Consider the following 46,122-nt stretch of genomic DNA (forward strand, 5'->3'; position numbering starts at 1 on the left):
ATTGCTCGGCGTACCACTGAGTAACCCTGTCACCGAATTGAAACTCAACCAGCTCGGTTTGGTCACTGCGCTCAGCGTTAAGCTGTCGCCGGTATCAGAGTCAGTAGCAGTCAAGCTGTAGCTGTACGCCGCATCTTGAGTGGCGGCTGTGATGGCCGTTGAACTAATCGTCGGCGCATCGTTAACGTTAGTCACTGTAATACTAAAGGACTGCTCAGCCGTTAAGCCATCCGTGTCCGTCACTCGTAAGGTGACCGGGTGACTGCCCACATCCGCATTGCTCGGCGTGCCACTGAGTAAMCCYGTCGCCGCGTTGAARCTCAACCAGCTCGGTTTGGTCACTGCGCTCAAGGTTAAACTGTCACCGGTATCGGAGTCAGTTGCAGTCAAGGTGTAACTGTATGCCGCATCTTGGGTCGCTGCCGTCACCGCCGTCGAACTAATCGTCGGCGCATCGTTGACGTTTGTCACTGTAATGCTAAAGGACTGCTCAGCCGTTAAGCCATCCGTGTCCGTCACTCGTAAGGTGACAGCGTGACTGCCCACATCCGCATTGCTTGGCGTGCCACTGAGTAAACCCGTCGCCGCGTTGAAGCTCAACCAGCTCGGTTTGGTCACTGCGCTCAAGGTTAAACTGTCACCGGTATCGGAGTCAGTTGCAGTCAAGSTGTAGCTGTACGCCGCATCTTGAGTGGCAGCTGTGATGGCCGTTGAACTAATCGTCGGCGCATCGTTGACGTTCGTCACTGTGAGATTGAAAGCGGGTAGGCTCGCACTGAGCACTCCATCACTCACACTGATCACAATTGCCGTCGTCGTACCAACATCTGCATTGCTCGGCGTACCGCTCAATGCCCCCGTCGCTGTATTAAAGCTCGCCCACGAAGGTCGATTCGTAATATCAAAGACTAAACTATTACCGTCCGCGTCTGCGGCGGTGGGCATGAAGTTATAAAATGTACCTTGAGCTACATTGGTCGCAGGTGTCCCCAAAATAGTGGGCGCACTATTCACCACAACATCGAAGTTCCGAGTACTGGTATTGCCCGCATCATCTTCGAGCGTCAAGGTGATGGTACTCGTACCCGATCCCAACGCAGTCACAGTCACACTTCTATTAGCATCGCTTCCTGCCAGCACAACATCCGCAAGTGGAACCGCCGAAGTATCTGAACTAGCCGGCGTCACTAGGATATCTGCCGCAGCGGTGACATCATCGGCAATGGTAAATGCGAGTGCCGATGAGCTCTCACCAGGTTGAATGTTTTGATTATCAATTGCAGAAGAAGTGGGTGCGATCGTATCAAGGGTCACAGATAAGGCGCTCGATTCGATACTGCTATTTCCTGCAATATCAGTAGCAACTGCTGTGATGCTATGGGTTCCAGCACTCACGTTCGTCGCGGTGACACTCCAGTCACCACTCCCATCTGCGTTAACAGTGCCAAGCACTCCATCAAGATGGCTGCTAAGGACAATGCTGGCGCCGGCCTCTGCAGTGCCCGTTAGTACGAGAGTCGTATTCTTGGTGATGTTATCCGTTGAACTCACACCTGAATCGCTTGCCGCATCGAGATCAGGTGCAGAAGGTGCGACAGGTGCTGTGGCGTCTTGAGTAATAGTGGGGACATTCTGAGGGGCTGAAACGTTACTCGCAGCATCGCTTGCAACCACGACAAAATTATTGTCACTGTCCGTCGATAATCCGGCGCTCAGGGTCCAAGCGCCCGCCACCACAATAGTGTCATCCAACACAGTCGCGTTATCGGCAACACCGTCATTATTCACGTCGGCATAGAGGCTGATTGTCACCCCATCTTCAGCGTGCGTACCGCTGACCAATGTCGTTACCTGATTGGTGCTCATAGCGCTTGAAGGTGTCGTCACTATAGGATTAACGGGAGCCGTCGTATCGACAATCACATCGACACTGCTCCACTGGCTGTAGCTTAGGTCGGCATCATTGCTACCCGCATCCCGCATGGTATCGCCATTTAGCGCTATGCCATTAGCATCGACAATTAACCCACTCGCCCCCGTATTGTCACCCGCTTGAACTGTATATCTATAGGTCAGCACACCACTCGCCGCAGACACAAACACAGCCTGACGAGCCACACCATCGATATCGATCGACAGAGTAGAAAGCGTGCCAGAAACAGTCACATCCTCGGTCAAGGTGACCGTGATATCGATAGTGCTACCGACACCATAATGCCCATCGCTAACGGCGACGACATCCACAGTAGGCACTGCAGCATCTTTCGATATGGTATTGGTCACGGCAGGGCTAGAAACATTGCCCGCCGCATCGGTCAGGGTCAGGCTCACTGTCAGAGTGCCATCTCCTAAGCCGCTCACGTCTATATTGACGATCTGTTGTGACGCACTTGCGACCGCAATAGATCCTGTGACAGGCGTGCCTGAACTACCAGTAATAGTGTAATTCGCGCTGGTTCCGGCCTCCGCACTCGCTAAGGTCAAGCTAATCGCACTTTGATTTGCCTGAGTCACCGACGTCTGGTCAAAACTGACACCCGAAATAGTTGGTGCATCCGTATCGACAGAGTGTGCAGTGCCGGCACTATAAGCACCGAGTGCATTACCCGCATCATCAACAATATCACTCGTTGTGTGGCCTACCTTCAGACTACCCGTACCCGATATGCCATTAACAGTGACGGCAACACCCGTTCCAGAGCTAGCGGAAACGCTCGAAATAGTGCCAGATGCAGTGCCTGTGCTCGCCAGAGCAAAATCTTCCGTCGTCAGACTATTCACTGATTCGCTAAAAGCGAGGTTGAATATCACACTGGCATCCGCTGCGGCACCTACTGCAGGAGCCGAGCTGGTTATCGTGGGGATTTGCGTATCGAGCGTAAGCGCAAGTGCCGTCGATGCCGCGCCAGTATTGCCAGCGACATCGGTCGCAGCGGCTGTAATGTTATGCGCTGAATTACTGGTTAATAGCGGCGTGGTAAATGACCAATTTCCAACACCATCTGCAGTTGTAGTCCCCAATGCGCCATCGATGCTGCTCGTGAGCGTCACAGTGCTATTCGCCTCTGCGCTGCCAGTGAATGCCGGAGTAGTATCGTTGGTTACATTATCTGTGCTGCTGATCCCGGAATCGGAAGCCGTAGCAAGATCGAGCCCCGAAGGTGCTAAAGGCGCATCGCGATCGACCGCATGACTTGCGCCACCGGTATAAGCGGCAGTATAGCCATTGGTTCCATTACCGTTACCGGAAGCATCTTGGATATTGGAATTCGCCTTGACATCGAGTCTCAGGCTACCAGTGCCACTCACAGTATTCACAGTCACATCAACACTGGTGCCGGATGCCGCAGAAACACTGGCAATACTGCCACTTGCCGAACCTGTTGCCGTAAGAGCAAAATCATCGATAGAGAGATTGCTCGCCACCTCATCTAAACTCACACTAAACACGAGACTAGCGGCGTTCGCTGCGGGTGAGCCCGATACTACCACGCCAGTAACAACTGGTGGAGTTACATCGGCAACGGTAAAGTTCCAATCGGTTTTATTACTAATGCCGGCGTAAATGTTACCCGCCAAGTCGGTAATAGCTCCATTGGCGATTTGAATATAATAACTGGTGTTTTCAACTAGATTAGCGGTTGGGTTAATAGTCAACACGCCAGCCGTTATCATTAGCTGCCCGGCTGGTGAACCCACATCAATCGTCGCTACGGCCAGATCATCGGCATCGTAGATCACTATATTGCCAGCACCAAGCTGGATATCCTCATTCATGGTCAGCACAAAGTTAGCACCGATAGCGACATTCACATCACCATCTGCGGGACTAAAACTCTGCACTGTCGGTGCGGCTGTATCCACGAGAATTGCGACAGTTGAACCAACCGAGTTCAGCGTGAGCACTAAATTATTACCCGCGCCGTCAAGTAAGGTTCCTCCGTTGTCATCAATGCTAGATGCCAACATAATGCCGTCAGTATCGTTATCACCTGCCTGCACTGTATAACTAAAGACTAGATTAGTGGTTCCAGAGCTACTCGCGTAGGAAGCATAACGGGTGGTTCCGCCAATGGTTACGGCGATACGCGGCGTACCGCCGCCCGTATTAACAGTCACATTTTCAGTGCTGCTCACCGTAAAGCTCAAGGTTTCTCCAACCACATACGTATCATTTGCAGGGACAGCAACACTACTCACAGTAGGCGCTATCGCATCAACTAATACCGCAGCCATACTGCCAATAGAATTTAATACTGAGTTTAGAGTATTACCCGAGCTCTCTTTTAAGGTGCCGCCATTGGCATCTATCGACCCAGCAATCGCAATTCCATCAGTATCGAGATCACCACTCTGCACTGTGTAGCGGAAAGTCAGTGCATTGCTACCGGAGCCGGAAAGGTAACTGGCGTACGCAGTGGCAGAGCCAATCGTCAAGGTAAGCTGCGGCGTGCCACCAGCAGCATTCACGGTAATCGCTTCGCTAGTATTGACGGTAAAATCGAGGGATTGCCCTACTATATAAGTCGCATTGGCCGGAACGCTGACACTGGTTACGGCTGGCACCACACTATCCACAACCGCATTACTGCTATCGGCCCGAGTGGTAATATTGCCAGAGTTATCCATCGCCGTAACCGACACATTACGATTGTTGGTATTAATGGCACCCGCAACTAAGGTATAAGTCGCCGTCCAAGTACCGCTGCTATTGCTGGCGGCCACAGCCGCACCGCCGCCGAATTGGCTGAAGTCAACTGTCGCTGCACTGATGGTATCGCTGTTGTTATCGCCACCTGCGGTGTTATTCCAGATAGCAGTGACTGTATCGCCGGCGATATAAGCGCCCGCAGTACCAGTGCCGCCGGAAATGCCGATATTCACATCGGATACCAATGGCGCAATACTATCAACTGTCGCGTTGCTGGTGTCTGCAGTTGTTGTAGTGTTGCCCGCGTTATCAATCGCAGTAAGACTGATATTGCGGTTTGTGGCATCAATAGCACCTGAGGTAATAGTGTAGGTTGCTGTCCAAGTACTGCTACTATTGCTCGCCGCCACCACCGCACCGCCACCAAATGCAGAAAAGTCCACAGTAGCACTGCTAATAGTGTCTGTGTTGTTATCGCCACCCGCAGTATTATTCCAACTGGCGGTTACTGTATCGCCAATTTTATAGGCACCTCCGGTACCAGTGGCACCGCTGATGCTAAGACGGTTATCTGTGACAACTGGCACAACATTATCCACAACGGCATTGGTTGTGTCAGCAGTAGTAGTGTCCCCTTGGGCATTGGTTGCGGTCACGCTGACATTACGACTGGATGCATCAATCGCACCAGAAGTGAGAGTATAAGTTGCCGTCCAGGTTCCGCTGCTATCCGTCGCAGCCACAGCGGCGCCACCACCAAATTGCGAGAAATCGACAGTCACACCTGTGATTCCGGCATTATTATTGCCGCCAGCGGTATTATTCCAGGTCACAGTGACGGTATCGCCAATTTTGAAGGCTCCCCCTGACCCTGTCCCCCCTGAAATGCTGATATTGCCATCGGTTACTGTCGGCGTGGTTGACGCCGTTAATTGACTGCTATCTGCCGTGGTTAAACCACCAGAAGATGCGCGCAAATTGAAAGTTTCACTACCCACGCCAGAATTGGTGTAGGTAATTTGCATACTGGTAAAAGTGGATACGCCACTGCTGGGAGTGATAGACACTGTGGCACCATTACCATCGGTATCTCCCGTCCCCGTGATCGTCGCGCTGCCCGCACCGTTAACTTCCGCCAAGGTAATACCTGTAGCATAACCCGTGTCCACAATGCTGTTTGCATCGCGTGCCGATACGATTGGCACAGTAGAGAAAGCAGTGTTCTGACCGCTAATGACGCTAGTAGGTGCAGGTTGAGTATCGAATACCAATTGGGTGGCTACTACATCTGAGGTTACAGAATTGGCATCAACAGTCGGCAAATTTGAACCAACGCCATCCTGATCATTCGCGGTCAGAGTGAATGCTTGCTGATCGGCGGTGGCGGTATAAGTCAGGTTGCTAAATGTCGCCACACCCGCGGTCGCCGCTTGAGTAGCGTTGGTTAAGGTGCCCGCACTGGACTCGGTCAAGGTAAGGGTTTCGGCGAAGTCCACATCGGTATTGCCGAACGCATCACGCGCCACAATAACAGGTTGGGTCGTCAATGCCGCGCCGGAAACAGAACCCGCAGGCTGGGTGGTAAAGACTAGCTGGCTAGCGACCACATCAAGGGTTGTGCCGCTGCCATTGGTGACAGCACTCTGCCCGCTTGCCATTTGCGTACCGCTGCCACCGACCGTGAGGTTGGTATCGCCATCCACACTCAAAATAATAGTGCGATCTTCTGTGAGCGTCGTATTGTCGTTGTAGTAGGCATTAACCGTGTAAGTTTCATTGCCCCCATCAGCAACGGACATAGCCAGGCCAGAGAAGGTAATAGTATCTGCACCAGCGTTGTAAGTACCGTTCATATTGCTGGCATCCGGCCCGTTCAGGCGCCAGGTAATTTTGCTGCGCTCGGCATCGGTACTGGTGCCACTCACGCTGACAACAATTTGAGAAACAGTGGTTGCAAGACCGTCTGAAGTTCCGCCATCTGTGATGGTGAAATCAAAAACACCCACAGCTTCACCGACCGTATCAATGGTGGTGGCAAGACCAATAGGCTCAACAACGCCACCAGCTGCGATGAGGGTGGCATCAGAGTTGGCAGGAGGAGTATCTATTGTATTCGCGACGGTGAAACCATAAAACTCAAAGAACTCGGGGCCATCCGTTGAAGAATTACAAGCACTGGCACAATCAAAAAACAATTTAAAGCCTTTTAGCTTAACGCCCGAAAAAGACGCCAATTGTCCTGGTGCAAAGGTAAAGGTCTCTTTAACTCCGCTTCCGTTAACAGTCGAGGAGGTAACAGTTCCGCCATTCTGCAAGTAACCAACAATGCGCAGATTAGTAAATTGAGCTGTATAGGCAGGATCAGCAGCCTCGCCTCCCGTTAATCCCGTTAACTCAAATGCAGTGGTATTGGTACCATCTGCGCGCAAATAAAAATAATGGTTAGTGCTAGTCTCACCACCATGCATGTAAGCAAAATTGCCAATGCTACTAGCTAGATTTTGAGTGACGCCATCACCACCCTTAGCGGTTAATCTGAAATGAGTTGTGCTGAGCTGTGCAGTTGCCTGCCCACTCCAACCTACAAAACCATAAGTGCCATTTACAATTGGCGCTAACACCCCTGAAAAATCCCTTAATGCTTTTTCAGAAAACGCCAAAGTAGATTCAATATTTCCGCGGGTAACTTCTAAATCCCAGTCGCCTTGTAATTCGGCATTGCCGGTTAAATTATTGGAGGCGGCAATATCCAAACCTGTGTTATTGCTGATGATATCCAGCAACTCTTCACCGCTGTCATTCGCGGCCAGATCGCAACCGTAAAATAATAAATCGCCACCTTCACGCACCGCGCCTTTTAACGCGGCAAATGCCAACACTTCACGCTGGATTGTCTCCGGAGTAATACGTGAATTACCCAGCAAAATAGCGCCCGCTTGTGCGTGGGAGACCACATGAATAGCAGCGAGATTTTTGTGTCCATCAAGTACATTAATTAATTGCGGTAATCCAGCGATAGAAGAATCTAACTCTACCAATTGAACACTAGGTTTAAGGGCGCGGCGCAATACCGATTTATCAGCTTCAGCCACTGCACCATCAACAATCACCAGCTCACGCACCGGATGTGCACTCTGGATATCCAATTGATCGCCTGATAAATCAATTAGATCCTGTGGTAGAGAGGTGTCTGAACGCAATAATAGATCGGTCGATGCACTTATCGATGAACTCAAATAGGATCGCTGATAACTCGGCGCTGCAATAGCACCAGCACCATAGAGTCCGAATGGTAATAACAGCGAGGAAAGCCCACTAAGCAGTGCATGTCTCATGATAAGTGATTCCCTTCATTTTTTGCGTTAGGTGCTACAGGTTTTTTACTTGCAATAATATTGGCTGCAGTGCCAGTACTATCCAGCCAGAAGTCCATTTCTTGATACTTCATAAATAAGTCAGGCGGTAAAATACTGCGCCTACTTTTGTATTCCACTTTCCGCTTAACGCTATGCAAACCTTTGACCCCAAGATTGTGGTCAAACTCATTTTCAGCATAGTCGACATTATTAAAATCGTGATCGAATTGCGGTTCGCCAATAAAACGATAGATTAACTCCAGCGTGCGTGCCGGATGCTGGGTAAGCAGATCATAATCCACTAATAGCAAGCGATCAGAAAACTCGCCGTAATAGGCTTCCTTGAGTGCGGTCCATGCACTTCCAACCGCACCACCAGCATTGATTAATGACTCGCAGCGGCTATACACCGTCTGACGCGAGGCCGCATTGAACATACGGCTGTAATCAAATGGGTTTTTACGGTAAATCACTTCAAAACTATCCATAATCCAAGCCGGATTGCGCACACAACAAATCACTTTAAAATCATCAACCAACTCTACCAATTGATGTAGACGGGCAGTCCAGTGACGGTTGGTGTCGAAAATAACCGGATGATTTTTATCTTGGTAATAAGCATCAATTAATGCCCGACAAATGACCTTACGTTTATGTTCATCGAAAAATGAATAGGACTCACTACCTGCCCCCATTTGTTCGAGGGCACCATTCACAAGCCCCGCTACAGGGCTACTGATAGCCGCATGAAAGCGTGGATTTTGCCGAAGTATACCTGCGAGCAGCGTCGAGCCAGCACGCGGTAAACCTGAAATAAAATGTAATTTGTTTGGCATTAATGTGACTTACTAATTAAAAATATTTATTAAAAACTTCCCGACAAACATGCCGGGATCATTCATCAATTAATTGCGTGCCGGAAATACACCATAAAGGGCAATACAATAATTCAATGCGATAAATGGCTGACGGTTTTCATGGGGTAGACCACCACCATTTAGACCTAAAGTCTGTGGTGCCATAGTGGTATTTAATGTACCTGGTGCTGCCTGCATATAGTTGACTATGCCACCACCACGTCCATCCTTCGCAAGATAGGTATTCGCTGCCGGAGAAGGCAAAGTCCCCTGATTATTCAAACCGGTCAGCGTGTGGTTGTGTGCTGGCATTTCAGTGGAGATCAGCGTCACCCCATTTTCACCAAACTGTTCGCCCCAATCCCAGGTTCTCAGCCCGGGGCCCTGACCTACACCAACTACGGTCTGCCCCTGCAAATTAGGCAATTGGAACGTGGTTGTACCATTGCCACCATAAGTAATTCCGATAATTGAAAACAACGCGGTATTACTTGCGATTGACAATATTTGGCCATTACACAGCGCCCAATTGTGGGGAGCGAAGCTGAATGGCAACAAACGGATTTCACCTATAAATGGATCCATAATTTCGCTCCTTAATTACGCGATGGGAAAATGCCTTCAATACATATGATGTAATTTATCGCTGTAGTAGGCATGATGTTATTGTGTGGTTGTGTTCCCCCTGAGGCTTGCACACTGAGTGCATTCATAACTTGGGGATCGGCACCGCTAGATGGCAAAGGAGCATAAATATTATCGGTATTACTGTGGGCAAAGACATTACCCGTAGGGCTGGGTGATGTGGAGGAACTTGCTGTGCTCGCCGACAAACTATGGCTGTGTGAAGGTATTTGCGGCGTTAATAAGGTAACGGATTCAACACCAAACTGCTGACCGATAACACGGGGAGTCAGACCAGGGCCATTACCCTGCCCAACCGGAAGGCGACCGCGCAAATCCGGCAATTGAAATGTTGTTACCCCATCACCACCATAAGAGGTTCCGATAATTGCGAAAAGAGTGCTTTGCTCACTAATACTTAATAGCTGACCAGCGCACAACATCCAACCTCTAGGTGCAAAACTACCCGCAAAAAGACGGATATCACCGATATAAGGATCCATAGTGATTCTCCTCTAGTTACGTGAAGGGTAAATGCCTTGAGTGGCAATGCAATAATTCATTACCAGTGAAGGCTGACAATTTTCATGGGCTTGATTGCCGCCGGTACTGGATACCGTTGCAGGGTCCAACGCTTGTAAACTTGCAGCGGACCCATACAAATTGACCTCCCCTGCTGCATTTTTGGCGGCGGCAATATTATTGCCTGCAAACAACGTGGTATCGCCGGCAGTAGAACTGGCCATCACAAGGTGATTGTGTACTGGCAGGTTGTTAGGTACTAGGGTTACATTTTCAACACCCGCCTTACTGCCCTGAGGCAAACCTGCACTAACATTAGGGTGAACTGGTACGCGACCACGTAAATCCGGCAACGCAAAAGTATTGATACCGTCGCCACCGTAGGTCGTACCCAAGAGTGAAAAAAGCGCTTGGTTGGTGTTGATTGGCAATAATTGCCCTGCACACAAAGTCCAATACTTAGGTGCCCAGTTGTATGGGAGAAGCTTAATTTCTCCGAGAAAAAAATCAGACATCCATGACTCCTTAATAAAAATAAACCTATCTATACATCATCTGTTTGATTACACACGCTTTCCTCTTCCCTCAAACAACACTACCTATGGTGATGGCCACGATAGCCACTCTTGGGTAGGTGATATTTCAAAAGGTAAGAAACCCAAGCGAAGATATAACTGTTTCGCACGCATATTTTGTCGATCAACACTCAGACTCACACTCGCCTCTTTTGCTTGGGCATAGGCTTTTACCGAGTCCAAAATGACTGAACCATAACCATAGCCACGAAATTGCGGTGCGATGACAAAATCGACGATATGGACACCGTTAGCAGAGGGATTAAGTATGATTTTGCCAATAGAAATTGATTGATATTCAATGATTAGAGTCACCGCTTGAGGGTATTGGGCAGCGTAACTCGCTTGCTGTAAGCGGTATTGTTGTTGCACTAACAGCTCTCGTTGCTGTGGGGGAAGCGGTAATAGAGACAATTCCGTCCTTGCAGAACAAAATAGTGCAAATACAAAAGCATCGTCATTTTTATACGCATAACGCAATGAATAGGCTTTAGGTAATACGATGTCTTCTACCATCAAATACATTCCCTGTAATAAGTAACTCTAACAGCGCTTTATAGTTCTTTAATTCGTCGTGGCAGCTCGGGGTTAACGGGCAAAACTCAACAAATCGAATGACAGGTTTAAAGAGAGACTCAGGGAAATGCGTTCGCAGAATAAAAAAGGCTAACGACTTTGAAGTACATGATTGCATTTTCCATCCCTAGAATAAAAACGTTAACTTGCTGATATTTTTTAATATAGATAGTTGGCTAAAGCTAGTTCACATCACACAAAAATACAAGATTTATGTTAACCTTTAGTTTCAAAAAGGTGAAGATTAGACCAGTTACAATAACGGTGGATCTGTTCTTTTTGCTTAGCCGAAAAAAAACTTTGTTTAGATTGTGAATCTGCTACAAAGGGCTGCGTGGCTGTTTTAGCATGTATTAACTGACATTGTTCGACTTGGCTGCACTCTTCTTTAGAGAGAGCCAACGAAAACCAATTTGCGATTTTATTCGCTATCGCGGGTAACAACTCCTGATAATCCACGACCATCACTTGGTTACGCTGACTCATCTCTAACCCATAACCCAATAACAAGCGCAATACCTTACATTGATAATCCAGTATCGACTCCCCCTCCTCTGGTACTGATAATTCAAGGAATAAAGGTCGAGACGGTTGTCGCACCATATGATATCCAGCAGACTTTTGCTGTGAGGCTAAGATCTCGACGGGGTCCCTAAGTAGCAATAACACGGGAACTTGAGGATAAAGTGATAGGATCAATGGCCAAAACTGCAAATCCCACGCATTCCATTTAATCAACAAATGCTGTTCAGGATGAAACAACTGACCTTGGGTATTAATGCAAAATATTAAAGCTGCGCGTCTTTCAGTGTCTGATAGGTTCCTATCCAATAGCACTTGAGTCAGCAAAGGCGATTCAGATAACGCCCTGCATTTAGATAACCCCGCAAAACTGCGCGACACTAAGGTAGATCCACAGCGAGAGAGGTGAAATATAAATCCGGCAGGCTGTACTTGTTCTACTAGCCCAGAAAGATTTGGCGCTGGTAACAGAGCAGTTTGGGGTTTGATCAAAGCGGACAATAACTGACCCCGTACTGCAGAAATATGCTCCGAGTAGAAAGGATGAATCGGTTTTTCTGCGGCGGACATCCACTCTAATACTCTGCGTTTAGGGTCATAGTCTGCTGGCGCCCAAAACTGGCAGAAGAGTGAATAATCCGGCTCTATCCTTTGTCGATTACCAGTATGCAAGATGGCCAGTAACGTATCATCGCCACAGTCTGGTAAGTGCCAAAAAAGCCGCAAATATTGGCAAAAGTTGGTGAGAGTCATAACCTTGCCAAGCTCCCTCAGGGCGGCTGGATTATGAACTAACAACCAATAGCGTTGCTGTTGTTCTTTAAAATCAACCATTAGGAAGCCATAGGGTAAAAGTTAATGTATTGCACCATACGCGGTAACGTCCCACGATTAGGACTGGCGCCGTGGGGCAAGGCATGGTGCCAAATGATTAAATCGCCCGCTTTAGCCGCTATAGGTTTTACTTGCCAGCGATACCAATCCTGTTGCTGAAGCTCAACATCAGGCTTGTTCTGTTCGAGAAGCCACTCCTCTATCTTGAGATGAAATCCGGGGACACAACAGAATGCGCCTTGTTCCTCGCCAGTGTCGGTTAAATAAATTAACCCTTGCGTCGCAAACTTAACGGGGAGCTGTAGCGGCATATCCCAGTGCATATCAGGACCGGGGAAATGCCAAGTTGGCGTTTCAGGTGGATTAAAGCTGACTCTATCGGTTGTCATGACTAAATCAGTTCGCTGCCACAACTGTTCAAACACTTGACGGATTTTGGGGACTTGTCGATTCGCGTCCAGTTGCGGATGGCGAAACAGTTGCAGCATGATTTTCTGCATAAAATCATGAGGTTGATACCAAGTGGTGGGATCTTGTTCATTGGCTCCTAACTGCTGCCAAATAAAATCTCGTGTTGCGGCGCATTGCTCTGCCGTGAGTACTTGCGGGATCACTAAGTAGCCTTCATTTTGCCAAAAATTAAGTTGTGACTCGCTAAGTACTGCCGCCGGATTTGAGTCTTCAACCTCTGTAGAATTTAAGTCTTCGACTTCTGGTACTGTGACCGATGGCATTAATCCATGGGAAATAGCGCCTAATTGCTGATTAATCCCAGCAATATCCGCGGCGGTTAGCTTGGCGATTTGCTGAATGTAAGCAACAAAAGCTGACTGATGATCGTTTTGATATAAAGCTCTTAGACCCGGCTCGAGCCCTATTCCACAAAGATCCAGCAAGGTTTTATCTAAGTGCCATTCATTAGCCGGTTCAGTGAATGGCACTCCCCGTTTGCGTAGCTGTATCTTTTGCCAAAGCCGCTGCAAATGATAAATGCCTAAGCAGCTCAGATCGTCACTCGACACAAGCACAGGTTTTTGCTCTATAACATCAAACACAAAATCGGGATGAGTACCCTGCTCATATCGAAAAGCCAGGCATGAGAGCGGCTTAAGCCAATGTTCACGTCGATATCGAGGTAACGTGAGTTGAGATTGGTTTTCGCTCAGCGTGGAATTACCATAGACTTGAATGGAAGTCGTGAACTTAAGCGTTACCGCACTCGGGCTGAAATCGGGGAGCAGTAAAGTACCAGCCAAGAAGCTACGGTCTCCACTGGCAAGTAAGCGCGCTGTTTGTAGGTTGAGCGCGAATAACGGTCCTAAATAATGCGTCTCCACAAAATCCTGCACAGTACGACACTCAAGCCAAGCGTCTAACTCAATATTTTGCGGGATGAGCACACCATCATCTGCAAGATACGCCTGTAAATGGGTAAAAATTTGCACTTGCGGCTCCTGTTGCAACAAGTGCTTCATGGTTTCGGAAAGAATCACATCAAACTTTACGACTGTATTTGGCTGCCAAAGCGTGGCGTCCGCACAGGCACTCTCCACCACACGATCAGCCAAATCAAAGTGTTCAATAAGCTTAGTGACTTTATCTAACGAGGCTTGATGAATGTCAAGCAAGGTCACTTGAATTTGACTCGCAGAAAATAACGGCAGCAGAGGTAATAATAACCAAGCAAAAGGTCCAGTCCCCGCATATAAGATGTTCACAGTCTGCCCAGAATGAGCCTTTAGACGATCTTGTATTGCTTGATAAATCCCTTGTATAAAGACTCGGCCCCGCTCGGGATCTTCGGCACACTGCGCCGCGGTAGTGAGTGACACCGCCTTACCAAAAGGCGTATGGCTCGCCTCAGTATCCAAAAAAGACTCGGGGTGTAACTCCACTGCCGCTATTTGGCACAACTGCTTCAGCATGGGATCGATGAGCCGTTTAGACTCCCCTGCTGAGGTCGACAGCAGTAGCGCATTAGCAAACTGAGTTAATACAGCTACATCCAAACTATGCCCTAATTCAAGATCTGATCTTTGCAGCATCGATTAACTCCCTTAACCAAGTATTGACCTCGCAATCAATCACTAAATTGATCCGCGCATCCTGCCCTTTATTTTCAACCCAATGGACTTGGTCGGCATTGATATACCAAAGCTCTCCGGCCTGCATGGGTACACGTTTATCGTCCACGTAAAAGTTGAGTTGCTCATTCGTTTGCAGTGGCAAATGCAGTCTTGCCTCGCCTTGTTCTAGGCAGAGTCCTTGATCTCTATGGGGTTTGATTTCTGCCCCCGCATGTAAGCGCATCAAACGCACGGATTTCACTGGGCAGGCTAAAGATTGTAGAAAATGGCATAACGCAGGGCTCGATTCGAGTTGAGGCAAATCTTGCCAGTGCTGACCGGTAGAAATTGAGAAGGCTTGCAAGATAGGATGAGCACCGCGATACTCTGCTGCACAGCGTAAGACGAGAACATCCCAACCACCCATATAATCACGCTGATTTACATGGGGTAACCAGTCTTGTTGCAGCAAAGCATTCAACTCTTGCTGTAAACTAAGGGGGTTTGAAACTTGAGCTAATAGGGCAAAAGAACAGATATCCATATCCAACCGCTTAATTTTCAGACTAAAAATAATTAATCATCCAAGACTAGCACAAAGATTTAAGCATACAAGTGACTCGAATCATCGTCATCACTGAGTATTACGCAGTGCAACAATCAATGCTAAGCGTGATTCAGTTTTGCAAAAATAGGAAATACCCATGTTTAACTGGAAGACTATCGATACGGTTCTGCTCGATATGGATGGCACCCTATTGGATTTGCACTTCGACAATCATTTTTGGCTGAATTTAGTACCGCAGGAATTGAGTCGACAACAAGGTGTGAGCCACAACGAAGCGCAGCAATTAGTTGTGAACGCCTATGAGAAAGTCGTAGGCACGCTCGATTGGTACTGTCTCGATTATTGGCAGGAGCAACTGCAGCTCGACATTATGGGCTTGCACCGCACTTTAGTGGATCGTATTCAACTGCGCCAAGACAGCATGCCATTTTTAGCGGCCTTAGCCTCTGCAGGTAAACGGCGCATCCTAGTGACCAATGCGCATCCTAAGAGTCTTGCCCTAAAGCTTGAACATACCGAGCTGGCCGCGGGGCTCGATGCCATGATCTCCAGCCACGAGACGGGTTACCCTAAGGAACACCCACAATTCTGGCTCACCTTGTTTAAGCAATTCAACCTTGAACCAAGTCGCTGTCTCTTTATCGACGATAGCGAACCCATACTCAAGGCCGCTAAACTTGCCGGTGTGGGTCATCAATTAGGGATTGCTAACCCAGACAGTAAAAAACCAGTCAAAGTCTTTCAAGATTTCCCCGCGATTACCGACTATCACTCACTACTGACTGATCTAACGCGATAAAAAGGCTATAAAAAAGGCACCTAAGGTGCCTTCGTTTCTATTCATCGCATTGTTTTATGATCGGACATTTAATCGCAACTCTCGCATTACGGCCTTCACATCTGAGCACTCACATTAAGTTTAAGTGCTCATCTAAAACAGCGCTATAACCCAGGGATCCGCCCCTGATATACCACAGGGAAATAACCATCCGCACCACGCTTACCTAAAATATTCAGCGACTCACGCATATCTTCCGGTTGCTCTGCCGTTTCTTTAATCTTAGCCTCAACCTTCACCATATTGCCTTCATCTAACTGTAAGGTACCAACAATACCAAGCTGGTTCTTGGTTTCATCTGTGGCCAATTGCGCTTTGCCTTCGACACAACTCAGTCCGAGTTCAATATTACCTAGAGGATAGTTACCAAACTGATTCTTAACATTGGTTTGATTCAAAAACAGCTTACCAGACAACTGTTCACACCAAGGCTTACCTTGCTCTAGCGTCTCAACCAACAAACTGACTTCACCGGTAATTTCGGTTCTAAAGGGCAGTTTTGCATTGCCGAGTAAAAAACTATCCGGCGCTTCGAAACGTAGCCCCTGCGCACTTAAGCCTCCCATAGACCAAGAAATTAATCCCTTAGCACTGACAGGTGTTGCGCGGCTGCCCACTTGAAAATCCACTTTCACTTTACCTAAAAATAGCGCCCAAGGACTCAGATCCCAACGCACTTGCTCTACCTGGCGCTGCGGCATACTTAAGGTTTCTATGCTGCCAGACCAAATACTGCCACTCACACCCGAAACACTGATATTCGCGGGCAATGGGGCTAACGCTATCGCAATCTTAGCGGGGAATAGAACGACTAAAAATATTAAATAAATCAGTACGCCTATGATGACTTTTTTTATCAAACTCACAGCTACACCTTAATTTATTGCGCTAATTGGATACGTCTCACTTTGACATAGCCAGGTACATCGGCCTCAGCCAAATCAACACTTTCGAGTGAAAGTCCTTTCTTCTGTACTAACTCACTCAAATAACCTAACAAGGCATCAAAAGGAACATCGTCCATCCACACTTGGATCTTATCGCCTTGGGGCTGCATGCGAGTAATCACTAACCCATAATTGCCCGCAGTTTGGTTAACCACAGAGCTTAAACTGCCCGACGTAGTCGGCTTAGCACCGTTCTGCTTAAGACTCGCTATTTTATTCGCCGTTTGTTTTACATAGTTCAACGTCTGTTGCTGTGCATTGAGGTTACGTAATGCATCGGCTTCAGCATTGGCAATCGGCGTCCAAACACCCCAATAAAAAATACCAATGACTAAAAATACCGAGCAAAAGCCTACTAACTGCTGCTCGCGCGATGCGAGCCCTTGCCACCAAGTCCGCAAATTATCCATCTTATTTGCTCCTCAAGGTTAAGGTACTGGTGACTTGCTCTTCACCGCTATTCATAGTGCCGCCATCGAGTTGAAAACGACGACCGACAATCTCTTTAAACTTCTCGATCTGCGCGTAATTTTTCGCACTCACTTGCATACGGATCTCGTTACGCGCGCTTTCGAATCTTAGGCTATTAGGTTTAAGTTCAGGCACTTGCTTAAAGGCATCCTGTAAACCATCGAGCATGGCAAAAAACTCGGCACCACTGCCCTGTCCCTGCAATGCACGTAACTGACTTTCCATCTGCGAACGTAGGTTAACAATGCGCGAATTTCCCGGGATCACTTGCTGATAAATGGATTCACTCTGGGCTTTAAGATCGGCAACCTGACCATTGACTTGATGTATAGTCAGCCCTTTATTCACTAAGGCCAGCACGCACGCGATGGCGATAACGATGGCAGCGCTCTTCCACATCACCAACTGTTTGCTGTATTCACGCTTCGGCGTGTAAACGCCGCTCAGTAAATTCACTGGCGCATGCAAAATACCGCGGGCCAACACTAACATAGGTAGCTCAAGTGACTGCGGCTTAAGCTCGACACCCTCGAGTTGCATCTCGGTATAACTGGCGACAGAGACTTCGCCCTGTGCAGGCTTAAGTTGTTCTAACGCAATTGGCAACCAAGGCAGAGGTAAGCTCTGGCCCGAAGCTAATCCGGTACGCAGCAATAGCTCATTGCCAAAATTCATTGCCGCCCATTGGCACTCTTGCAATGGCAAGGCTAAACAATCAGGCACAATGCGCTTCACTTTTAAACCCGCTTCGGTCAAACAACTCAGCCAAGTCTGCATTTGCTCATGGGCCACTGCGACCACACTTAAGGCATCACCATCACGTGGACCAACAGTAAAATGCATGGCATCGACATCATCGGCTAAGGCTTCTTCGAGCATAAAAGGCAAGGCTTTCAAGGCTTGGCGTTGACCTTTTTCGGGCAAATGCACACTAGTGAGCGTCATCGCCGCGGCGGGCACTAACACATCGACGGGACGATTGCCCGCACGCTCGGTTAAGGTCGACAAACCTTGGGCATTGGCGAGCTCGCCAGAGGCGATAATTTCCTGTTCTTGCTCTGACCAAACGAGCCAAGAGCACGCTTGCTCTGCTGTTCTGCCTAAGCGAATAAATAGCCGTTCACTCACAGTTTTTCTCCACCAGTCCCAGTCAAGAAAGCGTGACTGAGCTCGTTGCTATTATTTTTGTCCACCAGATTCTGCCGGGTGAGCACTTCCATTATTTTGGCCACCAACATCAAACCCTGACGGGTGAGCACTTCCATTATTTTTGGCCACCAACATCAACCCCTGACGGGTGAGCACTGCCATTATTTTTGGCCACCAAACTGACGGGTGAGCACTTCCATTTTATTACCGCCGCTCTTTTTGAGCACACTTTCCATTCTAAATACGGCGTTATCAACCTTCGCCCCCGAGGCCAATAAAAAATATTGGCTATCGATGACAAAGCTCGACTTCATGGCACCTTCCCACTTGATCGATCCCATGGATGAGCTTTCATAAAAGTCATCTATCTTGGCAAAGCCATCGCCGGGGCGTTGGTTGATGATACTTTCTGCTTCGCCTACCGAAATCTGATTTTCGAGCATGCCAGCTAACAGTGCCGCTTGCTCGACTTCCAAGGTATTCACATTCAGTAATTGCCTGTCATTGCCAGGGATAACGCATACATAGGGCAAGAGTTTCAAATAGATATCTTGGGTGTATCCCATCACTGCCCGTAATTCACTGCGATGATTCATCAGTGTATTGGCCGCACGGTAAGGCACATTTCGCGCTTCGTATTCCGCATCTTCGGCACCATAAGGGCTAGCAGTGGTGTCTTCGTCGATATAATCTTTTAAGGTCTGGGTCAGACGGTCCGCACTAAAGTCGTCCATCCCTAAACTCACCAACAAGGCCTTATATTGCTTCGCCGCCAGCGGCAGCTTAGGTTGACTGTTTTCCACCTCTTTCGTGGTCACAGACAAGGCATTTAAGTTAAAACAGGCGCGCATATCAGTGATCTTGCCAGCAATTTCACCGTATTCCGCCGGAAACACAACATCGGCCATGGCCCAATATTGTTGCCTGTGGACCCGACCTTCCGAGTCGTCTAAATCTTGTTTTAAAATCTTCTTCGCCAGTTCTTCAGCAGAAATCGCGTACCAATAGGCTTGATCGTACTGGGCCAAGTTCAACGTTCGACGCATGGATAACTGATTACGACCTGTGATATTTGTCGCGATGATCACCACCATGGCCACAATCAAGAGCACAACTATCAGTGCGACACCGCGCTGTTTAGACCGAGATTGAGTTCTCATTCGCGGCCCTCATCTTCAGGGTCACCATCACCTGGATCACCAGAACCGTCACCAGGATCGTTCCCCGAGCCATCATCGACTCCATCACCATCTTTGTCTTTATCTTTGTTCGTATCGTCAGGATTTTCGTCTTTATTATCGTCATCCTTAGACTTTTCTGGTGCAACAGCACCCAGCGGCAACAAGAACTTACGTTGGATCTTGCCTAAACCTTCAATCTCAATCTCCATGGCGATCGCTTTAGGTAACTTAGTCGCCTCGACTTTACGCTCCCACTTGTCTTCCATGAAGAAGGAATATTCCACCGACAGCACTTTGTCGATAATCACTGTCTTAACCGGCTCGGCGCCAAACTCAGGCTCAGGATAAGGAAAATACCAACGTTCCAGCCGCCCTTCATGCACCACATACGCCACCGACTGTAAGCTGCCTCGCGGTAATAAACCGTCGGGATTTAACCAGCCTAAACGGTAAAACACTAAGGCTTCTGATTCCGAATCTAAGATATCATTGCCCGTTTGGAAGACGGTCGAACCTCGACCACCTTCGAGTAATCTTGGCGTGCGCGCCACCATTTGGGCGAGATCACGCTCAATCGCACCAAAACCTTGCTGTAGAGCTTTAAGCCGAGTTGAAAACGCGCGCGTCACTTCATCGTTAGTCAGCACTGTGCTGAGTACCGCATTAGAAGCCAAACCTATCATGGCGAAAATCGCGATGGCGATCAGCATTTCCAGCAGGGTGAATCCCCGCTGCGCACTAGTTAGTTTTAAGGACATAACTGCTCACTTGTGCGGCAATACGCTGATATCGTTCGTCTTCACTCACACTAATGCGGATCATACGAAAATTATCGTCCGTCGTTTTCACCACTTCTTTACGCCAATACCAATCCTTTCCTGCGAGCTCAACTTGACCTTCTTTTTTACCGATTTCAGGAAACTGTGGATCAAGTCTGGCATCGACCATCTGATTATCAGCCACCCACTGTGCTAAAGTGCGCGATTCCAGAATTGGCATGTTTGCCATCTGCTCGCCCAAACTTTTAGTGATAGACACGGCCGCAATCGAAAATACGGCAAGGGCAACAATCACTTCGAGTAGGGTCATGCCCTTAACGCGTTTCATCGGGGCGCCCTATGGTTAATCTGCCCAGCGCATCACCGACCACTAACGTTTCGGCCTGCTGGCCTTTGTTAGTTTTAGCGATAAACGTCAGCTCAAAAGCGCTCATTTCACCGCTCGGGAATAGCATGACCTGTGGATCAGGGTGTTTCTTCTTATCATCGGCAGAGGGTTCAATCAGCGGTTCTTCGAACCAAGAATCGTCTTTCTCATCCTCTTGTACCAAAGGTAAACCATCGAGCACTAAGTTCAGTACAACCCCTGGCTCCATTTGCTTTTCAGATAAGAGTCTGTCTTTATCCAAAGGCTCCCACTTACCTTCTTTATAAAAAACAAACTGATAACTGGTTTTCTCAATCACAATACCAATAAACTGGCCACTTAAAACGGTTTCATCAAGCACCATTTCAGTGGCCGCAATAAACTGCCGCGCCGTTCTATCTAAGGCCTGTTGCGGCCCAGAATTGCCGATAGACATAGTCACAGCCGCAGCCGTGAGCCCCATCAACAAAATCACTAGCATCACCTCCATTAAGGTGAAACCAGCGTGACGCAGCTTTAGCATCTTATTGGAAATTCTGTAAATTCCAGTTACCGATGTCATCTTCGGTACCTGGTTGACCATCGGGGCCTGCACTGAAAATATCTAACTTGCCGTTTTCGCCAGGGCTTAACAACAGGTAGTTATTGCGCCATGGATCTTCTGGCAAACGTTTTACATAACCATCTTCACGGTAGTTACGTGGCTCAGGCGAAATCGTAGGCTTTTGCACTAATGCTTCTAAGCCTTGTTCGGTCGATGGATAAACACCGTTATCTAACTTATACATATCTAAGGCATTTTCGAGTGCAACTATGTCAGACACGGCTTTTTGTTGGTCAGCCTTGTCTTTGTTACCCATCAAGTTAGGCACAACCATAGAGGCTAAAATCCCTAAAATCACGATAACAACCATCACTTCGAGTAAGGTAAAACCTTGATGTTTCTTGTTCATTTGCATCGACTACTTCTCCTAAAAAATCCTATGCCAATCGACTTGGTCATAATCCATAAATTCAAAAATTAACCGCTAATCAAGTTATTCAAGGCTAAAATTGGCTGCAAAATTGCCATCACGATAAAGAGCACAACACACGCCATACTGACCACCAGCATAGGTTCGAATACACCCAATGCTATGTTGACGTTACCTTCGAATTCCCTGTCTTGGTTATCGGCGGCCCGCTCTAACATCTGCTCAAGTTGACCACTCTTCTCGCCCGACGCAATCATGTATAACATCATAGCCGGAAACAACTTCGTATTAGTCAACGCTGCACCTAAGCTAGTTCCTTCCCGCACGCGTGCGGTCGCATCGTCAACTGCGGCCCGCACTCGCATGTTCTGCAACACTTCACTCGCGATACGCATACCATCGAGCAAAGGCACTGAACTGGCAGATAAGATACTTAACGTCCGCGCAAAACGCGCCGTATTTAATCCCTTACTCACGCGGCCAACAACCGGCATGCTCAATAAAAAATTATCGTACTTCATCCGAAACGCAGGTGACTTTAACATGCGCCGAAAGAGTGCGAACAGCAGCACTAAGGCGATGACCACAAACACACCATAGTTTTGAACAAAGTCAGAGGCCGAGATCAAAAATCGGGTCGAAGCGGGAAGCTCAGCGCCCATGTGCTCAAACTGTCCGACCACTTTAGGCACAACCGCTGCTAGCAGGATTGAAATCACCCCTATCGCTACTGTGGTCAAAACCGCGGGATAAATCATGGCTTGGGTCAGCTTAGATTTAAGCTGTTGGCGTCGCTCTGTGTAATCTGCTAACCGATTAAGCACCACTTCTAAGTGACCGGACTTTTCACCCGAGGCCACCATGGCACGGTATAAATCATCGAAAATATGCGGAAATTCAGCCAAGGAATCGGCCAGACTATAACCTTCCACCACCCGAGAACGTACCGCCATGATCATGCTCGCGAGACGATCTTTCTCGCACTGCTGACCAACGGCTTTAAGGGATTCTTCAATCGGTAAACCCGCGGCCACTAAGGTCGCAATTTGGCGGGTGATCAAAGCTAATTCAGCAACTGAAATGCCACGTTTGAAAAACGAAAAACTGCTGCTCTTAGCTTTGGCTTCTTTTTCAGTAACAGGCAGTATTTCCAAGGGCATCATGCGCTGATCGCGCAGTTGGCTGCGGGCATGTCTGGCGGTATCCGCCTCAATCACGCCCTTAAGCTGCTTTCCCTTGGCATCCAGTGCCTTATATTCAAATGCTGGCATAAATTACTCCTCGCGAGTCACACGTAGCACTTCTTCGAGAGTGGTGATGCCCGCGAGCACTTTGCTCATGCCATCGTGACGAATGCTCGGTACAAACTGACGAATATACTTTTCGATGGCTAACTCTCCGCGGCCGCCATGGATCAATTCACGCACATTATCGTCAACCAGTAATAGCTCATGAATACCGGTTCGACCACGGTAGCCATTGTTACCACAGGATTTACAGCCATTGGCACGGAAAATACGTCTGTCGTCATCGGCGGCTATGCCCAGCAACTCACGCTCACGCGCATCGGGCACATGCTCGATTTTACATTTAGGACAAAGGGTTCGGATCAAACGTTGAGCCAACACGCCGAGCAAACTTGAAGACACGAGGAATGGCTCTACGCCCATGTCTTGCAAACGTGTAATCGCGCCAGAGGCTGTGTTGGTATGTAGGGTTGAAATTACCATGTGACCAGTGAGTGACGCTTGTACCGCAATTTGCGCGGTTTCGAGGTCGCGGATCTCGCCTATCATCACGACATCGGGGTCTTGACGCAAAATAGCGCGCAGACCACGGGCGAAGGTCATGTCGGCCTTAGTGTTAACTTGGGTCTGACCGATACCGTCTAACTCGTATTCGATAGGGTCTTCTACTGTGAGTATGTTGGTGTCTTTGGAGTTGATCTCCGTCAAACCCGCATACAAAGTGGTACTTTTACCCGAGCCCGTTGGGCCAGTCACCAAAATGATCCCGTGAGGGCGACGAATAAGATCTTCAAACTTAACCCGAATACTGTCGGTCATCCCCAATTGCTCTAAATCGAGGTTGCCAGTATTTTTATCCAGCAGACGCAGTACAACACGTTCACCGTGGCTCGATGGCATGGTCGATACCCGCACATCTACCGCACGACCTGCGATACGCAGCGAAATACGGCCATCCTGTGGCACACGTTTTTCGGCGATATCGAGGCGAGCCATAACCTTAATCCGCGACACTAACAGCGACGACAGTTTACGGTTTGGCTTGAGCACTTCCTTAAGTACACCATCGATACGGAACCGCACTACAAGCTGTTTCTCGTAGGTTTCGATATGGATATCCGACGCTTCTTCTTTAATCGCTTCAGATAACAAGGCATTAATCAATTTGATGATAGGCGCATCATCATCACCTTCAAGTAAGTCTTCGGTCTGCGGCAGCTCTTCGGCAAGGGTGAATAAATCCATCTCGTTGCCTATGTCTTCCATCAACTGCTGCGCTTCAGACGAGTTCGCCTGATATGCTTGAGTGAGTTTGGCCTCAAACTTTGCCACTTCGAGCTTAACCAAAGGCAAATCAACACCCGAATAACGCCGCGCTTCGAGCATAGCCGTTAAGGGTGTTTTACTCGTATAGAACAAGCTTAACGCGCCCGTTTCACCCAGCGCGAGCACCACATCGTGGCGGTGTGCGAAGGCAAAAGGTAAACGCTCTTTACTGCTCGAACGAAATACCTCATCACCTTCAGCTTCAAGGCCTAGCTCATTAGAGACTTGGCTGAGGTCATCGACTTGGGATAGTTGAATTTCACTCATTGGTTTTATCTTTGTTTTTGTTTTCATCGAGCGTTTTGAGCGTTGGATCCGTTTTACGCATCTGAGTATCTAAGCCTTTACCTTCTTTATAACGCTCTAAAATCTCGTTAACTTCAGGAGGTAAATACTCAGACTGATTCCATTCTTCCAACACTGGCACTTGAGTATTTGGCATTAAGTTCACGCCACGCTCTTGCTGCTCAAGCTGTAATGCTCTGAAATAATTATATTTACGCCCAGCAATCCCTTCCATCGTGATGCCATCACGTATAATCGTTGGCTTGATGAAGATCATGAGGTTTTTCTTCGTTTTTTTACTCGAAGAAGATTTAAACAAATGTCCTAGAATAGGGATATCCCCCAAGAACGGTACTTTTTGTATACTTTCTTGCACTTCTTCGTTGATCAAACCACCGAGTACCACAATTTGACCAGAATCCGCCATAACGGTAGTGGTTAAGCGACGAGTCGCGAAGGAAATATCCACGCCTGTATTACCGTTAACCCCAGAAACCTCCTGTTCAATCGTCAGCTTAACTGAGCTGCCTTCGTTGATCTGTGGCACCACTTTCAGTTTAACCCCAACCTCTTTACGCTCAACGGTTTGGAATGGGTTACTGTTGCTCGAGCTGGCGGTAGAACCTGTCAGAATAGGCACTTCGTCACCCACAATAAACGAGGCCTCTTGGTTATCTAAGGTCGTAATAGAAGGCGTTGCCAGTACGTTTGAGTTAGTGTCACTCGACACTGCTTGAATTAAGGCACCAAAGTCGCCCATGGCCACGCCCCAAGCCATACCGTTCACTTTACCTAAGGCTTGGGCGAGTAGCGTCACATCTCCCTTAGTACTCGGGTTTTGACCTATCACCTGACCAGTGCTCGGGTTAGTGATGAATGTCCCTTCTTGATCTTGCGCCTGCCATACACCTGCACCAATTTCACCTATGGTTGGGCCTAAGTTATTAAACTGAGTACCACCACCCGCTTTCGCGGCCCATTGGACCCCAAAGCCGACGCTATCGCCTTCGGCGACTTCCACGATAATGGCTTCTACGAGTACCTGAGCACGGCGGATGTCGAGTTGATTAATCACGCTCTCGATAGTGCGCATCTGATCGGGTTCAGCACTGATCACTAAGGCGTTGGTTTCAGTATGCGCCATGATATTGATTTCATTACGGCGTTTACCACCTGCAGCCTGAGCGCTCGGATCTTTCTCGCCTTCCAACTTTTGGGCAAAACCGGTCAGCACTTCAACTAAATCTTCTGCTTTGGCATAACGTAGATAACGAACTTTTGTGTTACCTGTGCTGGCTTGTTCGGCATCGAGACGACGGATAAGCTCGACCACACGTTGGCGGCTCTTCTCATCACCGCTCACGACCACGGCATTGATACGTTCGTCAGCAACCACTTTTGGCGCTTGGCCTGGCAATTGGGATTGGTTAGCGGTAGCACGATAAAGGGTATCGATAATTCGTACCATTTCACCCGCAGAAGCAAATTCTAACGGCACGACTTGCACCGAGGTATCGCCTTGCTTATCTACTCGACGGATAATTTCGACTAACTTGTTCACTACAGCAGCACGGCCAGACAACATCAAGACATTGGAGGGGTCGTAGTTCACTACGTTGCCGCCACCCGCATTATCATTAAGTTGGCGCAATAACGGCGCTAATTGCTTAGCCTCCGTGTTATACAAGGCCACGATACGCGTCACCATTTCGTCACCAAGGCCGGGGGCGTTATCGTTAGCGACTCGAATTGCAGCGGTTTTGGCATCTTTGTCTTTAATGACTTTAATAACGTTATTTTCCATCTCGACGATGGCATAACCGTAAACTTGTAAGACGTTGAGGAAAAACTGGTAATACTGATCGTCGTTAAGCAGATCATAACTGCGAACGTTGATTTTGCCGCGAATTGTCGGGTCAACTATGATGGTCTTATTCAGGTTTTTACCAACTATATTGATAAATTCTTGAATATCCGTGCCTTTAAAGTTGGCCGCATACTGTTCAGACCAAGCGAATTGGGAGGAGAACATGGCTGCACCCGCAACAACCCCTGCAATCAGCTTGCGTCGAATCCTTTTGTTATTCATTCTTTTTCTTTCCTCTAACGCGTGTTATTGCGGCAAACTAAACATGATTTCAACCAATTGTCCTTCCCGCTCAACCATAATAGAAACTTCGGTTAACTCGGGTAATTGGCTCATCATTTCTAACGCTTGACTCATTACGGTCAAGTCGTATCCATTAATTGATTTGGCTAAATCGTTAGCTTTAAAACCCGCCTGCTTAAACAAATTGGCGTCTTTCCCTGGATTCAAGCGATATCCCGCCACAGCGTCACCCTGTCTGACAGGTGAAATGGCAATATAATCGGTGATCTTACTAGGGTCGGCTAACAATTCGGTGCGGGATTCGGCGAGTTCTTGGGAGATTTCGGCATTTTTACGTTGATCAACACGGCTCACTGCCGAGCCAGTCTTATTAGTCTTAGCTTGTTGTAACTGCTGATTGGCTGGGCTTTGGCTAGTATAAACTAAGCCATCGAGCATTAATGTCTCGTAACGGCCAGCGTTAGTGATGATAATACGGTCGGCATAGACTTCTTTCAGTGATGCCGAAGTGCCCTTAATTTTATCGCCTAAGCTGTAGGTCTCTTGGCTGCCGTTTGACTCAATGATCGCTAAGCCTTTCTGATCCGCTGTCGATGCAACAACGCCAGTGAGCTGAATAGAGAGTGTGGTCTTAGGCGCGTCGGTCACAGTCTCAACAACCTCAGTTTTTGGCTTTTCAGATTTAGCATCTGCCTTACCAAAGAGACCAAGCTGCTGTAAACCCGCAAGATCAACCTGCCCAGCACCTTTACCCGTCAGGTTGACGGGCGTTGGCGACCAAGCGCTGGGTGATGAGCTAGTAGGCACTAATTTCCATGTAATTTGCGCGGCTAACAACATGATCACAATAAAACCCAACCAGAAGACTATCCGGCTTAAGGGCTTATGGGGCATGCCAATGGCTTTCGCGATAACTTTATCTAATAAATCCATATTTTATGTGGACCCTCGATACAGGTCTCTGTTCTGATTATAATAATTAGGCGATTACCGTGTCATGCTAACCTAGGCAGCATTTGGCAACAAGCCCATAACAGCATTCAAATTGGCGAAAATAGGCCAATTATGCTAACTTTGCCCGCCATAAAAGGGTGTGAAGCACGCCACCCTTTAACATAATAGAAATGCTCTTCACGCATTTTCTTGCTCGGCATGTGAACTCATCGATCTTTTAGCTGGAGACACTATGACTCAAGGTCAAAGCGATAAAACAGACATTCGACTCGATAAGTGGCTTTGGGCTGCACGTTTTTATAAAACCCGTGCCATCGCCAAAGAAATGATTAACGGCGGCAAAGTACATTACAACGGCCAGCGTGCCAAATCTAGTAGGAATGCCGAGATAGGCGCCGTCCTTAAGATACGCCAAGGATATGACGATAAAGAGATCGTCATAAAAAAATTATCGCAATTACGCCAAAGTGGTGCGATTGCACAAGAATTGTACGAAGAAACCGCGACAAGTCTGGCTAAACGGGCCATTAATGCTGAGCAACGACGCCTCCACATGCTCAATAACCCGATACCCGATCAGAAACCAGATAAAAAGCAACGACGCCAGCTCATGCGCTTTAAAGACCTTTAACAGTGAGATACACGATGAACCAAGATACTTTACACCGCTACTTGTTCGATAATGCCGATGTGCGCGGTGAACTGGTACAGTTACAAGACAGCTATCAACAAGTGATCAGCGCCCAAGAATACCCAGCCGTACTGCAAGTGCTACTGGGTGAATTAATGGCAGCCACCTCACTATTAACCGCTACATTGAAATTTAGCGGTGATATCAGCGTACAGTTACAAGGCAACGGTCCTGTTTCTTTAGCGGTGATCAACGGTAACAATTTACAAGAGTTACGCGGTGTGGCTCGCTGGAATGCTGAACTCGCCGATGATGCTAGCCTCACAGAACTCTTCGGCCAAGGCTATATGGTCATCACCTTAACACCCGACGAAGGTGAACGCTACCAAGGTGTTGTTGCACTAGACAAGCCAACGCTTGCGGCCTGTGTTGAAGAATACTTCAATCAATCTGAGCAGTTACCTACGGGAATTTGGTTATTTGCCGACGGCAAACAAGCGGCGGGCATGTTCCTACAAATTCTGCCAAGCCAGCAAGATCACAACGCCGACTTCGAACACTTGAGCCAACTGACGTCGACCATCAAGGCCGAAGAGCTATTTACTCTTGATGCAGAAAGCGTGTTACATCGCCTCTATCATCAGGAAGAAGTACGCTTATTTGATCCTATCGATGTGAGCTTTAAATGCACTTGTTCCCATGAACGCAGTGCTGGCGCGATCAAAACCTTAGATCAAGCAGAAATCGAAGCCATACTGGCCGAAGATGGCAAGATAGAAATGGGTTGCGAATATTGCCACGCTAAATACACCTTTGATGCCATAGACGTAGCAACCTTATTTGCTAACGGTCAAACATCAACAACCCAGCAGTAAAACGACTCCCCCTAAAAAATGGGCGCCCTATTTGGCGCCCATTTTTTATTCATACCTATAATCCCCTCACACATTGCACTCGGCTTAGGCTACAATCGCCCTCACTTTGTCACCTAGCACGACTCAGGCGATAAATAAAATTAAATCGGCAGACGATCGATATTAAAATAACCTTACAAATCAAATGGAGACCTCACTATGGCGGATGGATTAAACCGCGTTCACTTTAACCCCTCAACAGCACAACTTGTCGAATTTGCCCTGCTACGCGGCGAAGGTGAATTGACAGCCAATGGCGCATTAGTTGCTAAAACAGGCGCTCGCAGCGGTCGCTCACCTGGCGATCGTTTCATTGTAAGAGAACCCAGTTCAGAAGCTGATATCGAATGGGGCCCAGTCAATCAGGCTTTCGATCCAGGTGCTTTTGAAGGTTTATGGGCACGGGTTGAAGCTTACCTAGCCGATAAAGAACTGTTTGTATCTGATCTCGAAGTCGGTGCCGACACTGAACATTACCAACCAGTACGAGTCACCACGCAATACGCTTGGCACCAACTGTTCGCCCGCAATCTATTTATCATTCCTGAAGAATTTAATCGTAAAGACAAACCAGTGTGGCAGATCATCAATGCCCCTGACTTTATTTGCGTACCAGAACGTGATGGCACTAACTCAGATGCAACCGTGATTTTAAACTTCGCCGAACGTAAAGTGCTGCTTGCTGGCCTGAAATACGCTGGCGAAATGAAAAAGTCTATGTTCTCAGTGCAGAACTTCCTACTGCCAGCCCAAGGCGTGCTACCTATGCACTGCTCAGCCAACGTAGGTAAAGATGGCGACACTACGCTATTTTTCGGTTTATCTGGCACAGGTAAAACCACACTCTCTGCCGATCCAAAACGCTTCCTTATCGGTGACGATGAACACGGCTGGGCACCTGGCGGCGTATTCAATATTGAAGGCGGTTGCTACGCCAAATGTATCGATTTAAGCCAGAAGAATGAGCCCGTGATTTGGGATGCGATTCGTTTCGGCACTGTACTTGAAAACGTCGTTATGGACGAACACCGCGTACCTAACTACAAAGACAGCAGCCTAACGGAAAATACTCGCGCAGCCTATCCGCTGGAGCACATCGCCCAACGTAAAGAAGACAACTGCGGCGCTGAGCCACATGCGGTTGTATTCTTAACCTGCGACGTATCTGGCGTATTACCACCGGTTTCTATCCTGACCAAAGAACAAGCGGCATACCACTTTTTATCTGGCTATACCGCCAAAGTGGGCTCGACTGAAATCGGCTCAACCTCGGCGATTCAATCCACCTTCTCAACGTGCTTCGGCGCACCTTTCTTCCCTCGCCCTGCTGGCGTGTACGCAGAACTGTTGATGAAGCGCATTGAGTCATTCGGTAGCCAAGTGTACTTAGTCAACACAGGCTGGACTGGCGGTCCACACGGTGTAGGTAAACGTTTTAACATCCCAACCACCCGCGCCATCGTCGATGCGATTGTCAGCGGTGAGTTGAAAGATGTGGAAACCGTCCACTTAGGCACCTTGAACCTCGCCGTTCCTGTGGCAGTAAGTGGTGTAGACAGCAATTTACTCAATCCAATCAATACTTGGGGCGATAAAGCGCTATATGCCGAATACGCCCAGAAACTAGCAGAAGCTTTCACTAAAAACTTCGCTAAGTATCAAGTGTCAGACGCTATCCGCAACGCAGGTCCAAAAGCATAAGCGCGTAGTGGATTTGTTCGGTACGGTTATTTAGTCAAAAATATCGTTTCATAAAAAAGCGCGGGTTCAGTCATGAACCCGCGCTTTTTATTTGCGGCTAAATTGATTTAGTGATGATTAAATCCACCCGCACTAAAGCCACTGCGATAGATTTTTATGTGTTTTATTTCTTATCGATTAGTTAAACCAAGCTTAAATTAATGCTGCGTTTTTATAATCACCGATAACAATCATCATTTTTTAGGAAGCGGCACCCAAATGGAAAATCATAAACCTGTCACTGGATTCCAGCGATTTCTCAATGGCGTCGAAGTCGTCGGCAATAAACTGCCCGACCCAGCAGTATTATTTGCGATGTTTCTGGGCTTAGTCTGGTTGATCTCTTGGGGATTATCGGGTGTCAGTTTTGATGAAATCGACCCTCGTACTGGTAACCCGATTCAAGTCGTCAATATGCTTGATGGTGGTGCGTTAACCGCTTTTACCTCGGCGATGGTCACGACCTTTGTGACTTTCCCGCCGCTCGGTGTCGTGCTGGTTGCTATGTTGGGTCTAGGCGTTGCTGAACATACTGGCTTTATTAATGCAGGGCTGCGCTCGATTTTATCTGTTACCCCCAAGATGTTACTCACCCCGGTATTGATAGCCGTGGGTATTCTGAGCCATGTCGCGGTTGATGCGGGTTATGTACTCGTTATCCCACTCGGCGCGGTGATCTTCTATGCCGCGGGTCGTCATCCCTTAGCCGGTATTGCCGCCGCTTTCGCTGGCGTATCCGGTGGTTTTTCTGCGACCGTTGGCGTGCCATCGAGTCTTGATCCTATGTTAGCGGGCTTAACTCAGGCAGCGGCAAGATTATCAGCCGACCCCGCGGCCGCGACATTAACGATTAACCCACTAAATAACATCTTTTTTACTTCGACTTCTGCCATTTTAATTATCTTAGTTGGCTGGTTCTTAACGGATAAAGTTATCGAGCCGCGCCTAAAAAACACTGCGGTGAATGGCGATCCCAGCACGCTCCCAACCCTAGATGAACTGCAACCCCATGAGCGCCGCGGACTCAAATTCGCCATGGCCGCCATGTTGTTGTGTGCATTAGGATTAGTATTAACCGCCTATGGTGAACATTCTGCTTGGCGTGCTACTGACGGCGCCCTAACCAGTGCTTCAGCGCCATTAATGCGCTCCATTGTGGCGATTATTTTTGTGTTTTTCCTCATTCCCGGCATCGTGTATGGCTATGCCGCTGGCACGGCAAACAACCACAGAGCCATTATTCAAGGCATGAGCAAATCCATGAGCGGCATGGGTTATTACATCGTCATGGCTTTTTTCTGCGCCCAGTTTATTTATGCTTTTGGTCAATCCAATTTAGGCGCATTAATGGCCATTAAAGGCGCGTTGGCGTTAAAGGAATTAGCCCTTCCTATGGGTGTGACTTTGGTGGGAATTGTGTTTCTCACGGCGTTCGTCAATCTATTAGTAGGTTCCGCCTCAGCCAAATGGGCATTGATTGGTGCCATTATGGTGCCCATGTTAATGGAACTAGGTGTGTCACCGGATTTGACTCAAGCCGCTTACCGAGTGGGCGACTCATCCACTAATATCATCACCCCACTGATGCCTTACTTTCCGTTAATTGTGGTGTTTTGCCAAAAATACGTTAAGGAATCAGGCATCGGCACCTTAGTGGCACTGATGTTACCGTTTTCAATCAGTTTTCTTTTACTTTGGAGCGGTTTCTTACTGGCATATTGGGCATTAGGCCTGCCTCTAGGGATTGGCAGCTCGCTCTCCTTCCCCGCAATGCCTTAGGGCGTTCAAGAGGTATTCAGAGTGCTTGCGAAATTGAATTCATAATAAACAGGCGCTCAATACCTCAATAACCACTAAATGGTGCACAACTTATTACCTCGCCTTAAACGCAAATGCCGACGTTAACCGTCGGTATTTTACCGCTAACAACACGTAATTTTATTTTATATAGAAACAACAAAATAAAAATAAACACTTAAATATCTATAAACGCATCTCGCTCATAGTAAAAGATAATAGCTTCAAGCAGTTCCTGTTCACTTGGTAGGGCTTTTTGCTGCATCAGGTTATCGATCACATCCTCAATCTGATCCGTGTTTAGCAGATAACCATAGTCACTCCGGCCTAAGCTATCCTCAAAGGCATCGATTTCGTCATCCGATAGGTCTCTCATATCATTCACTATCGGGAATAATGGAGTGATCAGTTGCAGGGATTCACCTTCATCAAGATCTTGATAAACCAGCCAATAACTAAATCCAGGTTGTTCGACGCACTTTCTTATCCAGCACTGTAACGATTCGGGTGGGCCAAAAAATGAGGTGATGTTCATAATGTCCTCGAAATGGAGTTGTCATAGGGAAAACTGAGTGAGTCACAGAGTTGAATGGTCATGGAGGTTTTTTAGCTATTAACCACTCTCATGATTCATACAAGTAAAAGATGGGTAACTAACGACTCAAGCCGCCCCAAGAATACGAGAGGATATCTGCGCCCATCAAAGTAAAAATCACAATTCATCAATTCGGCAGTTAAAACCCCACAATAAAATAAGCTTTATTCATTTTTAATGGCATAAATTTAAGCATTCCTCATTTAACGTTAACGTGATTTAGACTTTGGTTATTTTGAAACCAAGGTTAGTGATGTTTCACAATCCCCTACTATGCAATTGTGGTACTTTACTCGGTCAAAAATGTCGGGCATTTGCCTTTAACATAGAGTGAACCTTTAGCCTAGAGTAAGCCTTAATCATTAAAGCTTGAGTCGTCTAGGTTCAAATCGTCTGTGCATGACACAAAATGCTGCGGCAACTGGGGAGTTTCGCAAGAATGAAGAGCAAGAGTTTATTAGGTAACATTGGTGTGCAAGTGGTTATTGCCATGATTATCGGCGCACTGGTGGGTTTTATCATGGGCGAGAGTGCAAGTGTGTTTGCACCACTCGGAACCATTTTCATCCATTTAATCAAAATGCTAGTGATACCACTGGTATTGGTTTCTATCATCAGCGGCGCGGCGAGCTTAGGTGACAGCCCATCGGCGGGTAAGATTGGCATTGGCACTTTCGGCTTTTTTATTGTCACGTCGGGCTTTGCCGTTGTGCTTGCACTCTTGATGGGTAATCTGTTCCAACCGGGTGCAGGCGTTGACTTTACCGCCCACAGCAGTACAGACTTGATGGAAGTAACCAAGGAACATGGCGCATTACCCGGGGTAATGGATACCTTTATCGGCATGATCCCAACCAATGTGTTCGAGTCGCTGAACGGCGGTAACATATTACAAATCTTAGTCTTTAGTATCTTCTTCGGCATCGCACTGACTAAAGTTAAAGGCGATGGCGCTAAGCCTATTTTGGCCGCACTCAACACAGTCGTCGATGCATTTGTGTGGATGATCAACTGCGTGATGATCATTGCCCCTATCGGTGTATTTGGTTTGATGGCCGATTCTGTCGGCACTTTCGGTTTCGATGCACTAGAAGTCGTGTTTAAGTTATTCGCCGTGTTTGTGGCTGCGATTCTGATCTACGGCTTTATCTTCTTCCCATTAGTGGTACAACTCTTCTCAAGAGTGTCGGCGCGCCAGTTTATTTCGGCAATGAAGAAGCCGCAGGTGATGGCATTATCGACCGCCTCTTCAATGGCGACTCTGCCAGTGAATATGGAAACCTGCGAGGAAGATCTTAAAGTCTCTAAGGCAACCACGGCTTTTGTACTGCCGTTAGGCGCCACCATTAATATGAGCGGCAACGCGATTTATTATGGTTTAGTGGCCATGTTCTTCGCCCAAATGTATAACGTTGATCTATCGATGACAGCCTATGCGGCCATCATTTTCACCTCAACCTTAGGCGCAATTGGTCAAGCAGGTGTGCCGGGCCCATCCTTCTTAGTAGTGGCAGTGCTGTTAGCTGCGGGAATTCCTATCGATGGTTTACCTTTGCTGTTTGCGTTAGACAGGGTTTTTGACATGATCCGTACCGCACTCAATATCACTGGCGATGCGGCTTGTGCCTTGATCATGGATAAATACACAGAAGTTGACGTTAAAGCGGATAGTGAGCGCAACTTAAGCTAACTCAAACACTTTGAATATAGGCTTGAATAGGCAACGCTTATTCAAGCCTTTTTTATATCTGCAGCACGGTATAATGGCCTGCCTCTACACGCATCAGTTAAGCCTATTTAATCTGAGTGTTAATGTGATCTCTCCCGCGCCATCCACTAAGCTCAATTTGCTAGATTTCGCAATTTACATTTCTTTATGACGCTATGGCCGCAAGTGACACGGTTTTTCTGCGATACTGCCACCAGATTAACATCGCTAAGTTAGCTCAAAGGAATTTTGCCCTATGTCTGTATTTGCCCCAGCCACACCCTTTGCCGACTTTATCTATCGCCATTTCCGCTCAATTCACGCCCTAAAGCTCGGGCTAGCCTTACTCGTTGCTGTCACTATTAATGCCATTTGGGCGCCACCGCATTTTATTTGGAGCATGGTCACGATAGTGATCATTATGATGAGCTTACCTCAAGTAGGCGGCGCGATTGAAAAGTCGCTACAAAGGGCGATAGGCACTTGTTTAGGCTCAGCTTATGGGGTGATGTTAGTTGCCACTGTGGACAGTTATTGGCTAATCATGAGCCTGCTGATCTTAGCCGTTAGCTTGATTTGTTTTATTTCGGCCGGACGTTACAGCTATGCCTATTTAGTGGCCGGATTTACCATCATAATCGTGGTCGGCGACGCCAACCATGACACCTCTGAGGCACTATGGCGCACGGCCAACATCCTCTCCGGCTGCGTGATTGCTATTTTGGTCTCACTGTTCATTTTTCCGATTAAAGCTAAACAAGATTGGCGCTCCCAACTCACCCATGCCATCGACAATATGGCCGAAGTATTAGCCGAGCATCTTAAAGCGCCCGCCAATCATGAGCTCGATTTTCGCGCTAGACTGGAGGCTGCGATGAAGGCCGTACTCACTCAAAAGAAACTGTTTTTCTCCTTGGAATGGGAAAGTCAAACCCTCAAAAAACACAAAGTGCTACTGTCGCAGTTAGCCAATAAACAAGTGCGCTTAATCACCTTACTCGAACTCTTACCCTTAACCCGCTGGCAGGAAGAAGACAAAGACGCCTATCTGCAGATTAATGCGGTTGCCTCTGAGCTTGCCTTCTATTTGCAACAACTTGCAGAATTTGTAGCGGGTAAAGCTCAACAATTACCGACACTACCAGAATGCTTAGATCAAGAATTACAACACAGACTCCAGCTTGCCCTAGTCGCAGCCACTCAAGCATCAACCGCAGATCCAGTGACAGCCGTAAACGACCAAGTGCCGCAGGGATTTGCACTCACAGGTTATAGCTGGCTGATTTATCAGCTCGCGATTGCCGTCGAAGCACTTTATAAAGACATTGCCATTATCGACATTGCCTATCACAAGCGGCCAGCTTCTCAGATAACGCCCAACAAAACGGCTTAGTTGATTTTACCGTTCCGCTTAGTGCTTAAATCCACGTCAGAAATGCCGGATAACCCTTAGCCGCCCTTGCGTTAACGGGGCGTTTAATGAAAAGATACCGTCCTAATAAAAATTCGATATATGGACTCTTTTCATGCGCTTGTTTTCTTTCTCCGTTATCGCCATTGCCTGTCTCTCTACGGGCAATCTGTACCCTGGGAATGCTTTTGCCAATGATGCGAAAACCACAACCCAAACAACCCCGGCAGCCACTATGGCGCAAGCCTCTACCACCGAAACATTGGCAGTTGGCTCCCCAGTAATCACAACGTCACAGGATGCAAGTCCAGCAGCGAATAGCCAAACGACTGAAACTGCGACTAATGTACTGGCCGATACCACAGTTGCAGCGCCAGAAGCACAACCAGCGCCCATTCCTGAACGAGCCAACACCTTTGTCAACGATGCGATTTTACCGCCCAGCATCACTTGGCATGGCGCCAGCGAATCGCTCATGTTAAGTGTTGATAGCGAGTGGGCGACTCCCTTTGAGCAAAGTGGCGGTATTGAAAGTCCAAGCTACGATGCCACTATCGCTTGGCTCGACAAACTCGCGGGCGAGACAGATAAATTACAAAAGGTTAGCTTAGGTAAGAGCCCACAAGGGCGCGATATTTGGATGTATATCGCCAGCAGTGAAGGCATTAATGAATCGGCACGCCTCAAACAAAACACTAAACCGACAGTGCTAGTGCAGGCGGGAATTCATGCGGGAGAAATCGACGGTAAAGATGCCGGCATGATGCTGCTACGTGACATTATCCAAGGCGATAAAAGTGCCCTGCTCGATAAAGCTAACCTCTTGTTTGTGCCTATGTTTAGTGTTGATGCCCATGAGCGCAGCGGCGAATTTAATCGAGTCAATCAACGTGGCCCAGTGAATATGGGCTGGCGCACTACGGCTAATAATCTCAACCTTAACCGCGATTATGCTAAGGCAGACAGCTTAGAAATGCAGCACATGCTGCGCGCAATCAACGTATGGCAACCAGATCTGTATATCGATGTCCATGTTACTGACGGCATCGACTATCAATACGATGTTACCTTTGGTTATAACCTTGCCCAAGGCTTAAGCCCTGCGAGCTACCGCTGGCTCGAAAACAGCTACAGACCTGCGGTTGAAGCCGCATTAACGGAACAAGGCCATATTCCCGGCGCACTGATTTTTGCCGTGGATAACGCCGATATTAACAAAGGCATGTCGCTGTGGAATCCAAGCCCGCGCTTCTCTAACGGTTATGGCGATGCTCGCCATTTGCCCACCATTCTGGTTGAAAACCACAGCCTAAAGCCCTTTAAGCAAAGGGTGCTCGGCACTTATGTGATGTTAGCGCAAACCCTCAAAACCGTGGGTGAACAGGCGACGAAACTTAAGAGTGCGATTCAAGAAGATAAATACCGCGCCTCACCGCTAATCACCCTTACTTGGAAATTAGCACCATTAGAAAAAGGCTGGGATTTTAAAGGCATAGATTATCAACTTGAAAAGAGCCCCATCAGTGGCGCTGAAGTTGTGCGCTGGACAGGTGAACCTAAGCTTTACCCTAACTTGCCTGTGATGGCTGAAACAGTGCCCGACATTAAGGTCACTCGTCCGAGTGCTTACTATATTCCAGCGCAATGGACTCAAGTGATTGATCGTCTTAACGTGCATGGCATTCGCATGACCACGATCAAAAAGCCAACCGAGTTGAAATTGCAGCAATATACCCTCAGCAATCCCGTGTTTAACACTAAGGATTTTGAGGGCCGCCAAACGGTCAAAGCTGAGTCAGAGTTAACCAAAGTCAGCACCACACTGCCCGCTGGCACCATTAAAATCAGTACAGATCAACCGCTAGGCGATCTGGCGATTTTACTGCTTGAGCCGCAATCACCTGATTCTTTACTGCAATGGGGTTTCTTCAATCCTATCTTCACTCGTACTGAATACATTGAAGATTATGCGGTAGAGCCACTGGCGGCCAAGATGCTAAAAGATGATCCTAAGCTACAAGCTGAGTTCGACAAAGCACTGACCAATACCGAGTTTGCCGCCGATCCTGAGGCACGCCTACGCTGGTTCTATGAACGTAGCCCTTACTACGATAACCAATACCTTAAGTATCCGGTTTACCGTAGTCGCTGATCATCTCGATTACAAAAGGCTGTGATTACGCAGGCTTACGCGCGCTTATGCTGTACACCAAGGGCACATTCTGCCCTTGGTGTGTTAACACATAACGACCATCGGCTTGCGCTTCGAGCCCTTCAAAGCAGTTATAGGGGCTAAAATCAAACTCGTGGAAGAACTCCAATACTAAGCCCGCCTGCAATAACGCATTGATCACTTCAGATAAACTGTGCGACCAGCACATTAAGGTTTGCTGATCATCACCGGTATTTTCGGTATATGTGCCTTCCAGCTCTATGTCTGGCTCACCCCGATTAAAATAGCTATAGCCATCGAACAACTGCTGCGCCGGATGAAACTCGGCCATGTAAAACTGTCCGCCGGGTTTTAAACAGTCGGCAACCGTCTGCGCCCACAGGGTTAAATCCGGCAGCCACACAATGGCACCATAGGACGTAAACACAATATCGTGAGGCTCAACCTTGCTCGCCACACTGTAAACATCGCTACAGATAAACTCGGCGGACAACTGTGTCCGTCCTGCCAGCTTTTGCGCTTCAACAATCGCCACCTCTGACAAATCGACGCCTGTGACTCTCGCTCCCATTCGCGCCCACGACAAGGTGTCTAAGCCGAAATGACATTGCAGATGCAGCAAATTTTTACCTGCAACCTCGAGTTCACCTAGCTCAATTTCCCGCAGCGAAGTCTTACCACTAAGAAAGCCCGCCACATCATAAAAATCAGAAGTTAAATGTACCCGAGTGCGCGCATCCCAAGCCGTCTTGTTCGTCGTTAAATAATCCATCTGCATCCCTTCTTATGTTTTTTGTATTTTTGATTCCGCGTGACTTACGGAGCTTAAACTAACTTAATAAATGAGCAATTTCACTAATCTATGAGTAAATCACCCATGTAGCGGACATGTCCGCATAGTGAACCTCGGACAATTTTTAGCTTAACCAATTGATTATAAATGAAACTTAAAATTGGCATGGGCTGTGCAATGTCTTATTCATCGCAAGACGACTCAGCACTCACCCAAAAAATCGAGTGCCAGATAAACAAGGAAGCTAACATGTCACTACGCCCATTTATATTCACCCTCGCTTTTATAGTGTTTTTTACTGCTGGGGTATCGCTCACTGGCTGCATTCTTAATGTGAACGCAGCAGGCATGCCAGACTTAGACCACCAACAACGCGAGCTCACCCTCAATAGCCAAGACTTACAAGGCCTGATTGCAGAAACTGGCGCAGGCAGTCTCGAAATTATCGGTGTCGAAGGCCTCAGCCAAATTAAACTCGTCGCCGACATCTATAGCAATAAGGATGGCAACGATGACAGCAAAGTCATTCTCACCCTTGAGAAAAAAGCCAATAAAGCCAAGCTCAAGGCCAACTTTGAGCAAACAGATTCTAACAATGACTCGCCCTATATAGACCTAAAACTGCAAGTCCCTGCGAACTTTACACTGGATATTGATGACAGCTCAGGGGCTATTTTGATCAGCAAGATGACGTCAGACATGAACGTCAAAGACGGTTCGGGTGAACTCACTATCAACGGTGGTAACAATATCAACATAGAGGATGGCTCAGGTGATATTGAAATCAGCCAAATCAACGACAGCCTAACCATTGAAGATGGCTCTGGTGCCATCAAGCTGACCGATATTCGCGGCAATACCGCAATTGATGACGGCTCAGGCAACATAGAGGTCGCCAATGTGCAAAGTGCTGTGACCATCACAGACGGCTCAGGCAATATTAATGTCTTTAACACTAAGGGATTAACGATTCTTGCGGCAGGTTCTGGCGATGTGACATTTAACAAAATCGACGGCCCAGTGAGCATGCAATAACGCGCCGTTTTACCCCTCAACTCCCAAAGGTTTTACCCTCTTCCCGGCGTAGAGGCTGATGTTGCAACGGTTCCCAGCCAAGATGTCAGTCTTCTACCCACCCTTTTAAGCGTATGCCAGACTTATGCATTTATGCCACTAACCCCTTGTAGTGGCATTTTTTTATACCGAAATTAAGCTTGAGTTTGCAGAAATGATGTTGATTTTATTCAGACCGTTACGCTTTAACCTTGTGGATTTGCTAAGATTGTCAGCCTTCCCACTTCAATAGTCGAAAAGTCACACTGTATTGCCAGTAAGGTCGAGAATATGGATCAGTTTTCGGAATACCAAAAAGAAATTGAAGCGCTTTCTCTATCGGATAACCCTAGACAGATAATGGAAGGACTAGGGGATATTTGTTTTGATGGCGAATCTTTTTATCGCAACGGCAATAAAGCCCTAGCCAAACACATTTTCAAGCATATTTACGCCTTAGATGCGCACTCAGACTATTTATCACACGCCAGGACTGTCGCAAAAGCCTTTCTTATAACCTTGGAAGAAATTCCCCCTATCTCCCTAGAAGATGTTATTTTACAGATAAAGCATGAGCATGCCTCATTAGCTACACATCAATTAAATCTGCTGATTGCAAAGCGTATTTTTAGGGAATTTAGTCACCATCAAGATGCTATCCACATCACTATGCAATATCTCACCCAAGCCGAGGCACTTACCCCTCTGAGCAAGAGTGACCTTCGCTTTAAAGCTTTAGTCAGCTCAAATAAGAGTGAGTAAAGGGATAGCGTGACAGAATAAATCATCAGAATTTAGAGGCGCTTCTCAAAAGAAATGCAAAAATATACCGGAAGAGATCAACGTTCTGAATTCGACAACCCAATTTTAATTAAGTGATAATATGGACATTTCATCTTTTAAGAAATATATAAAGTTAGCACCAGAAAATGTTTCAGAATGGCAGAGATGGGAAAATTCATTACCTACCTTCGATTCTATATTACCAATATTGGATTATGTATATAACGCTGAGTGGCAGCGAGATGATTGGAAAGCCATAATGGCATTCATTCGGAAAGGTTATGTTGAGCAAAATGAATCATCTGAATTGGTTGACGGGATTAAGCATGTAAATATATTCAACTCCAAAGTTATTAATCTAAAAGTTGATGTCGCAATTTCATTAAACTGCTCCATTGTTCGTTCATTAGAGTCAATTAATTTATGCTCAGACTCAGTTGAATCATTAAGTGTATCCCATGCAAGCAAACTCTCTGAAATTACCGGAAACACCCAGAATTTAAGCTACTTATCTTTAAATAAATGTCAAAAGTTAGATTTTGGTTCTATCATTTCAACGCTGGACAACGTAAAAATTTTAGACCTCAGTGGAAACCCACAGTTGTCCAGTATTGACGAGTTGCGTGGAAATAAAAATATTTTTGCGTTGTATCTTGTTGAAACAAATGTAATTAAGACTAAAGAGACAGTAGAAATCTTGGCTTCGATACCAAACTTGAAAAAACTTTGGATTAAAGCAAACAAAAAGGAGTTGGAACTTTTAAGAAAAGCCCTACCAGGGATTGTAAATTAAGCATAGAAAAAGGCCGGACATGTAGTTCGAGAGCGCGAAAAGATCTGTGTAAGTGGCATTCTTAAACTGTTGAATGGATTTCAGAATACCAATAGCAGACAAACTTATCGCTCAGCAGAAGAAAAAATCGACTCATCCCAATAATAAATCCGGCAATAAACCGGCCATTGGCATTTTTTAACTTTCAATTCTTACTTCTCTAACCCTAACCCCGATGCAGACCAGTCTTTGGTGGCGAAAAAGCTTAAACACTTGATGTATTATGGAAGTTAATCGTTAAGCTATTAAGCACAGCCATTCTAGTGACTCGCCGCCCTTTCGTTTAACAAGAAGTGTCCCTATAGGCTCGACGGCGGCATCTGCTGCATACGGAAGTGCAAATACCGCAAGCTAAATCATATTCTGTTATCCTGAAACTGCGCCCAAGTGTTACGCCAAGGCCGAGCTAACCATCTCAGCAAACATTTCTCTTTAAGCAAGTTCAACAGTAAAGAATTTGCCTATTCTCTGTATTTTCGTAGCAAAATTTAACAATGGGTGTCTAAATAAATTTTTATTGGTAGCACTTTTTTTGCGCCAGCCATGCCTTGATGCTGACTGGCTCTTCCGTTGCTTTAGTCGGCAATTTCCAACGAGCCGATCATCTGGTTCATCTCGCCATAACTCAAATGACTCACGGCGGGCTGCAAATAACCGGTTTGCTGAAATATGTGCATCTGAGCCAACACATGGCTATATGCGGATTCTGCCATAAAGGACCCTGCGCTATAACGCTTGACTCCCGTGGAGAAGATTTCGTTGGCGCTCGGCGCACCCGATAATGCCATCACGTTCAAAGGTGCATCGATACCAAGGGCCACTTGCTGGCACAGTGCTAAATCGATTAACCCGGGAATAAAAATCCCATCTGCACCAGCCGCAATATAAGCTTGAGCTCGGTTGATTAAGCTGTCGGCATCCTTGTTTCCGCCGCGAAGCAATACATCCATCCTGGCATTAATAAATAACGGGTAGTCCAATGCTTTGCAGGCGTCACGCAATTGTTGAATGCGTTGTGCGCTGCTCACAAGGTCGAGCATACTACCGTCCTGTGTATCTTCCAGATTCACGCCGACGACCCCTGCAGCCAGTAGATCTTGCGCCAAGTCGTTCATGCTTTCGCCAGCGCTTAGCAAGCCGTTTTCAACGTCGATAGACACAGGCAGTTCGGTACTGGCAACAATTGCGGCCGCATGTTGCATCACGCACTTGCGGGGGATGGTATGGCCATCGGCATATCCCATTGACCATGCAACGCCTGCGCTGGTTGTCGCAATTGCGGTCGCTCCAGCTTTTTCGGCAAGACGCACACTCATCACATCCCATACATTATTGAGTAGTAAACCGCCTTGACTGTGCAACTGGCGGAATGTCGTGATTTTGTTTATTAATTTAGTGCTTAGCATGATTTTCCTATATTTTTTAAGTGCTAGAGCAGTGGGTTGTTTGGGTATATCCATAATCTACTGCTTGGCCATTCAACACGATTCGGGTTTGCGACCATAAATTTATTGTCGGAACATTTGCATGCGCCAATTCACTTCCCAGGTTTTACCTTGATCTGCAGACATAGCTTGCTCCCAGCGCGGGGTTTCGGTAGAGGTGTCAAACCATTTGTAGCGAACCCGAATAGGTTTGCCATCCAGTTCATCATCACATTCGAAGATGCCAATACCATTTTCAAACTTACCTACGACCGGCGGCATTAAACTACCGGTGCCATCAAGACCAGCGTTGATATTGTCGAGCCAATAAATACTCCACAATTGCGTTTGCGGATTAAACAAACGCAGCGACATGCCGACAAAACCCGGGCGCCAGGAGGGTGCGAGGAAATCATCGTAGTTGCCGATGCCACCAGGCAGCAATCGCATCTCTTGGTTCGCTTCGAAATGCTCCCAGTCGTTGGAATGTTGCAAACGATGACGCAGCCGTTGGTTCTCTATCCGCCAGCGGCCAACGAAAAAATCAAAATCATGTTTAGGGTCATTCACACTGTGTTTTCCTTGACTGAGTGATGCTGTAGAAAGGGCAAGTGCCGAACGAGATCATAAGGCGCCAGGCGTTATCAGGACATAGACAAAACCAAGTAATTAGCCAAGGTGAACCACGGATTTCACAGATTTAAACCGGTTTTACTTTGGATTTCGCACAAATGGCGAAAGCTGGCTAAATTGCCCCGTGAGCAAGGGCTTGAAGGTCGAAAAAACACTGCGCATTGGTTGAGCATAGGCGGTACTGACGCTGCAAATTGCCCTTGGCAAGCGCCAGTTTTGAGGAGCGCATTAGGAGGATTTCGGCAATTGATCACCATGACAGCGTGGACGGTTTTCAAACTGAGACGACAGCACCATCGAGGTACTGGTTTTACCTATTTTACCCAACGACATTAACACGCCTTGTAAATGTTCCGGCGAGGTGACACCTATGTGCATCAGTGCACAGTGGTTACCGGTGGTCGCATGCAGTGCTAACACCTCGGAATGCGCAGCAACCCAAGCATCCAAGGCAGCATGTGAATCCACCACAATATTGATAAAGGCTTCAAAGCTATAACCCAAGGCGCGTAAATTAACTCGGGTTTGGTAGCCCGTAATCACACCAGCCTCTTCCAAACGTCGCACCCGCTCTGTTACCGCGGGCGCAGTGAGATGGACTTGCCGGCCAATTTCGGTGTAGCTGATGCGCGCATTACTTTGCAACAGGGCGATAATTTTGCGGTCGTAGTTATCAAGTTCAAAAGCCATAGTAAACCTAGTGAAATATCTTTAATTCAGTGGTTGTATCGCGGCAAATGCTTGGGATTTGCACTGTGTCGACACGAGTTTTCCACTTACCATAGTGGCTTGTTATTGCCACTTTCGCAGATGCTCATCGATGCAAAATATCATTGAAATTCGGAGTTACCAATTAAAACCAGGCACTGGGTCACAGTTCCATCAATTGTTACATGAAAAATCCTTACCACTATTGGCCGCCGCAGGGATTGATGTGGTTCTCGCCTCAGCCTCTTTGCAAACCCCAGACGCCTACATGTTAGTGAGGGCTTATCACAGCTTAGCGGATTGTGAGCAAAGCCAGCAGGCGTTTTATGCCAGTGCCGCCTGGCAAAATGGGCCGCGGGTCGCTATTTTGGCTTGCATAGAAAGCTGCAACACCATGGTTTTGACTGCCGATGCTAATTTAATCGAGATTTTACGCCATCAGGCCGGACCGACCCCGTGATCAAAAACGGCTGGTTATGCATCCAGCCAATCATCATGAACCTGTTTGCAGTCGCGTCGGTTTTGTTACTTTTTCCATTGCAGATCAATTTGCCTAAAGAAGTTTATCGAGAAACCCATGGTTAAATTTTGCGGCAAAACAACAGAATTGGGGTAATTCTTATTAAATGAAAAGGCGGCGTGTCACTGGATTGACAGTGCTTAATCGTTTCATCGGCATATACAAACATCTGGATTCCCGCTCAAAAACACTGCGGGAATGACGGAAAAAAGACAGGACATGCGTATCTTTTTAAGCAAATCGCAGACAACACCAAAGCGACAGGAGTTCACCTCCCCTCGGAGTTGCCGCAGGGCGAATAGACAAATTGCGTGAGTCTCGCCATGGATAATGGAATGGACCCATCCACTTTAAATCGGCCTCGCAATGGGCCACGATRTAGTCGCTAAAACTCATCAGAAAGAGGACGGGTCCACCTATGAAGATTACTACAATCGGTTTAGATATCGCAAAGTCTGTTTTTCATGCTGTTGGCGTCGATAAAGCGGGCAAGTTAATCAAAAAGAAAATGCTTAGACGCAAAGACTTGCTGCCCTTTGTCGCGAAAATTGAGCCTTGCCTTATCGTTATGGAGGCGTGTGGCGGCGCGAGTTATTGGGCCAGAGAATTCGAGCAATTTGGGCACGTA

The 46,122-nt window shown here is 47.3% G+C and carries 38 protein-coding genes and 1 pseudogene; 13 read left to right on the forward strand and 26 right to left on the reverse strand.

Translation table 11 applies throughout. The features are described from left to right. The 9 genes from L5M38_RS17980 to L5M38_RS18020 form a co-directional block, all read right to left on the reverse strand. Positions 1-7,986, reverse strand: a 7,986-nt coding sequence (locus L5M38_RS17980) for a DUF4347 domain-containing protein (RefSeq protein ID WP_263179879.1), incomplete at its 3' end; no start/stop codon positions are given. Next, a complete protein-coding gene (locus tag L5M38_RS17985; protein WP_212600796.1) occupies positions 7,983-8,843 on the reverse strand; it encodes a sulfotransferase family protein in 861 nt (286 codons plus the stop codon). The genes L5M38_RS17985 and L5M38_RS17980, both read right to left, overlap by 4 nt. Positions 8,844-8,912: 69 nt before the next feature. Beyond that, on the reverse strand, positions 8,913-9,449 hold the full coding sequence (locus tag L5M38_RS17990) for a phage tail protein (protein ID WP_113941567.1): 537 nt from the start codon (positions 9,447-9,449) through the stop codon (positions 8,913-8,915). 11 nt (positions 9,450-9,460) lie between these two features. After that, the gene (locus L5M38_RS17995; RefSeq protein WP_263170003.1) at positions 9,461-9,991 is read right to left on the reverse strand and encodes a phage tail protein; all 531 of its coding nucleotides are present in this window, start codon (positions 9,989-9,991) and stop codon (positions 9,461-9,463) included. Between the two features lie 12 nt (positions 9,992-10,003). Then, the gene (locus L5M38_RS18000; protein ID WP_168826977.1) at positions 10,004-10,525 is read right to left on the reverse strand and encodes a phage tail protein; all 522 of its coding nucleotides are present in this window, start codon (positions 10,523-10,525) and stop codon (positions 10,004-10,006) included. Between the two features lie 84 nt (positions 10,526-10,609). Then, positions 10,610-11,101, reverse strand: coding sequence for a GNAT family N-acetyltransferase (locus L5M38_RS18005; RefSeq protein ID WP_181800906.1), 492 nt, complete (start codon positions 11,099-11,101; stop codon positions 10,610-10,612). Between the two features lie 276 nt (positions 11,102-11,377). After that, on the reverse strand, positions 11,378-12,517 hold the full coding sequence (locus L5M38_RS18010) for a sulfotransferase family protein (protein WP_113941571.1): 1,140 nt from the start codon (positions 12,515-12,517) through the stop codon (positions 11,378-11,380). Beyond that, complete coding sequence (locus tag L5M38_RS18015; protein WP_263179880.1) at positions 12,517-14,562, reverse strand: phytanoyl-CoA dioxygenase family protein; 2,046 nt, start codon at positions 14,560-14,562, stop codon at positions 12,517-12,519. Before L5M38_RS18015 ends, L5M38_RS18010 begins: the two co-directional genes overlap by 1 nt. Next, positions 14,540-15,127, reverse strand: a complete 588-nt coding sequence (locus L5M38_RS18020; protein ID WP_263179881.1) for an aspartyl/asparaginyl beta-hydroxylase domain-containing protein — start codon at positions 15,125-15,127, stop codon at positions 14,540-14,542. Before L5M38_RS18020 ends, L5M38_RS18015 begins: the two co-directional genes overlap by 23 nt. A 160-nt stretch (positions 15,128-15,287) precedes the next feature. Between L5M38_RS18020 and yrfG the strand changes: the two genes are divergently transcribed. Beyond that, entirely contained in the window at positions 15,288-15,950 is a 663-nt protein-coding gene (gene yrfG / locus L5M38_RS18025) for a GMP/IMP nucleotidase (RefSeq protein WP_263179882.1), read from the forward strand. Between the two features lie 143 nt (positions 15,951-16,093). Here the strand turns inward: yrfG and L5M38_RS18030 are convergent, their stop codons facing one another. The 12 genes from L5M38_RS18030 to gspC all read right to left on the reverse strand — a co-directional run bounded on the left by L5M38_RS18030 (position 16,094) and on the right by gspC (position 27,758). Next, complete coding sequence (locus L5M38_RS18030; protein WP_173497004.1) at positions 16,094-16,855, reverse strand: type II secretion system protein N; 762 nt, start codon at positions 16,853-16,855, stop codon at positions 16,094-16,096. A gap of 14 nt (positions 16,856-16,869) precedes the next feature. After that, positions 16,870-17,346, reverse strand: coding sequence for a type II secretion system protein M (locus tag L5M38_RS18035; protein ID WP_105251002.1), 477 nt, complete (start codon positions 17,344-17,346; stop codon positions 16,870-16,872). A 1-nt stretch (position 17,347) separates the two neighbouring features. Then, positions 17,348-18,535, reverse strand: coding sequence for a type II secretion system protein GspL (gene gspL / locus L5M38_RS18040; protein ID WP_263179884.1), 1,188 nt, complete (start codon positions 18,533-18,535; stop codon positions 17,348-17,350). A gap of 182 nt (positions 18,536-18,717) precedes the next feature. Next, positions 18,718-19,716, reverse strand: coding sequence for a type II secretion system minor pseudopilin GspK (gene gspK, locus L5M38_RS18045; protein WP_105251000.1), 999 nt, complete (start codon positions 19,714-19,716; stop codon positions 18,718-18,720). Further along, positions 19,713-20,495, reverse strand: coding sequence for a type II secretion system minor pseudopilin GspJ (gene gspJ / locus L5M38_RS18050; RefSeq protein WP_263179885.1), 783 nt, complete (start codon positions 20,493-20,495; stop codon positions 19,713-19,715). The genes gspK and gspJ overlap by 4 nt, the downstream gene beginning before the upstream one ends. After that, the gene (gspI, locus tag L5M38_RS18055; protein WP_105250998.1) at positions 20,476-20,844 is read right to left on the reverse strand and encodes a type II secretion system minor pseudopilin GspI; all 369 of its coding nucleotides are present in this window, start codon (positions 20,842-20,844) and stop codon (positions 20,476-20,478) included. The genes gspJ and gspI overlap by 20 nt, the downstream gene beginning before the upstream one ends. Continuing rightward, on the reverse strand, positions 20,831-21,406 hold the full coding sequence (gene gspH / locus L5M38_RS18060) for a type II secretion system minor pseudopilin GspH (protein ID WP_263179896.1): 576 nt from the start codon (positions 21,404-21,406) through the stop codon (positions 20,831-20,833). The genes gspI and gspH overlap by 14 nt, the downstream gene beginning before the upstream one ends. Position 21,407: 1 nt before the next feature. Continuing rightward, a complete protein-coding gene (gene gspG, locus L5M38_RS18065; RefSeq protein ID WP_105250996.1) occupies positions 21,408-21,842 on the reverse strand; it encodes a type II secretion system major pseudopilin GspG in 435 nt (144 codons plus the stop codon). Positions 21,843-21,904: 62 nt separating this feature from the next. Further along, positions 21,905-23,128, reverse strand: coding sequence for a type II secretion system inner membrane protein GspF (gene gspF, locus L5M38_RS18070; RefSeq protein ID WP_105250995.1), 1,224 nt, complete (start codon positions 23,126-23,128; stop codon positions 21,905-21,907). A gap of 3 nt (positions 23,129-23,131) precedes the next feature. Then, positions 23,132-24,697: a type II secretion system ATPase GspE gene (gene gspE, locus L5M38_RS18075; RefSeq protein ID WP_212600805.1), complete on the reverse strand. Its 1,566-nt coding sequence runs from the start codon at positions 24,695-24,697 to the stop codon at positions 23,132-23,134. Next, positions 24,690-26,804, reverse strand: a complete 2,115-nt coding sequence (gene gspD, locus L5M38_RS18080; protein WP_263179887.1) for a type II secretion system secretin GspD — start codon at positions 26,802-26,804, stop codon at positions 24,690-24,692. The genes gspE and gspD overlap by 8 nt, the downstream gene beginning before the upstream one ends. 24 nt (positions 26,805-26,828) lie before the next feature. Next, the gene (gene gspC, locus L5M38_RS18085; RefSeq protein ID WP_131525237.1) at positions 26,829-27,758 is read right to left on the reverse strand and encodes a type II secretion system protein GspC; all 930 of its coding nucleotides are present in this window, start codon (positions 27,756-27,758) and stop codon (positions 26,829-26,831) included. Positions 27,759-28,011: 253 nt separating this feature from the next. On the opposite strand from gspC, the gene hslR reads away from it, so the two are divergent. The 4 genes from hslR (at position 28,012) to L5M38_RS18105 (ending at position 32,843) form a co-directional block, all read left to right on the forward strand. Beyond that, positions 28,012-28,410 carry a ribosome-associated heat shock protein Hsp15 gene (hslR, locus tag L5M38_RS18090; protein ID WP_011848177.1) on the forward strand — a complete coding sequence of 133 codons (399 nt, stop codon included), beginning with the start codon at positions 28,012-28,014 and terminating at the stop codon, positions 28,408-28,410. 14 nt (positions 28,411-28,424) lie between these two features. Continuing rightward, on the forward strand, positions 28,425-29,285 hold the full coding sequence (gene hslO / locus L5M38_RS18095; protein ID WP_105250990.1) for an Hsp33 family molecular chaperone HslO: 861 nt from the start codon (positions 28,425-28,427) through the stop codon (positions 29,283-29,285). A 198-nt stretch (positions 29,286-29,483) separates the two neighbouring features. Beyond that, positions 29,484-31,025, forward strand: a complete 1,542-nt coding sequence (locus L5M38_RS18100) for a phosphoenolpyruvate carboxykinase (RefSeq protein ID WP_263179889.1) — start codon at positions 29,484-29,486, stop codon at positions 31,023-31,025. 258 nt (positions 31,026-31,283) lie between these two features. After that, complete coding sequence (locus L5M38_RS18105; RefSeq protein ID WP_263179890.1) at positions 31,284-32,843, forward strand: AbgT family transporter; 1,560 nt, start codon at positions 31,284-31,286, stop codon at positions 32,841-32,843. A 196-nt stretch (positions 32,844-33,039) separates the two neighbouring features. On the opposite strand, the gene L5M38_RS18110 is transcribed toward L5M38_RS18105, so the two are convergent. Continuing rightward, positions 33,040-33,396, reverse strand: coding sequence for a hypothetical protein (locus tag L5M38_RS18110; protein WP_263170025.1), 357 nt, complete (start codon positions 33,394-33,396; stop codon positions 33,040-33,042). Positions 33,397-33,895: 499 nt separating this feature from the next. Here L5M38_RS18110 and L5M38_RS18115 point away from each other — a divergent pair, with 499 nt between their 5' ends. From L5M38_RS18115 to L5M38_RS18125, 3 genes are all read left to right on the forward strand, one after another. After that, the gene (locus L5M38_RS18115) at positions 33,896-35,146 is read left to right on the forward strand and encodes a dicarboxylate/amino acid:cation symporter (RefSeq protein WP_263179891.1); all 1,251 of its coding nucleotides are present in this window, start codon (positions 33,896-33,898) and stop codon (positions 35,144-35,146) included. Positions 35,147-35,420: 274 nt separating this feature from the next. Next, positions 35,421-36,557, forward strand: coding sequence for an FUSC family protein (locus L5M38_RS18120; protein WP_173242572.1), 1,137 nt, complete (start codon positions 35,421-35,423; stop codon positions 36,555-36,557). Positions 36,558-36,690: 133 nt separating this feature from the next. Beyond that, positions 36,691-38,727 (forward strand): M14 family metallopeptidase, encoded by a 2,037-nt coding sequence (locus L5M38_RS18125; protein WP_263170028.1) that lies wholly within the window; start codon positions 36,691-36,693, stop codon positions 38,725-38,727. Positions 38,728-38,752: 25 nt separating this feature from the next. Here the strand turns inward: L5M38_RS18125 and L5M38_RS18130 are convergent, their stop codons facing one another. Then, complete coding sequence (locus tag L5M38_RS18130) at positions 38,753-39,520, reverse strand: class I SAM-dependent methyltransferase (RefSeq protein WP_263170031.1); 768 nt, start codon at positions 39,518-39,520, stop codon at positions 38,753-38,755. A gap of 270 nt (positions 39,521-39,790) precedes the next feature. On the opposite strand from L5M38_RS18130, the gene L5M38_RS18135 reads away from it, so the two are divergent. The 3 genes from L5M38_RS18135 (at position 39,791) to L5M38_RS18145 (ending at position 42,170) form a co-directional block, all read left to right on the forward strand. Then, positions 39,791-40,576 carry a hypothetical protein gene (locus tag L5M38_RS18135; RefSeq protein ID WP_263179893.1) on the forward strand — a complete coding sequence of 262 codons (786 nt, stop codon included), beginning with the start codon at positions 39,791-39,793 and terminating at the stop codon, positions 40,574-40,576. 309 nt (positions 40,577-40,885) lie between these two features. After that, positions 40,886-41,356, forward strand: coding sequence for a hypothetical protein (locus L5M38_RS18140; protein ID WP_219251733.1), 471 nt, complete (start codon positions 40,886-40,888; stop codon positions 41,354-41,356). A gap of 121 nt (positions 41,357-41,477) precedes the next feature. Continuing rightward, a complete protein-coding gene (locus L5M38_RS18145) occupies positions 41,478-42,170 on the forward strand; it encodes a hypothetical protein (RefSeq protein ID WP_219251732.1) in 693 nt (230 codons plus the stop codon). A gap of 614 nt (positions 42,171-42,784) precedes the next feature. On the opposite strand, the gene L5M38_RS18150 is transcribed toward L5M38_RS18145, so the two are convergent. The 3 genes from L5M38_RS18150 to L5M38_RS18160 form a co-directional block, all read right to left on the reverse strand. Continuing rightward, the gene (locus L5M38_RS18150; RefSeq protein WP_219251731.1) at positions 42,785-43,615 is read right to left on the reverse strand and encodes an isocitrate lyase/phosphoenolpyruvate mutase family protein; all 831 of its coding nucleotides are present in this window, start codon (positions 43,613-43,615) and stop codon (positions 42,785-42,787) included. 102 nt (positions 43,616-43,717) lie between these two features. Next, positions 43,718-44,203 (reverse strand): hypothetical protein, encoded by a 486-nt coding sequence (locus L5M38_RS18155; protein WP_219251730.1) that lies wholly within the window; start codon positions 44,201-44,203, stop codon positions 43,718-43,720. A 291-nt stretch (positions 44,204-44,494) separates the two neighbouring features. Then, on the reverse strand, positions 44,495-44,956 hold the full coding sequence (locus tag L5M38_RS18160) for an Lrp/AsnC family transcriptional regulator (RefSeq protein ID WP_263179894.1): 462 nt from the start codon (positions 44,954-44,956) through the stop codon (positions 44,495-44,497). 130 nt (positions 44,957-45,086) lie between these two features. On the opposite strand from L5M38_RS18160, the gene L5M38_RS18165 reads away from it, so the two are divergent. Continuing rightward, complete coding sequence (locus tag L5M38_RS18165; protein WP_219251728.1) at positions 45,087-45,434, forward strand: NIPSNAP family protein; 348 nt, start codon at positions 45,087-45,089, stop codon at positions 45,432-45,434. Between the two features lie 478 nt (positions 45,435-45,912). Beyond that, positions 45,913-46,122 (forward strand): annotated as a pseudogene (locus tag L5M38_RS18170) (IS110 family transposase); the annotation flags it as partial.

The sequence above is a fragment of the Shewanella sp. SM101 genome, from assembly GCF_025654465.1.
Lineage (GTDB): Bacteria > Pseudomonadota > Gammaproteobacteria > Enterobacterales > Shewanellaceae > Shewanella > Shewanella oncorhynchi.

Coding starts and splice junctions, on each gene's coding strand:
- L5M38_RS17985 (WP_212600796.1), bottom strand. CDS start 8,843: ATGCCAAACAAATTACATTTTATTTCAGGTTTACCGCGTGCTGGCTCG.
- L5M38_RS17990 (WP_113941567.1), bottom strand. CDS start 9,449: ATGGATCCATTTATAGGTGAAATCCGTTTGTTGCCATTCAGCTTCGCT.
- L5M38_RS17995 (WP_263170003.1), bottom strand. CDS start 9,991: ATGGATCCTTATATCGGTGATATCCGTCTTTTTGCGGGTAGTTTTGCA.
- L5M38_RS18000 (WP_168826977.1), bottom strand. CDS start 10,525: ATGTCTGATTTTTTTCTCGGAGAAATTAAGCTTCTCCCATACAACTGG.
- L5M38_RS18005 (WP_181800906.1), bottom strand. CDS start 11,101: ATGGTAGAAGACATCGTATTACCTAAAGCCTATTCATTGCGTTATGCG.
- L5M38_RS18010 (WP_113941571.1), bottom strand. CDS start 12,517: ATGGTTGATTTTAAAGAACAACAGCAACGCTATTGGTTGTTAGTTCAT.
- L5M38_RS18015 (WP_263179880.1), bottom strand. CDS start 14,562: ATGCTGCAAAGATCAGATCTTGAATTAGGGCATAGTTTGGATGTAGCT.
- L5M38_RS18020 (WP_263179881.1), bottom strand. CDS start 15,127: ATGGATATCTGTTCTTTTGCCCTATTAGCTCAAGTTTCAAACCCCCTT.
- yrfG (WP_263179882.1), top strand. CDS start 15,288: ATGTTTAACTGGAAGACTATCGATACGGTTCTGCTCGATATGGATGGC.
- L5M38_RS18035 (WP_105251002.1), bottom strand. CDS start 17,346: ATGGATAATTTGCGGACTTGGTGGCAAGGGCTCGCATCGCGCGAGCAG.
- gspK (WP_105251000.1), bottom strand. CDS start 19,716: ATGAGAACTCAATCTCGGTCTAAACAGCGCGGTGTCGCACTGATAGTT.
- gspJ (WP_263179885.1), bottom strand. CDS start 20,495: ATGTCCTTAAAACTAACTAGTGCGCAGCGGGGATTCACCCTGCTGGAA.
- gspI (WP_105250998.1), bottom strand. CDS start 20,844: ATGAAACGCGTTAAGGGCATGACCCTACTCGAAGTGATTGTTGCCCTT.
- gspH (WP_263179896.1), bottom strand. CDS start 21,406: ATGCTAAAGCTGCGTCACGCTGGTTTCACCTTAATGGAGGTGATGCTA.
- gspG (WP_105250996.1), bottom strand. CDS start 21,842: ATGCAAATGAACAAGAAACATCAAGGTTTTACCTTACTCGAAGTGATG.
- gspF (WP_105250995.1), bottom strand. CDS start 23,128: ATGCCAGCATTTGAATATAAGGCACTGGATGCCAAGGGAAAGCAGCTT.
- gspE (WP_212600805.1), bottom strand. CDS start 24,697: ATGAGTGAAATTCAACTATCCCAAGTCGATGACCTCAGCCAAGTCTCT.
- gspD (WP_263179887.1), bottom strand. CDS start 26,804: ATGAATAACAAAAGGATTCGACGCAAGCTGATTGCAGGGGTTGTTGCG.
- gspC (WP_131525237.1), bottom strand. CDS start 27,758: ATGGATTTATTAGATAAAGTTATCGCGAAAGCCATTGGCATGCCCCAT.
- hslR (WP_011848177.1), top strand. CDS start 28,012: ATGACTCAAGGTCAAAGCGATAAAACAGACATTCGACTCGATAAGTGG.
- hslO (WP_105250990.1), top strand. CDS start 28,425: ATGAACCAAGATACTTTACACCGCTACTTGTTCGATAATGCCGATGTG.
- L5M38_RS18100 (WP_263179889.1), top strand. CDS start 29,484: ATGGCGGATGGATTAAACCGCGTTCACTTTAACCCCTCAACAGCACAA.
- L5M38_RS18105 (WP_263179890.1), top strand. CDS start 31,284: ATGGAAAATCATAAACCTGTCACTGGATTCCAGCGATTTCTCAATGGC.
- L5M38_RS18110 (WP_263170025.1), bottom strand. CDS start 33,396: ATGAACATCACCTCATTTTTTGGCCCACCCGAATCGTTACAGTGCTGG.
- L5M38_RS18115 (WP_263179891.1), top strand. CDS start 33,896: ATGAAGAGCAAGAGTTTATTAGGTAACATTGGTGTGCAAGTGGTTATT.
- L5M38_RS18120 (WP_173242572.1), top strand. CDS start 35,421: ATGTCTGTATTTGCCCCAGCCACACCCTTTGCCGACTTTATCTATCGC.
- L5M38_RS18125 (WP_263170028.1), top strand. CDS start 36,691: ATGCGCTTGTTTTCTTTCTCCGTTATCGCCATTGCCTGTCTCTCTACG.
- L5M38_RS18130 (WP_263170031.1), bottom strand. CDS start 39,520: ATGGATTATTTAACGACGAACAAGACGGCTTGGGATGCGCGCACTCGG.
- L5M38_RS18135 (WP_263179893.1), top strand. CDS start 39,791: ATGTCACTACGCCCATTTATATTCACCCTCGCTTTTATAGTGTTTTTT.
- L5M38_RS18140 (WP_219251733.1), top strand. CDS start 40,886: ATGGATCAGTTTTCGGAATACCAAAAAGAAATTGAAGCGCTTTCTCTA.
- L5M38_RS18145 (WP_219251732.1), top strand. CDS start 41,478: ATGGACATTTCATCTTTTAAGAAATATATAAAGTTAGCACCAGAAAAT.
- L5M38_RS18150 (WP_219251731.1), bottom strand. CDS start 43,615: ATGCTAAGCACTAAATTAATAAACAAAATCACGACATTCCGCCAGTTG.
- L5M38_RS18160 (WP_263179894.1), bottom strand. CDS start 44,956: ATGGCTTTTGAACTTGATAACTACGACCGCAAAATTATCGCCCTGTTG.
- L5M38_RS18165 (WP_219251728.1), top strand. CDS start 45,087: ATGCAAAATATCATTGAAATTCGGAGTTACCAATTAAAACCAGGCACT.